At 70.8% G+C, this 56,359-nt stretch carries 49 protein-coding genes and 1 pseudogene; 24 read left to right on the top strand and 26 right to left on the bottom strand.

All coding sequences use genetic code 11. The annotated features are described in order from the left end of the window. Window positions 1-168: 168 nt before the first annotated feature. The 5 genes and pseudogenes from ABT288_RS24135 to ABT288_RS24155 all read right to left on the bottom strand — a co-directional run bounded on the left by ABT288_RS24135 (window position 169) and on the right by ABT288_RS24155 (window position 3,331). Window positions 169-1,071: a ribokinase gene (locus ABT288_RS24135; RefSeq protein WP_351611317.1), complete on the bottom strand. Its 903-nt coding sequence runs from the start codon at window positions 1,069-1,071 to the stop codon at window positions 169-171. Between the two features lie 64 nt (window positions 1,072-1,135). Then, window positions 1,136-1,696 (bottom strand): annotated as a pseudogene (locus ABT288_RS24140) (substrate-binding domain-containing protein); the annotation flags it as partial. 2 nt (window positions 1,697-1,698) lie between these two features. Next, window positions 1,699-2,397, bottom strand: coding sequence for an SDR family oxidoreductase (locus tag ABT288_RS24145; RefSeq protein ID WP_351611319.1), 699 nt, complete (start codon window positions 2,395-2,397; stop codon window positions 1,699-1,701). Continuing rightward, window positions 2,394-2,837 (bottom strand): GNAT family N-acetyltransferase, encoded by a 444-nt coding sequence (locus tag ABT288_RS24150; RefSeq protein ID WP_351611322.1) that lies wholly within the window; start codon window positions 2,835-2,837, stop codon window positions 2,394-2,396. The genes ABT288_RS24145 and ABT288_RS24150 overlap by 4 nt, the downstream gene beginning before the upstream one ends. Further along, the gene (locus ABT288_RS24155; protein WP_351611325.1) at window positions 2,834-3,331 is read right to left on the bottom strand and encodes an aminoacyl-tRNA deacylase; all 498 of its coding nucleotides are present in this window, start codon (window positions 3,329-3,331) and stop codon (window positions 2,834-2,836) included. Before ABT288_RS24155 ends, ABT288_RS24150 begins: the two co-directional genes overlap by 4 nt. 243 nt (window positions 3,332-3,574) lie before the next feature. Here ABT288_RS24155 and ABT288_RS24160 point away from each other — a divergent pair, with 243 nt between their 5' ends. The 4 genes from ABT288_RS24160 to ABT288_RS24175 all read left to right on the top strand — a co-directional run bounded on the left by ABT288_RS24160 (window position 3,575) and on the right by ABT288_RS24175 (window position 8,915). Then, window positions 3,575-4,303 carry a dienelactone hydrolase family protein gene (locus ABT288_RS24160; RefSeq protein WP_351611328.1) on the top strand — a complete coding sequence of 243 codons (729 nt, stop codon included), beginning with the start codon at window positions 3,575-3,577 and terminating at the stop codon, window positions 4,301-4,303. Window positions 4,304-4,506: 203 nt separating this feature from the next. Continuing rightward, a complete protein-coding gene (locus tag ABT288_RS24165) occupies window positions 4,507-5,079 on the top strand; it encodes a dihydrofolate reductase family protein (RefSeq protein WP_351611331.1) in 573 nt (190 codons plus the stop codon). A 78-nt stretch (window positions 5,080-5,157) separates the two neighbouring features. Continuing rightward, complete coding sequence (gene recD2 / locus ABT288_RS24170; RefSeq protein WP_351611333.1) at window positions 5,158-7,428, top strand: SF1B family DNA helicase RecD2; 2,271 nt, start codon at window positions 5,158-5,160, stop codon at window positions 7,426-7,428. A 197-nt stretch (window positions 7,429-7,625) separates the two neighbouring features. Beyond that, window positions 7,626-8,915 carry a citrate synthase gene (locus ABT288_RS24175; protein WP_351611335.1) on the top strand — a complete coding sequence of 430 codons (1,290 nt, stop codon included), beginning with the start codon at window positions 7,626-7,628 and terminating at the stop codon, window positions 8,913-8,915. 684 nt (window positions 8,916-9,599) lie between these two features. On the opposite strand, the gene ABT288_RS24180 is transcribed toward ABT288_RS24175, so the two are convergent. From ABT288_RS24180 to ABT288_RS24195, 4 genes are all read right to left on the bottom strand, one after another. Then, on the bottom strand, window positions 9,600-11,870 hold the full coding sequence (locus ABT288_RS24180; protein ID WP_351611338.1) for a heavy metal translocating P-type ATPase: 2,271 nt from the start codon (window positions 11,868-11,870) through the stop codon (window positions 9,600-9,602). Window positions 11,871-11,961: 91 nt separating this feature from the next. Next, entirely contained in the window at window positions 11,962-12,201 is a 240-nt protein-coding gene (locus tag ABT288_RS24185; RefSeq protein WP_351611341.1) for a heavy-metal-associated domain-containing protein, read from the bottom strand. An 86-nt stretch (window positions 12,202-12,287) separates the two neighbouring features. Continuing rightward, window positions 12,288-13,241 (bottom strand): PrsW family glutamic-type intramembrane protease, encoded by a 954-nt coding sequence (locus tag ABT288_RS24190; RefSeq protein ID WP_351611343.1) that lies wholly within the window; start codon window positions 13,239-13,241, stop codon window positions 12,288-12,290. Window positions 13,242-14,115: 874 nt separating this feature from the next. After that, window positions 14,116-14,754 (bottom strand): TetR/AcrR family transcriptional regulator, encoded by a 639-nt coding sequence (locus ABT288_RS24195; RefSeq protein ID WP_351611346.1) that lies wholly within the window; start codon window positions 14,752-14,754, stop codon window positions 14,116-14,118. A gap of 161 nt (window positions 14,755-14,915) precedes the next feature. Here ABT288_RS24195 and ABT288_RS24200 point away from each other — a divergent pair, with 161 nt between their 5' ends. After that, on the top strand, window positions 14,916-17,207 hold the full coding sequence (locus ABT288_RS24200) for an MMPL family transporter (protein ID WP_351611349.1): 2,292 nt from the start codon (window positions 14,916-14,918) through the stop codon (window positions 17,205-17,207). A gap of 54 nt (window positions 17,208-17,261) precedes the next feature. Continuing rightward, window positions 17,262-18,305, top strand: coding sequence for a zinc-dependent alcohol dehydrogenase family protein (locus ABT288_RS24205; RefSeq protein ID WP_351611352.1), 1,044 nt, complete (start codon window positions 17,262-17,264; stop codon window positions 18,303-18,305). A 56-nt stretch (window positions 18,306-18,361) separates the two neighbouring features. Here the strand turns inward: ABT288_RS24205 and ABT288_RS24210 are convergent, their stop codons facing one another. From ABT288_RS24210 to ABT288_RS24220, 3 genes are all read right to left on the bottom strand, one after another. Then, entirely contained in the window at window positions 18,362-18,556 is a 195-nt protein-coding gene (locus ABT288_RS24210; protein ID WP_351611355.1) for a helix-turn-helix transcriptional regulator, read from the bottom strand. A 389-nt stretch (window positions 18,557-18,945) separates the two neighbouring features. Further along, window positions 18,946-19,899 carry a helix-turn-helix domain-containing protein gene (locus ABT288_RS24215; RefSeq protein ID WP_502972803.1) on the bottom strand — a complete coding sequence of 318 codons (954 nt, stop codon included), beginning with the start codon at window positions 19,897-19,899 and terminating at the stop codon, window positions 18,946-18,948. Between the two features lie 41 nt (window positions 19,900-19,940). Continuing rightward, a complete protein-coding gene (locus ABT288_RS24220) occupies window positions 19,941-20,858 on the bottom strand; it encodes a sugar phosphate isomerase/epimerase family protein (protein ID WP_351611360.1) in 918 nt (305 codons plus the stop codon). 125 nt (window positions 20,859-20,983) lie between these two features. On the opposite strand from ABT288_RS24220, the gene iolC reads away from it, so the two are divergent. From iolC to ABT288_RS24250, 6 genes are all read left to right on the top strand, one after another. Beyond that, window positions 20,984-21,934: a 5-dehydro-2-deoxygluconokinase gene (gene iolC / locus ABT288_RS24225; RefSeq protein ID WP_351611362.1), complete on the top strand. Its 951-nt coding sequence runs from the start codon at window positions 20,984-20,986 to the stop codon at window positions 21,932-21,934. Window positions 21,935-22,158: 224 nt separating this feature from the next. Further along, window positions 22,159-23,037: a Cgl0159 family (beta/alpha)8-fold protein gene (locus ABT288_RS24230; RefSeq protein WP_351611463.1), complete on the top strand. Its 879-nt coding sequence runs from the start codon at window positions 22,159-22,161 to the stop codon at window positions 23,035-23,037. A 7-nt stretch (window positions 23,038-23,044) separates the two neighbouring features. Further along, the gene (iolB, locus tag ABT288_RS24235) at window positions 23,045-23,884 is read left to right on the top strand and encodes a 5-deoxy-glucuronate isomerase (RefSeq protein WP_351611363.1); all 840 of its coding nucleotides are present in this window, start codon (window positions 23,045-23,047) and stop codon (window positions 23,882-23,884) included. Then, window positions 23,881-25,761 (top strand): 3D-(3,5/4)-trihydroxycyclohexane-1,2-dione acylhydrolase (decyclizing), encoded by a 1,881-nt coding sequence (gene iolD, locus ABT288_RS24240; RefSeq protein ID WP_351611366.1) that lies wholly within the window; start codon window positions 23,881-23,883, stop codon window positions 25,759-25,761. Before iolB ends, iolD begins: the two co-directional genes overlap by 4 nt. A gap of 16 nt (window positions 25,762-25,777) precedes the next feature. Beyond that, window positions 25,778-27,280 (top strand): CoA-acylating methylmalonate-semialdehyde dehydrogenase, encoded by a 1,503-nt coding sequence (gene mmsA, locus ABT288_RS24245; RefSeq protein WP_351611369.1) that lies wholly within the window; start codon window positions 25,778-25,780, stop codon window positions 27,278-27,280. Window positions 27,281-27,588: 308 nt separating this feature from the next. Then, window positions 27,589-29,025, top strand: coding sequence for an APC family permease (locus ABT288_RS24250; protein ID WP_351611372.1), 1,437 nt, complete (start codon window positions 27,589-27,591; stop codon window positions 29,023-29,025). On the opposite strand, the gene ABT288_RS24255 is transcribed toward ABT288_RS24250, so the two are convergent. After that, window positions 29,026-29,433, bottom strand: a complete 408-nt coding sequence (locus ABT288_RS24255; RefSeq protein WP_351611375.1) for a GNAT family N-acetyltransferase — start codon at window positions 29,431-29,433, stop codon at window positions 29,026-29,028. 115 nt (window positions 29,434-29,548) lie between these two features. On the opposite strand from ABT288_RS24255, the gene ABT288_RS24260 reads away from it, so the two are divergent. From ABT288_RS24260 to ABT288_RS24285, 6 genes are all read left to right on the top strand, one after another. Next, entirely contained in the window at window positions 29,549-32,200 is a 2,652-nt protein-coding gene (locus tag ABT288_RS24260) for a CocE/NonD family hydrolase (protein WP_351611377.1), read from the top strand. After that, the gene (locus ABT288_RS24265) at window positions 32,197-33,051 is read left to right on the top strand and encodes an ABC transporter permease (RefSeq protein ID WP_351611380.1); all 855 of its coding nucleotides are present in this window, start codon (window positions 32,197-32,199) and stop codon (window positions 33,049-33,051) included. The genes ABT288_RS24260 and ABT288_RS24265 overlap by 4 nt, the downstream gene beginning before the upstream one ends. Window positions 33,052-33,232: 181 nt before the next feature. Continuing rightward, window positions 33,233-33,652 (top strand): hypothetical protein, encoded by a 420-nt coding sequence (locus ABT288_RS24270; protein ID WP_351611382.1) that lies wholly within the window; start codon window positions 33,233-33,235, stop codon window positions 33,650-33,652. A gap of 647 nt (window positions 33,653-34,299) precedes the next feature. Continuing rightward, window positions 34,300-34,503 carry a hypothetical protein gene (locus tag ABT288_RS24275; RefSeq protein ID WP_351611384.1) on the top strand — a complete coding sequence of 68 codons (204 nt, stop codon included), beginning with the start codon at window positions 34,300-34,302 and terminating at the stop codon, window positions 34,501-34,503. A 59-nt stretch (window positions 34,504-34,562) separates the two neighbouring features. After that, on the top strand, window positions 34,563-34,892 hold the full coding sequence (locus ABT288_RS24280; RefSeq protein WP_351611386.1) for a hypothetical protein: 330 nt from the start codon (window positions 34,563-34,565) through the stop codon (window positions 34,890-34,892). 92 nt (window positions 34,893-34,984) lie between these two features. Then, window positions 34,985-35,317, top strand: a complete 333-nt coding sequence (locus ABT288_RS24285) for a hypothetical protein (RefSeq protein ID WP_351611388.1) — start codon at window positions 34,985-34,987, stop codon at window positions 35,315-35,317. A 138-nt stretch (window positions 35,318-35,455) separates the two neighbouring features. Here ABT288_RS24285 and ABT288_RS24290 read toward each other — a convergent pair whose 3' ends face one another. Beyond that, a complete protein-coding gene (locus tag ABT288_RS24290) occupies window positions 35,456-35,749 on the bottom strand; it encodes a hypothetical protein (protein WP_351611391.1) in 294 nt (97 codons plus the stop codon). Between the two features lie 287 nt (window positions 35,750-36,036). On the opposite strand from ABT288_RS24290, the gene ABT288_RS24295 reads away from it, so the two are divergent. Continuing rightward, window positions 36,037-37,221, top strand: a complete 1,185-nt coding sequence (locus ABT288_RS24295; protein WP_351611394.1) for a glycosyltransferase — start codon at window positions 36,037-36,039, stop codon at window positions 37,219-37,221. Between the two features lie 8 nt (window positions 37,222-37,229). Here the strand turns inward: ABT288_RS24295 and ABT288_RS24300 are convergent, their stop codons facing one another. After that, on the bottom strand, window positions 37,230-38,630 hold the full coding sequence (locus ABT288_RS24300) for a fibronectin type III domain-containing protein (protein WP_351611396.1): 1,401 nt from the start codon (window positions 38,628-38,630) through the stop codon (window positions 37,230-37,232). 597 nt (window positions 38,631-39,227) lie between these two features. Between ABT288_RS24300 and ABT288_RS24305 the strand changes: the two genes are divergently transcribed. Continuing rightward, a complete protein-coding gene (locus ABT288_RS24305) occupies window positions 39,228-39,521 on the top strand; it encodes a hypothetical protein (RefSeq protein ID WP_351611399.1) in 294 nt (97 codons plus the stop codon). A gap of 41 nt (window positions 39,522-39,562) precedes the next feature. On the opposite strand, the gene ABT288_RS24310 is transcribed toward ABT288_RS24305, so the two are convergent. Continuing rightward, window positions 39,563-40,909, bottom strand: coding sequence for a glycosyl hydrolase family 28-related protein (locus ABT288_RS24310; RefSeq protein WP_351611402.1), 1,347 nt, complete (start codon window positions 40,907-40,909; stop codon window positions 39,563-39,565). A gap of 42 nt (window positions 40,910-40,951) precedes the next feature. On the opposite strand from ABT288_RS24310, the gene ABT288_RS24315 reads away from it, so the two are divergent. Continuing rightward, on the top strand, window positions 40,952-41,677 hold the full coding sequence (locus tag ABT288_RS24315) for a CDP-alcohol phosphatidyltransferase family protein (RefSeq protein WP_351611404.1): 726 nt from the start codon (window positions 40,952-40,954) through the stop codon (window positions 41,675-41,677). Here ABT288_RS24315 and ABT288_RS24320 read toward each other — a convergent pair. The 5 genes from ABT288_RS24320 to ABT288_RS24340 are packed head-to-tail and all read right to left on the bottom strand — an operon-like array spanning window position 41,573 to window position 48,266. Continuing rightward, window positions 41,573-42,067: an FAD synthase family protein gene (locus ABT288_RS24320; protein WP_351611407.1), complete on the bottom strand. Its 495-nt coding sequence runs from the start codon at window positions 42,065-42,067 to the stop codon at window positions 41,573-41,575. The genes ABT288_RS24315 and ABT288_RS24320 overlap by 105 nt on opposite strands. A 3-nt stretch (window positions 42,068-42,070) precedes the next feature. Further along, window positions 42,071-43,627 carry a fibronectin type III domain-containing protein gene (locus ABT288_RS24325; RefSeq protein WP_351611410.1) on the bottom strand — a complete coding sequence of 519 codons (1,557 nt, stop codon included), beginning with the start codon at window positions 43,625-43,627 and terminating at the stop codon, window positions 42,071-42,073. Window positions 43,628-43,669: 42 nt separating this feature from the next. Beyond that, a complete protein-coding gene (locus ABT288_RS24330) occupies window positions 43,670-45,211 on the bottom strand; it encodes an oligosaccharide flippase family protein (protein ID WP_351611413.1) in 1,542 nt (513 codons plus the stop codon). Then, on the bottom strand, window positions 45,208-46,773 hold the full coding sequence (locus ABT288_RS24335; protein WP_351611416.1) for a YveK family protein: 1,566 nt from the start codon (window positions 46,771-46,773) through the stop codon (window positions 45,208-45,210). The genes ABT288_RS24330 and ABT288_RS24335 overlap by 4 nt, the downstream gene beginning before the upstream one ends. Further along, on the bottom strand, window positions 46,770-48,266 hold the full coding sequence (locus tag ABT288_RS24340; protein WP_351611419.1) for a hypothetical protein: 1,497 nt from the start codon (window positions 48,264-48,266) through the stop codon (window positions 46,770-46,772). Before ABT288_RS24340 ends, ABT288_RS24335 begins: the two co-directional genes overlap by 4 nt. Before the next feature lie 161 nt (window positions 48,267-48,427). Here ABT288_RS24340 and ABT288_RS24345 point away from each other — a divergent pair, with 161 nt between their 5' ends. Together ABT288_RS24345 and ABT288_RS24350 are read left to right on the top strand one after the other, a co-directional pair. Further along, window positions 48,428-49,408 (top strand): NAD-dependent epimerase/dehydratase family protein, encoded by a 981-nt coding sequence (locus ABT288_RS24345; RefSeq protein ID WP_351611422.1) that lies wholly within the window; start codon window positions 48,428-48,430, stop codon window positions 49,406-49,408. Between the two features lie 27 nt (window positions 49,409-49,435). Beyond that, on the top strand, window positions 49,436-50,635 hold the full coding sequence (locus ABT288_RS24350; protein ID WP_351611425.1) for a glycosyltransferase family 4 protein: 1,200 nt from the start codon (window positions 49,436-49,438) through the stop codon (window positions 50,633-50,635). Window positions 50,636-50,690: 55 nt separating this feature from the next. Here ABT288_RS24350 and ABT288_RS24355 read toward each other — a convergent pair whose 3' ends face one another. The 3 genes from ABT288_RS24355 to ABT288_RS24365 are packed head-to-tail and all read right to left on the bottom strand — an operon-like array spanning window position 50,691 to window position 53,810. Beyond that, complete coding sequence (locus ABT288_RS24355) at window positions 50,691-51,818, bottom strand: glycosyltransferase (protein WP_351611428.1); 1,128 nt, start codon at window positions 51,816-51,818, stop codon at window positions 50,691-50,693. Continuing rightward, entirely contained in the window at window positions 51,815-52,396 is a 582-nt protein-coding gene (locus ABT288_RS24360; RefSeq protein ID WP_351611431.1) for an LbetaH domain-containing protein, read from the bottom strand. Before ABT288_RS24360 ends, ABT288_RS24355 begins: the two co-directional genes overlap by 4 nt. Before the next feature lie 49 nt (window positions 52,397-52,445). Next, complete coding sequence (locus ABT288_RS24365; RefSeq protein ID WP_351611466.1) at window positions 52,446-53,810, bottom strand: exopolysaccharide biosynthesis polyprenyl glycosylphosphotransferase; 1,365 nt, start codon at window positions 53,808-53,810, stop codon at window positions 52,446-52,448. A 333-nt stretch (window positions 53,811-54,143) separates the two neighbouring features. On the opposite strand from ABT288_RS24365, the gene ABT288_RS24370 reads away from it, so the two are divergent. Continuing rightward, the gene (locus ABT288_RS24370; protein WP_351611434.1) at window positions 54,144-55,016 is read left to right on the top strand and encodes a beta-1,6-N-acetylglucosaminyltransferase; all 873 of its coding nucleotides are present in this window, start codon (window positions 54,144-54,146) and stop codon (window positions 55,014-55,016) included. 79 nt (window positions 55,017-55,095) lie between these two features. Here ABT288_RS24370 and ABT288_RS24375 read toward each other — a convergent pair whose 3' ends face one another. Both ABT288_RS24375 and ABT288_RS24380 read right to left on the bottom strand, forming a co-directional pair. After that, window positions 55,096-55,833 (bottom strand): LPXTG cell wall anchor domain-containing protein, encoded by a 738-nt coding sequence (locus ABT288_RS24375; protein WP_351611437.1) that lies wholly within the window; start codon window positions 55,831-55,833, stop codon window positions 55,096-55,098. Window positions 55,834-56,008: 175 nt separating this feature from the next. Beyond that, window positions 56,009-56,341 carry a hypothetical protein gene (locus tag ABT288_RS24380; protein WP_351611468.1) on the bottom strand — a complete coding sequence of 111 codons (333 nt, stop codon included), beginning with the start codon at window positions 56,339-56,341 and terminating at the stop codon, window positions 56,009-56,011. Window positions 56,342-56,359: the final 18 nt, after the last annotated feature.

Raw genomic sequence — 56,359 nt, forward strand, 5'->3', positions numbered from 1 at the left:
GGCGCCGGTCGACGGACCGGCGCCGCCCCCTCGAAGTCGTAACCCGTGCGGACGACCGGCCGTGCGCCTGCCGACCGCTCCTTCAGGCGCTCGTGCGGAACCAGGGACAGCCCGGGGAAAATGGGGCCGGCGCACCGGAGAGGTGGCGGTCGAGGATCCGCGCCTTCTTCACAGCCTCTCGACCTCCTCCGCCGTCGGATACGACTCCTGCGCGCCCCGCTTGGTCACGGCCGCCGCGCCGACCCGGGCCGCGTAGGCCGCCGCCTGTGGCAGATCCGCACCCGTCCCCAGCTGCCAGGCCAGCGCCGCCGTGAACGCGTCCCCGGCACCTGTCGTGTCCACCGCGTCGACCTTCACCGGCGCCACCCGGGTCACCTCCAAGGATTCGCACACCAGCGCCCCTCCCGCCCCCAGCGTCACCACCACCGAGCGCGGACCCTTGGCCAGCAGCAGCCGCGCCCAGTCCGCCGGGTCCTCGCTCACACAGGCCTCGCCGAGGATCACCCGGGCCTCGTGTTCGTTGACGATCAGCGGGTCGCAGGCCGCGAGCACCTCCGTGGGCAGCGGCCTGGGCGGGGACGGGTTCAGCACGAATCGGCTGTCCGGGGACAGGTTCCGTACGACCTCCACGACCGTCTCCAGCGGGATCTCCAGCTGCGCCGACACCACCCGCGAGGCCAGGAACAGGCTGACCGCAGCCCGGATGTCCGCCGGGGTGAGGCGGGCGTTGGCGCCGGGCGACACCACGATGCTGTTGTCCCCGGAGGGGTCCACGGTGATCAGCGCCACACCCGTCGGCACCCCGCCCACCAGCACGCCGACCGTGTCGACACCGGCCGCGTGCAGGGAGTTCAGCAGCAGCCGGCCGTGGCCGTCGTCGCCGACCCGGGCCAGCAGGGCCGTGCTCGCGCCGAGCCGGGCTGCGGCGACCGCCTGGTTGGCGCCCTTGCCGCCCGGGTGGACGGCCAGGTCGCCGCCGAGCACCGTCTCGCCGGCGGCCGGCCGCCGCGCGACATCGATCACCAGGTCGGCGTTGGCCGAACCCACGACCAACAGGTCGTAGTCGTACATCAGTTGACTCCCCTGATTCCCCTGAGAGATGCCCCCGGGCGGGCGGCCGTCACCCATGGTGAACCACCTTCCTGCCCTGGGCCGCCTTCAGCGCGTTGTCCACGGCGATCCTCCCCGACTGTGACGGCTGCTGTACGACCGACGCGTACAGCCTGCCGTTCCGCACCGCCGTCAGCCCGTCCGGGGTACCGTGGCGCCGAATGCCATCCCGTCGTCGGCGGCGAGGACGCCCTGGACGTCGGGGTGGGCCTGGGGCAGGTTCGGCAGAGGCCTTCGGGCCGTTCGCGAAGCCCTGCGCGCGCTACAGGCCTTCGCCGCCGGGCTTCTCGGCGATCGTCTTCGCGGCCGGCTCACCGCCCGCCACGTTGTCGGAGGCCACCAGGGCGTTCACGGCGGCCTTGCTGACGCCCCGGACGACGGCGATCACCGGGATCCTCGCCTTGCCGGCGGCCTTCACCGAGTTGCCCGCCGCGTCGGAGTCCACCGGGCCGACGGCGATCGCGCCCAGGCCGGAACCGGTGAAGTTCTGCGGCTGGCCGGCCTGCTGGGAGGCGTCGTTCCGGGCGTCGGTCACGGGCAGGTCCATGCCCGGCTCCTTCGCCTCGGCCCGGGCACCTGACCGGAGGGTCAGGCCGGGCCCGGACGCCCCAGATCCGCCTTGGCCCGCCGGGTGCGCTCGTCGGCGAGCACTTCCGTGCGGCCGGCCTCGACGGCGTCGAGAGCCTGCGCGGCGATCGACGCCGGCGTGTTCTTGGGCCCGCTGACATGGGCGGCCATGTCCGTGTCGATGTATCCGCAGTGCACCCCGACGACGAGAACACCGCTGTCCCGGAGCTCCTCCCGGATCCCGTTGGTCATGGCCCAGGCGGCGGCCTTGGAGGCGCTGTACGACCCCATCGCCGGGTTGGTGAACCAGCTGGCGATGGACAGCACGTTGACGACGGCGCCGGGCGCGTTGCCGGCGAGCAGGGGCGCGAAGGCACGGCACATGGCGAGCGTGCCGAAGTAGTTGACCTCCATCTCCGTGCGGGCGGCAGCCAGGTCGGGCGCGGCCAGCAGGGGGCTGTCGGTGAGGACCCCGGCGTTGTTGACGAGCAGGGTCAGACCGGAACACGCATCGGCCGCCGCGGCCACCTGGGCGGGATCGGTGACGTCGAGCCGAACCGGAACGACACCGGGCTCCACGACCGACCGCGGGTCGCGGGCCCCGCCGTAGACGCGCCGCGCCCCGCGCTCGAGGAGCATCCGGGCCATCACCCGCCCCAGCCCGCGGTTGGCGCCGGTCACCAGCGCGGTGACGCCCTCGATCCGCACGGACCCGGTCACGAGGTCACCCACTTCAGGTAGGAGGCGGTCTCCCGGAACCCCAGACCGCGATAGAAGCCGGCGGCCCGGCGGGTCGGGACGGTCACTTCGACGTCGTGCGCGTCCTCGGCCCTCGCCTGTACGGCCCGGATGAGCGCGGAACCCGTACCGCGCCCCCGCACGGGCGCGTCGACGGTGAGCTCCAGCACCTCCAGGACGGTCCCGCCGGCGAAGAGGGTGGGCATGCGCAGACCGAGCACGTAACCGGCCACGTACCCGCCCCCGGGCGAGTCGTCCTCGGCGACCAGAAGTTCGGCTCTGCCCGCCGCGGCGGCTTCGAGGACGCGAGGAAAGGTGACGCGGTCGAAGACGTCGCGCTCGGGCCGGTGACTGGTCACGAACCCGCTGAGGAGCCGGTGGATGTCATCGGCGTCGGTGGGTACGGCGGCGCGGATCCTCATACGAGCTCGCCGCCGGGCACGTCTCCGATCGGCGCCGTGACGGCATCCGGTACGGCCGCGACGAGCGCCCCCGCGTCGATCTCGATACTGCTGTCGGCCCGCCCGCTGCCGCAGTACACACGCCCCAGACCGCTCACCGCCTCGTCGAACACCACCAGCGCGGCCCCGTCCGACGACACGGGACACACCCCGCGGGGCCGCATCCCCGCCCGCGCCAGCCGGCCGGCGCCCGCGTGGGACAGGTCGCCACGGCGTATCCCGGCGGCCCGCGCCAGGGGGCCGAACCGCAGCCGTGCGTGACCGGGCAGCGCGGCGAGCAACAGCCGGTCCTCCGGGGTGACGAAGGCCAGGGTCTTCACGGTCCGTGCCGGCGGAACGCCCAGCGCGGCGCACACCTCGACGGGGTCCACCACACCGGCATGCCGATACAGCCGGAAGGCCGCGCCGAGCGCGGTGAGCACGTCCGGCGGCTCCATGGGTGCGGGATCGCTCATGCGGCCAAGATTAGTGGGCGGGACAAGGGAGTTGACCCTGTCGGCACGGGGGCCGCACCACCAGGATTCCCGGCACGGATCTGCCGGTCGCCCTGTCCGCCGCTGTGATAACTTCGGGGCCGCCGTGCATGACTGCGCATTCGAGGAGGTGAGTCCGATCAACACTGTGACGCGTCGGGGCTCCCTTCTCCGCATGGCCTAGGGAGCGCCCGCACAAGGCATCCCGAAAGGCTTGAAACGCTGATGCGCTTCACCTCCCAGACGTCGTCGGACGGCGTCACCGAGCAGTTCTTCACCCTCGACGAGGTCCCCGGCGTGCTCTGGACGCCGGAGGGCGCCCGCGGCCCCCGCCCCCTGATCCTGCTGGGCCACGGCGGCGGGCAGCACAAGACGGCTCCCCATACCGTCTCCCGCGCGCGCCGTTACGCCGCCGGGGGTTTCGCGGTCGTCGCCATCGACGCGCCCCACCACGGCGACCGGCCCAAGGGCGAGGAGTTCGGCCGCATCGCCGCCGACATGCGGGCGGGCATGGCCGCCGGCAAGGCCCCGGGCGCGCTGGTCGCCGGCATGCACAGCTACCTGGCCCCTCAGGCCGTAGCGGACTGGCGGGCGGTTCTGACGGCGGTCCAGCGCCTCGACCAGGTCGGCGCCGGACCGGTGGGCTACTGCGGCATGTCGATGGGCTGCGGCCTGGGCATCCCGCTCATCGCAGCAGAACCCCGGATCCGGGCCGCCGTGCTGGGCCTGCTCGGCGCGCACGGGCTGGCCGAGGACGCCGCCCGGATCACCGTGCCGGTGCAGTTCCTGGTCCAGTGGGACGACCAGATGGTCCCGCGCGACCAGAGCCTGGCGCTGTTCGACGCCCTGGCCTCGACGGAGAAGACACTGCACGCCAACCCCGGCAGGCACGGGGATGTGCCGGCGTTCGAAGTCGACGGCGCCCTGAGCTTCTTCGCCCGACACCTGAACTGACCGACACCGCAGCATCCGACGCGCCGGCCGGGCCCGCTTCCCGGCCGGCGCGTTCGCGACAACTCCGCCCTGGCCTCGCCCCGGCCCCGTACTGCCCCGCACCGAAAACTTTCCTCGCCTTGACAAATAAATTTGTCGGTAGACACTGGAACGGTGCCGGACCCGGCGGCGCACCCGCCCACCGAGAACCCGAGGAGCTCGCCATGCGCACCCTGATCACCAGCGCCTTCATCTCGCTCGACGGCGTCGTGGAGGCCCCCGGCGGCGAACCCGGCTACCGCAACTCCGGATGGACCTTCAAGGACGTGGAGTTCGTCCCCGAGGCGTTCGAGATCAAGGAACGGGAGCAGCGGGAGTCCACCGCGATCCTGCTGGGCCGGGTCAGCTACGAGGCGTTCAGCCCGGTGTGGCCGGACATGCCGGAGTTCGCGCACTACCGGACGATGCCGAAGTACGTCGTCTCCACCACCCTCACCGAGGACAAGCTGGTCTCCAACTGGGGCGAGACCACGATCCTGCGCTCGCTCGACGAGGTCGCCGCCCTGAAGGAGACCGAAGGCGGCCCGATCATCGTGCACGGCAGCGCCGCCCTGAACCAGAGCCTCTCCGACGCCGGTCTGATCGACCGCTACCACCTGCTCGTGTTCCCGCTGCTGCTCGGTGCCGGCAAGCGCTTGTTCAGCACCACGGACAAGGACACCCAGAAGCTGAGGCCGGTCGAGCACGAGGTCTACGGCAACGGCCTGCAGAAGCAGGTCTTCGACGTCGTCCGCTGATCACGGCCCGGGCAACTGCCGGGCCTCGTACGAGCGGTTGCCGGACCCGCTGTCAGAGCCCACCGGTACCGTCGGATCATGGCTCAACAGGCGGGGACCCAGACCGGCGAGCGGCGGCTTGCCGTGCTCGAAGGCGTGCTGGAGAGGATCACGTACGCCAATGAGGAGAACGGCTACACGGTCGCCCGGGTCGACACGGGCAGAGGCGCCGGCGACCTCCTCACGGTGGTCGGCGCGCTGCTCGGCGCCCAGGTCGGGGAGTCCCTGCGAATGGAGGGGCGCTGGGGGTCCCATCCCCAGTACGGCAAGCAGTTCCACGTCGAGAACTACACGACCGTGCTGCCCGCCACCGTCCAGGGCATCCGGCGTTACCTCGGGTCGGGGCTGGTCAAGGGGATCGGGCCGGTCTTCGCCGACCGGATCACCCAGCACTTCGGGCTCGAGACCCTCCGGATCATCGAGGAGGAGCCCAAGCGGCTCATCGAGGTCCCCGGCCTCGGCCCCAAGCGGACCAAGAAGATCGCCGACGCCTGGGAGGAGCAGAAGGCGATCAAGGAGGTCATGCTCTTCCTGCAGACCGTCGAGGTGTCGACGTCCATCGCCGTGCGGATCTACAAGAAGTACGGGGACGCGTCGATCTCCGTCGTGAAGAACCACCCCTACCGCCTCGCCGCCGACGTCTGGGGCATCGGCTTTCTGACCGCCGACAAGATCGCCCAGTCCGTCGGCATCCCGCACGACAGCCCGGAGAGGGTGAAGGCCGGTCTGCAGTACGCCCTGTCCCAGTCCGCCGACCAAGGGCACTGTTTCCTGCCGGAGGAGCGGCTGATCTCCGACGCGGTGAAGCTGCTCGCCGTCGACACCGGGCTGGTCATCGAGTGCCTCGCCGAGCTGGCCGAACCCCCGGAGGACGGCGGCGACCCCGGTGTCGTGCGGGAGAAGGTGCCCGGACCGGACGGTGACGACGCCGAACCCGTCACCGCCGTCTACCTCGTCCCCTTCCACCGTGCCGAGATCTCGCTCTCCTCGCAGTTGCTGCGTCTCCTGCGTACGGACCAGGACCGGATGCCGGCGTTCCACGGCGTCGACTGGGACAAGGCACTCGGCTGGCTGAAGGGCCGTACCGGCGCCGAACTCGCCCCCGAGCAGGAAGCCGCCGTCAAGCTCGCGCTCACCGAGAAGGTCGCCGTCCTCACCGGCGGGCCCGGCTGCGGCAAGTCCTTCACCGTCCGCTCGATCGTGGAGCTGGCCCGGGCCAAGCGGGCCAAGGTGCTGCTCGCCGCCCCCACCGGGCGCGCCGCCAAGCGCCTGGCCGAGCTGACCGGTGCCGAGGCCTCCACCGTGCACCGGCTGCTGGAGCTGAAGCCCGGCGGGGATGCCGCCTATGACCGGGACCGGCCGCTCGACGCCGATCTCGTGGTCGTGGACGAGGCCTCCATGCTCGACCTCCTGCTCGCCAACAAGCTGGTCAAGGCCGTGCCCCCGGGCGCCCATCTCCTCTTCGTCGGGGACGTCGACCAGCTGCCCAGCGTCGGCGCCGGCGAGGTGCTGCGCGACCTGCTGGCCGACGGCAGCCCCATCCCGGCCGTCCGGCTCACCCGGGTCTTCCGGCAGGCCCAGCAGTCCGGCGTGGTGACCAACGCGCACCGGATCAACGCGGGTCAGCATCCCCTCACCGACGGGATGAAGGACTTCTTCCTGTTCGTCGAGGACGACACCGAGGAGGCCGGGCGGCTCACCGTCGACGTCGCCGCCCGGCGGATTCCGGCCCGGTTCGGGCTCGATCCGCGCCGGGATGTGCAGGTCCTCGCGCCGATGCACCGGGGGCCTGCGGGGGCGGGGGCGCTCAATGGGCTGCTCCAGCAGGCCGTCACCCCGGGCCGGCCCGATCTGCCCGAGAAGCGGTTCGGCGGTCGGGTCTTCCGCGTCGGCGACAAGGTGACCCAGATTCGCAACAATTACGAGAAAGGGAAGAACGGTGTCTTCAACGGCACCGTGGGTGTCGTCACCTCGCTCGATCCGGTCGACCAGCGGCTCACGGTGCTGACGGACGAGGACGAGGAGGTTCCGTACGAATTCGACGAACTGGACGAACTGGCCCATGCGTATGCGGTGACCATCCACCGTTCACAGGGAAGTGAATATCCCGCTGTGGTGATCCCCGTCACGACCGGGGCATGGATGATGCTCCAGCGGAACCTGCTGTACACGGCGGTGACCCGCGCCAAACAGCTGGTCGTCCTCGTCGGTTCACGCAAGGCGATCGGACAGGCGGTGCGCACGGTGTCGGCCGGACGGCGGTGCACTGCACTCGACTTCAGGCTTGATCAGCACCATCACGAAAAATGATCGATCAAATGAGTCGTGAAGGTCACAGAGACCTTCCAGATGGGGAGACAAGGGGGCAGGATGAGCAGGTTGGCGGCACTGAGTGCCGCCAATAGGCCCAATGGTCGACCCCGAGTGCACTCTCCTGAGCCAAATGGGGGATGGTAGAGACAGTCAGGGCACCTCGAAGATGAGGCACTACGTCGGTGAGGGAAGACGTGAGCGACAACTCTGTAGTACTGCGGTACGGCGACGGCGAGTACACCTACCCGGTGGTCGACAGCACCGTCGGCGACAAGGGCTTCGACATCGGGAAGCTCCGCGCTCAGACCGGTCTCGTGACTCTGGACAGCGGGTACGGCAACACGGCCGCCTACAAATCCGCGATCACCTACCTCGACGGCGAGGCGGGCATCCTCCGCTACCGCGGCTACCCCATCGAGCAGCTGGCCGAGCGCTCCACCTTCCTCGAGGTGGCGTACCTGCTGATCAACGGCGAGCTGCCCACCGTCGACGAGCTCTCGACGTTCAAGAACGACATCACGCGGCACACCCTGCTGCACGAGGACGTCAAGAACTTCTACAAGGGCTTCCCGCGCGACGCCCACCCGATGGCCATGCTGTCCTCGGTCGTCTCGGCGCTGTCCACCTTCTACCAGGACAGCCACAACCCGTTCGACGAGAAGCAGCGTGACCTCTCCACGATCCGGCTGCTCGCGAAGCTTCCGACGATCGCGGCGTACGCGTACAAGAAGTCGATCGGCCACCCGTTCGTCTACCCGCGCAACGACCTCGGCTACGTCGAGAACTTCCTGCGCATGACCTTCTCGGTCCCGGCGCAGGAGTTCGAGCTGGACCCGGTCGTGGTCTCCGCGCTGGACAAGCTGCTGATCCTGCACGCCGACCACGAGCAGAACTGCTCGACCTCCACGGTCCGCCTGGTCGGTTCCTCGCAGGCCAACATGTTCGCCTCGATCTCGGCCGGCATCAGCGCGCTGTGGGGTCCGCTGCACGGCGGCGCCAACCAGTCCGTGCTGGAGATGCTGGAGGGCATCCAGGCGAACGGCGGCGACGTCGACTCCTTCATCACCAAGGTGAAGAACAAGGAGGACGGCGTCCGTCTGATGGGCTTCGGCCACCGGGTCTACAAGAGCTTCGACCCGCGCGCCAAGATCATCAAGGCCGCCGCGCACGACGTCCTCTCCGCGCTCGGCAAGTCCGACGAGCTGCTGGACATCGCGCTGAAGCTGGAGGAGCACGCGCTCTCCGACGACTACTTCGTCTCGCGCAACCTCTACCCCAACGTCGACTTCTACACCGGCCTGATCTACCGGGCCATGGGCTTCCCGACCGAGATGTTCACGGTCCTGTTCGCCCTGGGCCGCCTGCCGGGCTGGATCGCCCAGTGGACCGAGATGATCAAGGAGCCGGGCTCCCGCATCGGCCGCCCGCGCCAGATCTACACGGGTGTGGAGCTGCGCGACTTCGTGCCGGTCGAGGAGCGCTGACACCTGCCGGTGGGGGCGCCATCCCGGTGGTGCCCTTTGTTCCGGCGGCGTGAGTTCGTTTCTTCCGGGCGCCTGGGGGCGGTGTGCTTCCCCGGCGCCTGACGGACTCGTCGTAGCGGAAGTCGTAGAGCGCAGAGAGAAGCGGAAAGCGGAAGGCGCCCTGAGACGCCGGTCCCCCCACGGGCCGACGACCAGGGCGCCTTCCCATGTCCCGGTGCGGATTCCCCCCACGGGATCCGGCCGGGCGCTCGGAGAGGACAGCGCCTGAATCGCTGTCTTCGAGCAGAATGAGCAAAACTCGTCCTGCTCCAGTGATGCGCTGCGATCTGCCGGGACAACGCACGCTGGGTGGGCCGCTCAAAGCTTCCCGGCGCGCGTGCCCCGGCAACGCACCTCTGAGGAAGTCCCCCAAGACATCCCCAGATGCCAGTCAGCGCCCCCCAAGACGCTGGCCTGACATCGCCAACTTAGACCTTCGAACCCCTTCGATGGTTACGTTCGCATCACTGTGATCTGCGTCTCTTGCATATGTCCCTTAGGTGCGCAAGAGCCCCGGTACGGTGATCGGGGTCCAAGCGTAAGGATGATGCGCGAGCCTTGTGAAGAGCTTATGTGAGGCTCGCGCAGGACTCTAGGGGGTCTCTTACTTCGACTGCGGTGAACCGCCGGTAACCCCACGGGACTTCAGCGGAAGCGGCGCAACCGCAGGCTGTTGGTCACCACGAACACCGAGGAGAAGGCCATCGCGGCGCCGGCGATCATCGGGTTGAGCAGCCCGGCGGCGGCCAGCGGCAGCGCGGCCACGTTGTAGCCGAAGGCCCACACCAGGTTGCCCTTGATGGTGGCCAGCGTCCGCCGGGACAGCCGGATGGCGTCGGCCGCGACCCGCAGATCGCCGCGGACGAGGGTCAGGTCTCCGGCCTCGATCGCCGCGTCCGTGCCGGTGCCCATGGCGAGGCCCAGGTCGGCGGTGGCCAGCGCGGCCGCGTCGTTCACGCCGTCGCCGACCATCGCCACGGCCCGCCCCTCGCGCTGCAGCCGTCGTACGACGTCCACCTTGTCCTCGGGCAGCACCTCGGCGAACACGTCCCCGGAGCCGATGCCGACCGTGCGTGCCACCGCCTCGGCGACCGTGCGGTTGTCCCCCGTGAGCAGCACCGGCCTCAGGCCCAGCGCACGCAGTTCGCGCACCGCCTCGGCGCTGGTCTCCTTGATCGCGTCGGCGACGGCGAGGACCCCGCGGGCCCGCCCGTCCCAGCCCGCCACGACGGCCGTACGGCCCTCCTGCTCCGCCTCGCGCGCCGCGCGGGCCAGCTCCTGCGGCAGCTCGTCGTACAGGCGCCCCACGGCCACCTCACGGCCGTCCACGCGCCCGCGTACGCCCCGTCCGGGGACGTTCTCGAAGTGCTCCACCGGCGGGAGCGCGCCGGTCCGTTCCTCGGCTCCGGCGGCGATCGCGCGGGCGACGGGGTGCTCGGAGGCGTGCTCCAGGGCGCCGGCGAGCCGCAGCAGCTCCTTCTCGTCCTCGCCGTCGGCGGCGTACACCGTCTGGAGGGTCATCCGGCCGGTGGTGACGGTGCCGGTCTTGTCCAGGACGACCGTGTCGACGCGGCGGGTGGACTCCAGTACCTCGGGGCCCTTGATCAGGATGCCGAGCTGTGCGCCGCGGCCGGTGCCGACCATCAGCGCGGTCGGCGTGGCCAGGCCCAGCGCGCAGGGGCAGGCGATGATCAGGACGGCGACGGCGGCGGTGAAGGCGGCGACCGTGTCCCCGGTGACGGCCAGCCAGACCGCGAAGGTGCCGACCGCGACGAGGATGACGACCGGGACGAAGACCGCCGAGATCCGGTCGGCGAGCCGCTGCACCTCGGCCTTGCCGTTCTGCGCGTCCTCCACCAGCTTCGCCATCCGGGCGAGCTGGGTGTCGGCGCCGACCCGGGCCGCCTCGACGACCAGCCGGCCGCCCGCGTTGACGGTGGCGCCGGTGACCCGGTCGCCCGGGCCGACGTCCACCGGCACCGACTCGCCGGTCAGCATCGAGGCGTCCACCGCGGAGACGCCCTCGACCACCGTGCCGTCGGCGGCGATCTTCTCGCCGGGCCGCACGACGAACCGGTCGCCCACGGCCAGGTCCGCCACCGGAACCCGCACCTCACGGCCCTCCCGCAGCACCGCCACGTCCTTGGCGCCCAGCTCCATCAGGGCCCGCAGGGCCGCGCCCGCGCGCCGCTTGGAGCGGGCCTCCAGATAGCGCCCGAGCAGGATCAGGGCGACGACTCCGGCGGCGACCTCCAGGTAGATGGTGGAGGCGCCGTCCATGCGCGAGACGGTCAGGCGGAACTCGTCGTGCATGCCGGGCATGCCCGCGTCACCGAAGAACAGCGCCCACAGCGACCAGCCGAACGCGGCGAGCGTGCCGACCGACACCAGGGTGTCCATGGTGGCCGCGCCGTGCCGGAGGTTGGTCCAGGCGGCCCGGTGGAAGGGGGCGCCGCCCCAGACGACGACCGGCGCGGCGAGGGTCAGGGAGAGCCACTGCCAGTTGTCGAACTGCAGCGAAGGGACCATCGCGAGCAGCACCACGGGCGCGGCGAGCAGCGCGGAGACGAGCAGGCGGTGCCGCAGGGCGCCGAGTTCGGGGTCCTGCCCGGGGGCCTGGGCGGACGCCTCGGGCTCGGGCTCCGGTGGTGCCGGCTCCTCGGCGGTGTACCCCGTCTTCTCCACGGTGGCGATCAGGTCGGTGACCTGGACACCGGTGCCGTACGTGACCTTCGCCTTCTCGGTCGCGAAGTTGACGGTGGCGCTGACGCCCTCCATCCGGTTGAGCTTCCTCTCCACCCGGGCGGCGCAGGAGGCGCAGGTCATCCCGCCGATGAGCAGCTCCACCTCGGAGGTCTCCCCCGTGGCTGTGGCCGTCTCCGCGGTTATGGCTGTCTCTTCGGTGGTGCTGGTCATGTCCGGACTCCAGGCATCGGACCGGACCGTACGGAGCCAGTATCAGCTGGTCGGCACGACCCGATCGGGAAATGGGGGAGTGGAGGGGCGATCAGGCCTTGCCGGCCAGCTCGAAGCCGGCCTCGTCAACGGCGGCGCGCACGGCCTCGTCGTCCAGCGGGGCCTGGGAGACCACGGTCACCTCGCCGGTGGACGCGACGGCCTTCACCGAGCTGACGCCGGGGACCCGGGAGATCTCGCCGGAGACGGAGCCCTCGCAGTGGCCACAGCTCATGCCGGTCACCTTGTAGACGGTGGTGACGGAGCCGGGGGTGTCGGTGTGGGCGCTCATGTCGTTACTCCTCGTCGAGGCGTGTGGGGCCAGTGGGGCCCGCGAGGGAACCCCACGCTCTCCACACTATACCCCTAGGGGGTACCTCACCAAGAGGGGTCCCGGCGTGCCAGCGCCCGCATCCAGCCGACCCCCGCCAGGGTCACCAGCGCCAGCCCGCCGACCGAGAACAGGGTGAACAGGTGCTCCTGCGCGGCGCTCGGCCGGACGAGGTAGCCCGGTGCGAACAGCTGCCCCTCCGCTGCGGTGCCGGTCAGCCGGGCGACGACCCAGAGGGCGACGCCGTGCGTGGCGTCCCCGAGCGCGTGCAGCAGGGACACGCCGAGGCAGGTGCCGACGACCGGCGCGGAGAGGCGGAAGTACCCGTTCAGACGGCGGCGGGACAGCAGTACGCCGCCGGCGATCGCGGTCCACAGTCCGTGCCCGGAGGGGGTGAGCAGCCCGCGCAGCAGTTCCGTCTCCAGCAGGGTGCGCAGATCGACGCCCTCGGCGGAGGCGGACACGCTGGAGAGGGCCGCGCCGAAGGCGTACCCGGCGCTCTCCAGGGCGGCGAAGCCGAAGCCGACGGCCGCGCCGAGCGCCAGTCCGGCGCGCATCCCGCGAACGGCCGGCTGCCGGCGCAGCACGAACACCAGCGCCCCGAGCTTGGCGGCCTCCTCGAGCAGGCCGACGACGACGGACGTCCCCGGCGAGGGGCGCACCAGGTTCGACTCCGTGAGCGAGGCGCCGAGCACGCCGAGGGTCCCACCGGCCAGAAAGCAGCCGAGGATCGCGCTGACGCCCAGGTCACGGCCGTGCCGCTCGTACGCCCACAGCACGAAGACGACCGGTACGAGAAGGCTGCCGAGCAGAATCAGCGTCGGCAGCAGCGCGCTGTTCCGCGTCTCGTACGTGACCCATGCGATCAGCACCCACATGGCGAGCCCCCCACCCAGACAGCGCCGCCACAGGCCCGCGGCGATGCGCGGGTACGGCGGTGGCGGCTGCTGTGGGCCGGGGATACGGGCCTTGGGCGTGCCGGGAGGCGGGAAGTGACTCACGGGGGTCCCCTCGGACAGCGGCTGGACGAGGCGATCTATCCGCACTCTAGGCAGATGTGCCGGGGGGCGCAGTCCGGGTGGGCTCGTGGGGGCATGGGGTTCGGGGCGGGGGGAGCTGGGCGGCTTGGCCGACTGGGCCGGCTTGGCTGGGCCAGCTGGTGTGGGTGGGGCAGCTGTGCTTGGTGGGGTTCGGGCGTCCTCGTCTCCGTCCCGTCTCCGTGTGGGCTTCCTCGGAGCCGTCTGCCTGCGGGGGCCTGGGGTGGTGTGGGTCCCGCTTCCTCGGGGGTGCCGGGGGTGCCGAGGGTGCCCGGGTCCGGGGTCCCGGGGGCGTCTGTGTCATGGGGGCTCTCGGGGCGCCCACGCCCGTGGGTGCTCGAGGCTGTCTGCGTCCGGGGGCTGCGGGGCCGTCCAGCGTCCGGGGCTCCCGGGCGGCAGACGTCCGTTGGCTTTCCGGGGCGCGGGCGCCCGGCCGCTCCGCTTCCCGGGCTTGCCGCCTCCAGGGCTCCTGGGGTCGTCGGTGTCTTGGCGGTCCTGGGGCCGCCGGCACCCTGGGTGGCTGTGGGGCCGCCGGCACCCTGGGTGGCTGTGGGGCTGTCGGCGCATGATCGGCTCCGGGGGGCGTCCCGCGCGGCCGTTCGACGTCCTCGGATCGCCCCCTCGGTCGGGTCGGTTTCCGTGGATCGCCTCGACCGGGGTGGCTTCCCGGGGTTGCGCCGGTGGCTGGTTTCCCCGGGCTCCGGCTGGTTGGCTGCCTGGGGGGTATCCCCGGTCGGTTGGCTTCCCTGGGACTTCCCCGGGGTTGGCTCATCTTGGGCACCCCCCGGTCGGTTGGCTCACCTTGGGCACCCCCGGTCGGTCGGCCCACGGATCACCCTCAGCCGAGCCGGTCGCCCACCAGTGGCTGCAGGTAGCGGACCAGGACGTCCTTGATCTCCTGGACATAGGCCGCGCGTTCGGTGCCCTCGTGGGCGAGGACCAGTTCGAGGCCGGACTTGTAGATACCGAGGCAGATGTGCGCCGTGCGGGTGACGTCGGCCGGGGTGGCCCTGGGCATGAGGCTGGTGAGCAGGTCCTCGATCCGGCCGATCAGCGTGGCGTGCAGCTGGTCGTGCGTCTCGGCCATCCGGCCCGGGATGTCGGGACCGTGCATCAGCGCGAAGAACACCGGGTGCTCGGTGTTGAAGGCCATGAACCGGTCGATGGTGGAACCGATGGCCTTCTCCAGCGGGGTGGCGGGGTCGACGGGGGCCAGTGCCTCGCCGTAGGTCTCCTGCATCTCGTGGACGAGCCGGTCGCCCAGCTCGATCGCGATCGCCTCCTTGTTCGGGAAGAACTGGTAGAGCGTGCCCGGCGAGACGCCGGCCTCGCGGGCGATGGCGTTGGTGCTGGCGGCGGTGTAGCCGGTGGTGCAGAAGACGCGTGCGGCCGCTTCGAGCAGTTGGGCGATACGGCGCTCCCCGCGGGCCTGCCGGCGGCGCGGCTGCTCCTTCTGTGTCTGCGGGTTGTCGGGCACGCGTTATCCCCAGCTCTCCGAACGTGATTGACAAACGCGAGTGGTCGCTCGCATTCTGGAGAAACGCGAGCGATCTCTCGTGTTTGCCAGTCTATTGGCAATGAGCGACTCATGCTGCCTGCCTGCACAGACGTGGGTCACGGTGAAGGGGACACCGCACGATGACCGAAGTCAACACGCCGCCGCGGACGGCGGGGGAAGCGCCGGAAGGGGCGCAGGAGGGACCGCAGGAGGGAGCGCCGCCCCGGCCCGGTCGCTACACCCGCTTCGTCACCGCCCGCCCACGCCTGTCACTCCTCGTGGCCCTCGTGCTCACCGCGCTCGCCGTGCTGGCCGGCAGCGGGGTCGCGGACCGGCTCGGCAGCGGCGGCTGGGAGGACCCGGCCGCCGAGTCGACGTACGCCACCAAGGCCCTGGAGCGCGAGTTCCCCGGCTCCCAGCCGAACCTGCTGCTCCTGGTCGACTCGGGCCGAGCCTCGGTCGACGATCCGGCGGTCGCCGCCGAGGCCCGTGACCTGGTCGGCCGGCTGGCGGGGGAGAAGGGCGTGACCGGCGTCGGCTCGTACTGGCAGAGCAGGTCACCGGCCCTGCGCGCCAAGGACGGCCACGAGGCGCTGATCGCCGCCCGCATCACCGGCGACGACAACGCGACGGGCCGGACGCTCGACCGCATCGCCCCGCACTACCGGGGCACGCGCGGCCCGGTCCGGGTGAGGGTCGGCGGTATCGTCGCGGTCCGGCACGAGATGCAGACGATCATCAAGGAGGACCTGGCCCGCGCCGAGATGATCGCCCTGCCGATCACGCTGGTGCTGCTGGTGATGGTCTTCGGCAGCGCGGTCGCCGCCCTGCTGCCGCTCGGCATCGGCATCGTCGCCATCCTCGGCACCAACGCCGTCCTGCGCGGCCTGACGGCCTTCACCGACGTCTCCGTCTTCGCGCTCAACCTCACCACGGCCCTGGGCCTCGGCCTGGCCATCGACTACGCCCTGTTCATCGTCCGCCGCTTCCGCGAGGAACTGTCCACGGGCGCCACCCCGTTGACGGCGGTCGGCACAACCCTGCGCACCGCCGGCCGCACGGTCCTGTTCTCCGCCCTCACGGTGGCGGTGTCGCTGGCCGCCATGATGGTCTTCCCGCAGTACTTCCTGCGGTCCTTCGCCTACGCCGGCATCGCCGTGGTCCTGCTCGCCGCGGCCGCGGCCCTGATCCTGCTCCCGGCCGCTCTGGTCCTGCTCGGCCACCGGGTCAACTCCCTCGACCTGCGGCGGCTGTTCCGCCGGCGCCGCGCCCCGAAGCCCGCCGAGGGGACCGCCGGGACCCCCGGGACCACCTGGGCCCGCGCCGCAGGCCTGGTGATGCGCAGGGCGCCGCTCTTCGCGCTCGGTACCACCGTCCTGCTCGTGACCCTCGGACTGCCCTTCCTGGGCGTGAAGTTCGGCACCGCCGACGACCGCCAGCTGCCCTCGACAGCCGAGTCCCACGTGGTGCAGGAGCACATCCGCGAGGGCTTCCCGGGCAGCCCCGGCGGCGGTCTCGAGGTCCTCGCCGAGGGCAGGGCCACCGCCGCCCAGTACGCCGACTACAAGCAGCAGGTGGCCGCCCTTCCCGAGGTGGCCCGCGTCGACGGCCCGCTGGTCAAGGGCGATGCCGCCTACTTCACGGTGCAGCCCAGGGGGGAGGCCGTGGACGACCCGGCCCAGCGCCTGGTCGGCGATCTGCGCTCGCTGCACACCCCCTTCGAGGCCAAGGTGACCGGCACGGCCGCCGTTCTCGTCGACACCAAACACGCGATAGCCCAGCGCCTGCCCTGGGCCGCCGCGTTCATCGCCGTCGTCACGCTCCTGCTGGTCTTCCTGCTCACCGGAAGCGTGCTGATACCCGTGCAGGCCGTGGTGCTCAACGCGCTCAGCCTGACCGCGATGTTCGGTGCCGTGGTCTGGGTCTTCCAGGACGGCCACCTCTCCGGCGCGCTCGGCTTCACCAGCTCCGGCTCCATCGAGACCACCCTGCCCGTGCTGATGTTCTGCGTGGCCTTCGGGCTCTCCATGGACTACGGCGTGTTCCTGCTCTCCCGCATCAAGGAGGAGTACGACCGCACGGGCGACCACGACGCGGCGGTGCGGCACGGACTCCAGCGCACCGGCGGACTGATCACCGCGGCGGCGGTCATCCTCGCGGTGGTGATGGTCGCCATCGGCACCTCACGGGTGACCAACACCAAGATGCTCGGGCTGGGCATCGCGCTGGCGGTCCTGATGGACGCGATGGTGGTCCGGAGCCTGCTGGTACCGGCGATCATGCGGTTGACGGGCAGGGCCACGTGGTGGGCGCCGGCACCCTTGCGCCGCCTCCATGAACGGTTCGGTCTGAGCGAGGGCGGCGAAGACGGGCCCCAGAGGGGCGCGGGGAACGGCGCGACCGGCCACAGCGAACCGGAACCGGCCGGCTGACCCGGCGGCTCCCGAGCCACCTACTCTGTGCGGAGGTTCCCGAAAGGAGCGAGCATGCGAGCCGTCGTCTTCGAGCGATACGGCGCACCCGCGGATGTACGGAACGTACCCGACCCGGAACCCGCGGAGCACGGTGTCGTCGTACGGGTCGAAGCGACCGGCCTCTGCCGAAGCGACTGGCACGGCTGGATGGGCCACGACTCCGACATCACGCTGCCGCACGTGCCCGGGCACGAACTCGCCGGTGTCGTCGAGTCGGTGGGCTCCCGGGTGACCGGGTGGCGGCCCGGCGACCGGGTCACCGTGCCGTTCGTCTGCGCCTGCGGCACCTGCCCGGCCTGTGCGGCGGGCGACCAGCAGGTGTGCGAACGCCAGACCCAGCCGGGCTTCCATCACTGGGGCTCCTTCGCCGAGTACGTCGCCCTCGACCACGCCGACGTCAACCTGGTCGCGATCCCGGACGACATGGCGTACACCACCGCCGCCGCCCTCGGCTGCCGTTTCGCCACCGCCTTCCGCGCGGTGGTGCAGCAGGGCCGGGTGGCGGCGGGGGAGTGGGTCGCGGTGCACGGCTGCGGCGGGGTCGGGCTGTCGGCGGTGATGATCGCGGCGGCGGCCGGGGCACGCGTGGTCGCCGTGGACGTGACACCCCAGGCCCTCGACCTGGCGCGGAAGTTCGGTGCCGCGCAGTGCCTGGACGCGACCGGCACGCCGGACACGGCCGCCGCCGTCCGCGAGCTGACCGACGGCGGCGCCCATCTCTCCCTGGACGCCCTCGGCTCGCCCGCCACCTGCGCGGCCTCCGTGAACGGCCTGCGCCGTCGCGGGCGCCATGTCCAGGTGGGTCTGCTGCCCTCGGCCGACGGCACCACCCCCGTGCCGCTGGCCCGTGCCATCGCCCTGGAGCTCGAACTCCTCGGCAGCCATGGCATGGCCGCCCACACCTACCCCGGCATGCTCGGTCTGGTCCGCTCCGGCGCCCTGCGCCCCGACCTCCTGGTGACGTCCACCCTCACGCTCGACGCCGCTCCGGCGGCCCTGGCGGCGATGGGCACGGCACCGGGGGCCGGCGTCACGGTCATCGAGCCGTGGAGCTGAGAGCGGGTGACTGTGCCCCACGGCTCCCGTGAGGCACAGCCGATTTCAGGCGCAGGTCAGGTGCGGCCGCGGTTGCCCGGCCGGGAGGCGACCCAGGCGCGGACGGTGTCGGCGTACCAGTACGGCTTGCCGCCCTCCACATGGTCCGGCGGGGGCAGCAGCCCGTGCTTGCGATAGGACCGCACGGTGTCCGGCTGCACTTTGATGTGCGCCGCGATCTCCTTGTAGGACCAGAGCCTTTGGTCGGTCATGAGTTGCACCTCCCTGTGCGCGCCACAGCGGCGACCGGGGGCGGTCGTCGGGGGAGCCGGGCGCTGCGCCGGCGATCACAAGCCTGCGCTCGGTGAACGACGCAGAGTGACCAGTGGTCAGTGCCTGTCGACACCATGTGACGCACAACCCGCGTACACGGGACATGTGTGACACAGAAGGGGTGTTTGTGACACAGCTGCCGCAAAGGCGTACGCGGGGGCGTCGGCGGGGCGCGTTGCTTTCGCGCCGGTCCGGGGGGAGCGGGCCAGGTGATCCGCGGCCGGTGGAAGCGGGTCGGAAGGGCGGACCGGGTCTGCTGCGTCAGACCCGGCCCGCCGGCTTCCCCGCACGCTCCGGCGGCCGCTTCACCCAGGGTTGCCCTCCTGGATCAGTCCCCCTGGCCGCCGGAGGCCCCCGCCTTCCCGGGGCGCATGATGGCCGGGCGATCAGCGTGCCGGGCCCTGCCCGCCCGGGTCTTGGAAAAAAGCGCACCGCGGCCGGAGGCGAGGAGCAGGCTGGTGGCCTCGCCCGTCAGCCGGTCGGTCAGCGCGCCCGCCGCCGGCAGCCGCCGGGCCGCCAGGAACTCCCCGGGGGTGCAGCCCGTCATGGCCTTGAACTCGCCGCTGAAGTGCGCCTGGTCGTAGTAGCCGCACACCGCCGCGGTCTCCGCCTGCCCGTGCCCGGCGGCCAGCAGCCGCCGCGCCCGCTGCAGCCGCAGCACCCGGGCCGCGGCCTTCGGGGACAGACCGATCTGTTCCCGGAAGCGGTTCTCCAGGTGCCGTACGCTCCAGCCCACTTCCTCGGCCAGCCGGGGCACCGGAAGCGTGCCGGCGTGGCGCCGCAGCAGCGACCAGGCGTGCACCACCCGCTCGGACGCGGGCACACCGGCACGGAACCGCTCCAGCAACACCCGGTCGAGCAACGCGAACCGCTCGGGCCAGCCCGGCAACGCGGCCAGCGCCCCGGCCAGTTCACCGAGACGGAACTCCTCCGCGTCCACCGACCGGTTGGCCAGTTCGTACTGAGGCGTACCGAACAACGTGAACGCGGCCCATGGAGCGAGCAGCACCTCGATGCCGGACAGACGGCCGCCGTGATCACCGAGGGCGGGGGCGGTGGTCAGCCCGTTGACCACGGAGACCAGCGACACCGCGGGCCGGCCGGCACGCGAGATGCGCACCGGCTGCTCGAAACCCAGCAGCAGCGTGGCCGCCCCGATCGGCGCCTCCAGTCGGCGGCGCGGCCGGTCGAGGTGCACCCGAACACCGCGATAGCTGATCACACCGGGCCGCAACGCCGGATGGGGCCAGGCAGGCACGGTCTCCCAGGACACGCCACCCATGCTACGAGCGGCGACGGCAACCCCGTGGCCGGTGGGCGCCCCTACATCCCACAAGAGCGAAGAAACGCCCGAGTCCGCCGGGCAATGGGCAACGGCGCGTCCGGCGCGCACGGATACATGTCCTGCTCGACGATCGCGAACAGATCCACGCCCAGCCGCTGTGCGGCCTCCAGTACGGGCCCCAACTCCGGTACCCCGCACGGCGGTTCGCACATCACGCCTTGGGCCACCGCCGGCCCGAACGGCGTGCCCTTGGCCCGTACGTCCGCCAGGATCTCCGGATCCACCTGCTTGAGGTGCAGATACCCGATCCGTTCCCCGTACGTCTCGATCAACCGCACGCTGTCCCCGCCGCAGTACGCGTAATGCCCGGTGTCCAGGCACAGCGACACCAGGTCGGAGTCCGTGCCGTCGAGGAAACGGCTGACGTTCTCCTCGCTGTCGATGTGGGTGTCGGCATGCGGATGGACGACGATCGTCAGCCCGTACCGCTCCCGCACCTCCCGCCCGAGCCGCTCGGTCAGCGAGGTCAGGTTCCGCCACTGCTCGGCGGTCAGTGTGTCCGGCTCGAGCACCTCGCCCGTCTTGTCGTCCCGCCAGAAGGACGGGATGACGACGAGATGCCGGGCGCCCATCGCCTGGGTCAGCGCCGCGATGTCCGACACGTGCGCCCACGTCTTGTCCCACACGGACTCACCGTGGTGCAGGCCCGTGAAGACGGTGCCGGCCGACACCTTCAGGCCGCGCCGCGCGGTCTCCTCCGCGAGCACGGCGGGGTCGCTGGGGAGATAGCCGTAGGGGCCGAGTTCGATCCACTCGTAGCCGGAGTCGGCCACCTCGTCGAGGAAGCGCTGCCAGGGCACCTGGCGGGGGTCGTCGGGGAACCACACGCCCCAGGAGTCGGGCGCCGATCCGATCCGGATACGGGACAGTGAGGAGGAGGGTGACAGCGACGTCATGGGCGCCAGCGTGCGGGCGTCCGGAAAGCGGTGTCAAGAGCTGGTCCGAATGTCTGGACAAAACATTGACAGGGTTCGCCGTACGGGACTAGAAAGCCGGGGAGAGTCATGACGAAGGGAAGCCGATGGCCTACGACCTGATCACCATGGGGCGGATCGGAGTGGACCTCTACCCACTGCAGACCGGCGTCCCGCTCGCCCAGGTGTCGTCCTTCGGCAAGTTCCTCGGCGGGTCGGCGACGAACGTCGCGGTGGCCGCGGCCCGGCTCGGCCGGCACACCGCCGTGATCACCCGCACGGGCGACGACGCGTTCGGCACCTATCTGCACGAGGCGCTGCGCGGCTTCGGCGTCGACGACCGCTGGGTCACGCCGGTCCAGGGGCTCCCGACCCCGGTCACCTTCTGCGAGGTCTTCCCACCGGACGACTTCCCGCTCTACTTCTACCGCCGGCCCAAGGCGCCCGACCTGGAGATCGACGCCCACGACCTGGACCTCGGCGCCATCCGCGAGGCCCGTGTCTTCTGGGTCACCGGCACCGGCCTGAGCGAGGAGCCCAGCCGTACGGCCACCCTCGCGGCCCTCGCGCACCGGGCGAAGGCGGGCACCACGGTGTTCGATCTCGACTGGCGGCCCATGTTCTGGTCCGACCCCGACATGGCCCGCCCCTTCTACGCGGAGGCCCTGCGCCACACCACGGTCGCCGTCGGCAACCTGGACGAGGTGGAGGTGGCGACCGGGGTGCGCGAGCCGCACGCCGCCGCCCGCGCGCTGCTCGACGCCGGCGTGGAGATCGCCGTGGTCAAGCAGGGCCCCAAGGGGGTTCTGGCGGTCAGCGCGTCAGGAGAGTCCGCCGAGGTGCCACCGCTGCCCGTCAACGTCCTCAACGGCCTCGGCGCCGGTGACGCCTTCGGCGGCTCGCTGTGCCACGGCCTGCTGGCCGGCTGGGACCTGGAGACGATCATGCGGCACGCCAACGCGGCCGGCGCCATCGTCGCCTCCCGCCTGGAATGCTCCTCCGCGATGCCCACCTTGGACGAGGTGGCCGCCGCGCTCGACGCCGGAGCGGTGCTGTGAGGGCGGGCCGGGTCACGGGCACCCAACACGAGGGCGGCGCCGGCACCGAACCGGAACCCACCGAGCCCCCTCCCCACGAGGGCACCACGGCCGCTCCCCGCGAGGGCACCACGGCCGCCCGCCGCGAAGACACCGCAACCGCCCCCCGCGAAGGCGCCGCAAGCCTCCGCCCCCGTACCGCCACCGGCGAAGGCGCCGCAGGCCCCGCGCGCCCCCGTGTCGACGTGGCCGAGCTCGTCCGTGTCCGTACCCACCACCCGGAGGCGATCGCCGAGGCCGCCACCCGTCGTGCTCGCAGGCCGCTGCTCAACGAGAGCGGAAAGCTGATGATCGTCGCCGCCGACCACCCCGCCAGGGGTGCCCTCGGTGTCGGCGACCGCAGGCTCGCCATGGCCAACCGCGCCGACCTGCTTCAGCGGCTGTGCCTGGCACTGTCCCGGCCCGGCGTGGACGGCGTCCTCGCCACCGCCGACATCCTGGACGACCTGCTCCTGCTCGGCGCCCTCGACCACAAGGTGGTCATGGGCTCCATGAACCGCGGCGGACTGCAGGGGGCGAGCTTCGAGCTGGACGACCGGTTCACCGGGCACCGCCCCGAGGACATCCAGCGGCTCGGTTTCGACGCGGGCAAGCTGCTGCTGCGCATCGACTACGACGACCCCGGCTCCCTGACCACCCTGGAGTCCACCGCCCGCGCCATCGACGACATGGCCGCGCGCCGGCTGCCGGTCTTCGTGGAGCCGTTCATCAGCCGCCGCACCCCCGAGGGGAAGGTCAGGAACGACCTGTCGGCCGAGGCGGTCACCCGGTCCATCGCCATCGCCTCCGGCCTCGGCGGCTCCTCGGCCTACACCTGGCTGAAGGTGCCGGTCACCGAGAACCCCGACGACATGGCCCGGGTCATGGAGACCTCCACCCTGCCGGCCGTGCTGCTCGGCGGGGACATCGGCGACTCGCCCGAGGACCAGGTCGCCGCCTACGAGAAGTGGCGCGGCGCGCTCCAACTGCCCACCGTTCGCGGCCTGGTGGTCGGCCGCTCGCTGCTGTACCCGGCGGACGGCGATGTGGCCGCCGCCGTGGACACCGCCGTAGGACTGCTGTGAGGGCCGCATGACCAGCACCGACCTGCATCTGCCCCGGGGCGCCACCGCGAACGCCCGGTACGCCGTCGACATCGACCCCAAGTTGGCCGGCTGGACACACAGCAGCCTGCGCGTGGTCGAGCTGGCGCCCGGCGGCGGCCATACGTTCACCTCCGACGACAGCGAGTGGATCGTGCTTCCGCTGGAAGGCGGATGTACGGTGCGAATCGAGACCACGCCAACCGAGAAGGACGAGTTCCAACTCCTGGGCAGGGAAAGCGTGTTCGCGGACGTCTCCGACTTCGCGTACGCGCCCCGTGACGCCCGGGTCCAGATCGCCTCCGGCGCGGGAGGCCGCTTCGCCCTGGCAGGAGCGAAGTGCGAGCGACGACTCCCCGCCCGCTACGGCCCCGCGCCGGAGGTCCCCGTCGAGGAGCGCGGCAGCGGCACCTGTGCCCGCCGCGTGCGCAACTTCGCCTCGGCCGACTCCTTCGACTGCGACAAGCTGATCGCCGTCGAGGTGATCACCCCGGGCGGCAACTGGTCGTCGTACCCGCCGCACAAGCACGACGAGCACCGGCCGGGCGAGGAGTCCGAGCTGGAGGAGATCTACTACTTCGAGATCGACGGCCCGAACGGACTCGGCTACCAGCGCGTGTTCCCCTCGCGGGAGGGCGGCAGCGATGTCCTCGCCGAGGTCCGTTCGGGTGACGCCGTCCTGGTCCCCGACGGCTGGCACGGCCCGTCCATCGCCCAGCCCGGGCATGACATGTACTACCTGAACGTCATGGCGGGTCCGGGCGGGACCCGGGAGTGGCGGATCTGCTTCCACCCGGATCACGTAGCAAGCACAGGGGGGTACCGATGACGACGACCCGACTGACCGTCGCACAGGCGCTGGTCCGTTTCCTCGCCGCCCAGTACACCGAACGCGACGGCACACGGCAGCGGCTGATCGGCGCCACCTGGGGCATCTTCGGCCACGGCAATGTCGCCGGGCTCGGCCAGGCGCTGATCGAGTACGCCGACGTCATGCCGTACCACCAGGGCCGCAACGAGCAGTCCATGGTGCACGCGGCCGTCGGCTACGCCCGCCAGTCGAACCGGCTGTCCACGCACGCGGTGACGACCTCGATCGGCCCCGGCGCCACCAACCTGGTCACCGGCGCCGCCCTCGCGACCATCAACCACCTCCCGGTCCTGCTCCTGCCCGGTGACGTCTTCGCCACCCGCCCCGCCGACCCGGTCCTGCAGCAGCTGGAGGTGCCGTACGCCGGCGATGTGTCGGTCAACGACACCCTGCGCCCCGTGTCGAAGTACTTCGACCGCATCACCCGCCCGGAGGCCCTGATCCCGAGCGCCCTGCAGGCCATGCGGGTGCTCACCGACCCGGTGGAGACCGGCGCGGTGACCCTCGCCCTGCCGCAGGACGTGCAGGCGGAGGCCTTCGACTGGCCGGAGGAGTTCTTCTCGACGCGCGTGTGGACGGTACGCCGGCCGGGCGCGGACCCGACCGAGCTGGCCGAGGCGGTCCGGGCGGTCCGGGAGGCACGCCGGCCGCTGGTGATCGCGGGCGGCGGAGTCCACCACAGCCGCGCCGAGCTGGCCCTCGCCGAGTTCGCGGCGGCCACCCGCATCCCGGTCGCCTCCACCCAGGCCGGCAAGGGCTCCCTGCGCCACGACCATCCGCAGGACGTGGGCGGGGTCGGCCACACCGGCACCGCGACCGCCGACGAACTGGCCCGCACCGCGGACCTGGTGATCGGCGTCGGCACCCGCTACACCGACTTCACCACCGCCTCCGGCACCCTCTTCGAGAACCCGGACGTCCGCTTCCTCAACCTCAACATCGCGCCGTACGACGGCCACAAGCTGTCCGGACTCCCGCTGGTCGCCGACGCCCGCAGCGGCCTGGGCGAGCTGACCGAGGCGCTGGTGATGCACGGGCACAAGGTGGCGGAGGCGTACGTCACCGAGTACAGCGAGGACAAGGAGCGCTGGGAGCAGCGCGTCGACGCCTGCTTCGAGGCCGAGGAGCCGGACATGCGGCCCACCCAGCCGCAGGTCATCGGCGCCCTGGACGCCCTGGTGGACGAGTCGGACATCATCATCAACGCGGCCGGCTCGCTCCCGGGCGATCTGCACAAGCTGTGGCGGGCCCGGTCGGTGGACCAGTACCACCTGGAGTACGGCTACTCCTGCATGGGCTACGAGATCCCGGCCGCGCTCGGCGTGAAGCTGGCCGCGCCGGAGCGGAACGTGTGGGCGCTGGTCGGCGACGGCACGTATCTGATGATGCCGACCGAGATCGTGACGGCCGTGCAGGAGGGCGTCGCGATCAAGATCCTGCTGGTGCAGAACCACGGGTACGCGTCCATCGGCGGGCTCTCGGAATCGGTGGGCGGCGAGCGGTTCGGCACCGCCTACCGGTTCCAGGCCGGGGACGGGACGTTCACGGGCGCCCCGCTGCCGGTGGACCTCGCCGCCAACGCGGCCAGCCTGGGCATGCGGGTGCTGCGCGCGAAGACCGTACGGGAGCTGCGCGAGGCGCTCGCCGAGGCGCGCGCCGCCGACACTCCCACATGTGTCTACGTGGAGACCGAAACGTCCGACACTGTGTCGGGCGCGCCTCCGGCGCAGGCCTGGTGGGATGTTCCTGTGGCCGAGACCGCGACCCGACCGTCCGCGGTCAAGGCACGAGAGCTGTACGAACGGCACGTCTCGACCCGACGCCGCCATCTGTAATAAGGAGTCTCTGGGCATGACGAAGATCGTCAACCACTGGATCGGCGGGAAGACCGTCGAAGGCGCGTCGGGCACGTACGGGCCGGTCACCGACCCGGCGACCGGCGCGGTCACCACGAAGGTCGCGTTCGCGTCGGTGGAGGAGGTGGACGCGGCAGTAGCAGCTGCGAAGGATGCCTTTTCGACCTGGGGCCGGTCGTCCCTGGCCCAGCGGACCACCATCCTCTTCCGGTTCCGTGCGCTGCTCGACGCCCACCGCGACGAGATCGCCGAGCTGATCACCGCCGAGCACGGCAAGGTGCACTCCGACGCGCTCGGCGAGGTCGCGCGCGGTCTGGAGATCGTCGACCTGGCCTGTGGCATCAACGTGCAGCTGAAGGGCGAGCTGTCCACGGAGGTCGCCAGCCGGGTCGACGTCTCCTCGATCCGGCAGCCGCTCGGTGTCGTCGCCGGCATCACGCCGTTCAACTTCCCGGCGATGGTCCCGATGTGGATGTTCCCCATCGCCATCGCGTGCGGCAACACGTTCGTGCTGAAGCCGAGCGAGAAGGACCCGTCGGCGTCGGTCCGGATCGCCGAGCTGCTGTCCGAGGCCGGTCTGCCGGACGGCGTCTTCAACGTCGTCCACGGCGACAAGGTGGCCGTGGACCGCCTGCTGGAGCACCCGGACGTCAAGGCGGTGTCGTTCGTCGGCTCCACGCCGATCGCCCGCTACATCCACACGACGGCCTCCGCCAACGGCAAGCGGGTGCAGGCCCTCGGCGGGGCCAAGAACCACATGCTGGTCCTGCCGGACGCCGACCTGGACGCGGCGGCCGACGCGGCGGTCTCGGCGGCCTACGGCTCGGCGGGCGAGCGCTGCATGGCCATCTCGGCGGTCGTGGCCGTGGGCTCGATCGGTGACACGCTGGTGGAGAAGATCCGCGAGCGCGCCGAGAAGATCAAGATCGGTCCCGGCAACGACCCGGCGTCCGAGATGGGCCCGCTGATCACCGCGGCCCACCGTGACAAGGTGGCGTCGTACGTCGCGGGTGCCGCCGGCGAGGGCGCCGAGGTGGTCCTGGACGGCACCGGATACAGCGTCGAGGGCTTCGAGGACGGCCACTGGATCGGCATCTCGCTGCTGGACAAGGTGCCGACCACCGCGAAGGCGTACCAGGACGAGATCTTCGGCCCGGTGCTGTGCGTGCTGCGCGTCGACACCTACGACGAGGGCGTGGCGCTCATCAACGCCTCGCCGTTCGGCAACGGCACCGCGATCTTCACCCGGGACGGCGGCGCGGCCCGCCGCTTCCAGCTGGAGATCGAGGCGGGCATGGTCGGCGTGAACGTGCCGATCCCGGTGCCGGTGGGCTACCACTCCTTCGGCGGCTGGAAGGACTCGCTCTTCGGCGACCACCACATCTACGGCAACGACGGCACGCACTTCTACACCCGCGGCAAGGTCGTCACCACGCGCTGGCCCGACCCGGCCGACGCCCCGGCGGGCGTGGACCTGGGCTTCCCGCGCAACCACTGAGCGGCCGACGGGGACCGATAGGACCCCACAGGGCCGTCCGCTATGCGGACGGCCCTGTTTTTTTATGCGGGGGCGCTGCGATTCTCGTACGGCCGCAAGGGCCCGCCCATAGGGACCGTTGATACGAGAATCGGCGATCGGCCGCTTCTTTGCTGCGGATTTCGTAGGTGAACACCCATTGACGCGGCGGTTTTCGTCGGGGTTCCATTCAGCCGCCGGGAGCGGACCAGAGCATGTACGACCAGCCGCCGGAGGCGATAGCGCTCCCGACCCCCACCTCACTCGCACGAGTCGATCGGAACCGCCGCATGACCGACACGCTCCGCCCTGTCGACCCAGCCGTCATAGCCGCTTCTGACACCCCTCAGAAACTCAAGCGGTCCATCGGCGTCGTCGGCGGCACCCTGCTCACCCTCTCGTGCGTCACGCCCGCCTCCACGCTCTTCGTGATCGTGCCCGACCTGTTCTCCAGCCTGGGCACCGCCACGGCCCTGTGCCTCGCCATCGGCGCGCTCCTCTGCATCCCCGTGGCCTTCTGCTACTCGGAGCTGGGCACCCTCATCCCCAGCGCGGGCGGCGAGTACGCCATCGTCTCCACCCTCGCCGGACGGCTCGCCGGCTGGCTGGCCTTCGTGATGTCGCTGCTCGTCGTGATGATCGTCCCTCCGGTCATCGCCATGGGCACCGCCGACTACCTCGCCCCGGTCGTCCACCTCGACCCGGCCATGACGGGCGCCGGCGTGATGATCGCGGCCACCCTCGCCGGTCTGCTGGACCTGCGCGCCAACGCCTGGATCACCGGCATCTTCCTGGTCCTGGAGGTCGTTGCCGCCGGAGTCGTCGCCGTGCTCGGCTTCACCCACTCCCACCGCGGTGCGGGCAGCCTCGTGAGCTCGCTGCAGGTGGCCGGCGAGCACACGCACGTCACCCCGGTCACGGCCATGATGGTCCTCTCCGGGCTCGCCATCGCCCTCTTCGCCACCCAGGGCTTCTCCACCGCCATCTACCTCTCCGAGGAGCTGGAGAACCCGCGCCGCAGCGTCGCCCGCACCGTCCTCGCCACCCTCGCCATCTCCAGCGTCGTCATCCTGGTGCCGGTCGTGGCGATCACCCTCGGCGCCGGTGACCTGAAGACCCTGACCGGCGGCGACATCTCCAGCATGGTCATCGCCTGGAGCAACTCGTCCGTCGGCACCTTCGTCAGCCTCTGCGTCGCCCTCGCGATCATCAACGCGGGCATCGTCATGGTCATCCAGAACTCCCGCGTCCTGTTCGCCTCCGCCCGCGACAAGGCCTGGCCCGCACCGGTCAACAACGCCCTCTCCAAGCTCGGCCGGTTCGGCTCCCCGTGGGTCGCCACCCTCGTCGTCGGCGTCCCCGGTGCCTTGCTCTGCTTCGTCAACCTGGACACCCTCTACGGCGTCACCGGCGTCGCCGTCACCGGCCTGTACCTGCTGGTCGCGATCGCCGCGCTGCTCTCCCGGCGCGGCGCCCACGGCACCAAGAAGGCCTGGCGGATGCCGCTGTGGCCGGCGATGCCGGTCCTGCTGATCGCCGTGCTCGTCTACGTCCTGGTCGAGCAGGACCCGTCCTACCTGTGGTGGACCGGCGGCATCACCGCCGCCGCCACCCTCTACTGGGCCTTCTACCTCCGCCCGCGCCGCGAGACCCGCTGGGTGGTGTCCCTCCCGGAGGACATGCGGCTCGCCGAGGAGGAGCAGCTCGCCGAGGGTGCGCAGGCGTAGTCAGAACTCCCAGGTCATCACCCTGCACGCGTCGTCGTCCTTGCCGCCCGCACTTCGATAGGCGGCAAGGGCGACGTCGTTTCCGGCGTCGACCCCGACCCACATGCCGTAGCAGCCGCGCTCGCGGGCCAGCGCGGCCAGCCGCTCCACCAGCGCCCGGCCGATGCCCCGGCGCCGGTACGGCTCCGCCACCGCCAGCTCGTACAGGAACATCTCGGTGCCCTTGTCGGGGTGGACCGTCTCGACCCCGCTGACGAAGCCGACCGGCCCGCCGTCGGCGTACGCCAGCAGCAGATGGTGCCCGGCGGTGGTGAGGAAACGCTCCGCCCACTCCGGACGCGCCGGATGGTCGAACAGGTGATCGGCGGCGACGACCTCGGCGACGGTGGTGGCCCGGCGAATGTCCATGCGCCTTCGTACCACGGCTGGTGTACGCCGGGCGGGCCCCGTACTCCCCCGGTAGGGGCGGGGTTTCAGCCCACCGGCTCCCTCGCTTGTCAGTGGCGGCCCGTACCGTTGAGGCATGGATCTTCGCCGGCTCTCGCTGCGGGGGCTGCTCAAGAGGCCGCGTCGGCTCGTCGCCGGCGCGGCCGCCGTCGTGGCGCTGGCCGGTGCCGGGACGTGGACGGCCGTCGCCTCCGGTGACACGCCCCCGGTGCACAGGACCGACCAGGTCATGGCGGTGGACGGCGTGCGTCTGGACACGTCGTTCTTCACCCCGGCCAGCGCCGGACGGCACCCCGCCGTCCTGCTGGCGCACGGCTTCGGCGGCAGCAAGGACGACATGCGGCAGCAGGCCGAGGACCTCGCGAAGGACGGGTACGCGGTCCTGACGTGGTCCGCGCGCGGCTTCGGGAAGTCCACCGGGAAGATCGGGCTCAACGACCCGAAGGGCGAGGTCACCGACGTCTCCCGGCTCATCGACTGGCTGGCGAGGCGCCCCGAGGTCCAGCTCGACAAACCCGGCGACCCGCGCGTGGGCATGGCCGGCGGCTCCTACGGCGGCGCGGTCTCCCTGCTCGCCGCCGGATACGACCACCGGGTGGACGCCATCGCCCCGGCCATCACCTACTGGAACCTCGCGGACGCCCTGTTCCCGAACGGCGTGTTCAAGAAGCTGTGGGCCGGCGTCTTCTTCAACACCGGCGGCGGCTGCGCCCGTTTCGAGCCCGCGCTGTGCCGGATGTACGACAGGGTCGCCGAGTCCGGCACCCCGGACGCGGCCGCCCGCAAACTGCTGGAGGAGCGCTCGCCGTCGGCCGTCGGCGCCCGCATCCGGGTGCCCGCCCTGCTGGTGCAGGGCCAGACGGACTCCCTGTTCACCCTCGGCCAGTCCGACGCCGCCGAGAAGGCGATCCGGGCGAACGGCGCCCCTGTCGACGTCGACTGGATCGCGGGCGGCCACGACGGCGGGGACATGGAGAGCGGGCGGGTCCAGGAACGCGTGCGTGCGTGGTTCGACCGGTATCTGAAGGGCGACGCCTCGGCCGGCACCGGCCCGGCCTTCCGGATCACCCGCACCGGCGGCGTGAACTCCACCGACGGCACCGCCCAGCTGCGCGGCGCGACCGCGGGCGCCTACCCCGGCCTGCGCGACCACCCGCGCCGCATCGCCCTGACCGGCGGCACCGGCCAGCAGGTCACCAACCCGGCCGGCGCCAGCCCGCCCGGCGTCTCCGCCCTGCCCGGCCTCGGCGGCTTCGGTGGCCTCACCCAGCTGTCCGCGCTCGGCCTCGGCGTCTCCCTCGACTTCCCCGGCCAGTACGCGACGTTCGACTCCGCGCCGCTCACCGGCGACCTGCAGATCACCGGCACCCCGACCGCGACCGTCCACATCACCTCGACCAGCGACGACGCCGTCCTCTTCGGCAAGGTCTACGACGTCGGCCCCGACGGCGTCCAGCAGGTGCTGCCCTCCGAGCTCGTCACCCCCTTCCGCGTCACGGGCGCCAGGACCGGCAAGGACGTCACGGTCACCCTCCCGGCCATCGACCACGAGGTGCAGAAGGGCCACCGGCTCCGCCTGGTCCTCGCCTCCACCGACCTCGGCTACGCCTCACCGGCCGCGCCGGCCACCTACACCGTCTCCCTCAAGGGAGAGCTGAGCGTGCCGACGGCCCCCGCCGTGACCACCGCCGCGGCGCCCCTGCCCGCCTGGGTCTGGTGGCTGCCGGCGGCCGGCGCGGCGATCGCGCTCGCCCTGCTGCTCACCGCCCGCCGCCGTACGGCCGGCCCCGCGCCCGACCCCGAGCTGGCCGAAGTCCCGCTCGTCATCAAGGACTTGAGCAAGCGGTACGCGAAGTCCGCCGACCGGTACGCGGTGCGCGAGCTGTCCTTCCGGGTGGACAAGGGCCAGGTGCTCGGTCTCCTCGGACCCAACGGTGCGGGCAAGACCACCACCCTGCGCATGCTGATGGGCCTGATCACCCCGGACGACGGCGAGATCCGCGTCTTCGGCCACGCGATCCGGCCCGGCGCACCCGTGCTGTCGAGGGTCGGCGCCTTCGTGGAGGGCGCGGGCTTCCTGCCGCACCTGTCCGGCCGGGAGAACCTGGAACTGTACTGGCGGGCCACCGGCCGCCCCCCTCAGGACGCCCACCTGGACGAGGCGTTGGAGATCGCCGGGCTCGGCGACGCGCTCGCCCGCGCGGTGCGCACCTACTCGCAGGGCATGCGCCAGCGCCTCGCCATCGCCCAGGCCATGCTCGGCCTGCCCGACCTGCTCATCCTCGACGAGCCCACCAACGGCCTCGACCCGCCCCAGATACGCGAGATGCGCGAGGTGATGATCCGCTACGCGGCCGGCGGCCGTACGGTGATCGTCTCCAGCCATCTCCTCGCCGAGGTCGAGCAGTCCTGCACCCACCTGGTGGTGATGGACCGCGGCCGGCTCGTCCAGGCCGGTCCGGTCGGCGAGATCGTCGGCTCCGGCGACACGCTGCTGGTCGGCACCGCCACGCCCGTGGAGGAGCCGGTCATGGAGAAGGTGGCCGCGCTGTCCGGCGTCGCCTCCGCCGTGCGCACCGACGACGGGCTGCTGGTCCGGCTGAACCCCGGCGGCACGGCCGAGCGGCTGGTCGCGGAGCTGGTGCGGCTGGAGGTGCCGGTCGCCTCGGTCGGCCCGCACCGCCGTCTGGAAGACGCCTTCCTCACCCTGATCGGAGGTTCAGCATGAGCGCGCTCACCGAGGTCGCCTCCGGCTTCTCGGCGCGGCACACCCTGCCGCTGCGGGTGGAGCTGGTCCGCCAGCTCAAGCGGCGCCGCACCCTGGTCATGGGCGCCGTTCTCGCCCTGCTGCCGTTCGTACTGCTGATCGCCTTCGCGATCGGCGGCGACCCCGCGAGCCGTGACGGCCGGATCACCCTGATGGACACGGCCACCGCGTCCGGCGCCAACTTCGCCGCGGTGAACCTGTTCGTCTCGGCCGGCTTCCTGCTGGTGATCCCGGTCGCGCTGTTCTGCGGGGACACGGTGGCCTCCGAGGCGAGCTGGTCCTCCCTGCGCTATCTGCTCGCCGCGCCCGTGCCGCGCGCCCGGCTGCTGTGGTCCAAGCTGGCCGTGGCGCTCGGGCTGAGCCTCGCCGCGATGATCCTGCTCCCGGTGGTCGCCCTCGCGGTCGGTACGGCGGCCTACGGCTGGGGTCCGCTGCAGATACCGACGGGCGGCGCGCTCGACACCGGCACGGCGACGCAGCGCCTCGCGCTGACCGTGGCGTACGTCTTCGTGTCCCAACTGGTCACCGCCGGGCTGGCGTTCTGGCTGTCGACGAGGACGGACGCCCCGCTCGGCGCGGTCGGCGGCGCGGTCGGCCTGACCATCGTCGGCAACGTCCTGGACGCCGTCACCGCGCTCGGCCACTGGCGCGACTTCCTGCCCGCGCACTGGCAGTTCGCCTGGGCCGACGCCGTCCAGCCGCACCCGGAGTGGTCCGGCATGATCCAGGGCGCCGCTATCTCCGTGACATACGCGCTGGTACTGTTCGCGCTCGCCTTCAGGCAATTCGCACACAAAGACGTGGTGTCATAGTTTTCTTTTACGATCAATGGATTCACCGACCACATGTGAATAACTCCAGGGAATCCGGAGTAATGCGCTTCTTCACTCCCTTTGTATTCATGCGTATGGAGTAGTGCCTCGCTTTGAGCTGGCTGCGGACTGCTATGTTCTGCATCTGTCGGATCAGAGGTAACTTCAAGTGAGGTGAATCATGAAGAAGGCAGTTTTCACCACTGCGGCGTTGGCCATTGGTGCGGGTCTTGTGGGTGGTTCCGCCGTGGCGGCTTCGGCCGTCACCAAGGCACCTGCCCACGAAAACACCGGCCCGCTCGGCCTCATGTCCCAGACCGATGTGGCTCCGGCGCTCGTGCCCGCGGCGGACACCGTGATGCGGGTGGCCAAGCAGGGCAACCTCACCAAGGGCAGCGCGTTCGACGCCCAGTCGTCGACGGTCACCGGCAAGAACAAGGCGGCCAAGGTCTCCGGTGTGTACCTGGACGGTATGGGCCGCAGCAGCAACAAGAAGCCCGCAATTCCGGTGAAGAATCCGCTCGGCTCCGGCTCCGTTCAGCTCCACCCGCTGAACGGGCCGACCAGCGCCGGTGTCGGCAGCCTGCTCAACCAGGGGTGACACGGAAACCGTCAGGAGTCGGCGCGGCGGAAGTCCTCCCGTTCGCCATGCTTTCGCTGCCATGTGCTCCCCTCTGTTCGCGAGACAGAGGTGGGACCGGAATTCCGACACTCTGATCCGGTTCCGGTCCGCCGGAGATCCCGATCCGTGGGCGACGCCGCAGTGCCGCGGGACGGATCGCCCGGTGGCCGCGTGGTACGGCCCCCGTCCGGCGCCTCGAAGCCGCAGGCCCAGAGGTCGCAGCCGGACCATTCAGCTCCACACCCGCCCCGCGCCCGATGCGTGCGGGGGAAATGCCGCAAAGCCTGTCCGGCCCACTGGACTCCTCCTTGCCAGTGGGCCGGACGCACGTCGGTGAAATCCCGGCACGTGCGTCCGGGTGAACGGTGCGCGGCGACGCTGAGCCATCCGGTGGAATCCAGCGAGAATGGGCCTTGTCCGCGTGACTTTTCGCCACATATTTCGGTTTCTTGCTATGTAAGCGCGGCTTACCGTGAATCCAGGAAGGAACCGAGTTGACCAGGAAGTTCGCGGTCGTCACTGCACTCGCCCTTAGCGCGCTCTGCGGCAGCGCTGGCGTTGCCTCCGCCCACTCGAACACGACGAACGTCACTGGTGGTGACGGCTTTTCGGAGTCCCCGGTCGTCGTGAACGCACCTCAGCAGGGGGTGGTTGTCGTCAACGGCTCGCTCATCGACGGCCGCTGCATCGCGCCGTGGTCCAACGGAGCCGTGGGCGCCGCCATCGGCGGCGCCGCGACCATCGTGCCGAACTCGCACTACGCCGCCTGCAACACCGCGGCGGTCGACCAGTCGCAGAAGGCTCCGTACGCCGGCGGCCTGCTCTTCTGACCCCTGCTTCGAGTCATTCCGAGCAGGTGAACCCCCTCGCAGTCCGGAAAGGACACTCCATGCGTAACAAGGTTACGGCCATCTCCGCCCTCGCCGCGGGCGTCGTCCTCGCGGCCGCCGGCACTGCCGCAGCCGACAACTGCACGACGGTCACCGGCGGCAACGGCTTCTCGTCGTCCCCCGTCGTCGTGAACGCCCCGCAGCAGGGCGCCGTCGTCTCCAACGGCACGCTCGTCGACCTGCGCTGCGTCGCGCCGTGGTCCAACGGAGCCGTGGGCGTCCTCGGCGGCGCCGCGACCATCGTGCCGAACTCGCACTACGCCGCCTGCAACACGGCCAAGGTCGACCAGTCGCAGAAGGCTCCGTACGCCGGCGGCCTGCTCTTCTGAGCCCCCTTTGCGCTCCGAACCATCCCGGAGCAGGGCGGGGACGTCGGCAGACGTTCCCGCCCGACCTGCCCTCCCATCCGAAAGGCGCATCCATGCGTAAGAAGGTTACGGCCCTGTCCGTCCTGGCCGCGGGTCTCGTCCTGGCGGCCGGTGGCGCCGCTGCGGCCGACGACAACAACACCAACGTCACCGGCGGCAACGGCTTCTCGGAGTCCCCGGTCGTCGTGAACTCCCCTCAGCAGGGCCTGCTGGTCTCCAACGGCTCCGTCATCGACGGCCGCTGCATCGCGCCGTGGTCCAACGGCTCCGTCGGCGTCCTCGGTGGCGCGGGTGTCGCCGCGCCGAACTCGCACTACGCTGCCTGCAACACCGCGGCGGTCGACCAGTCGCAGCTCGGCTCGTACACCGGTGGTCTGCTGTTCTGAGCAGCCCGGAGCCTGGCGGCCCGCCGACGCACGGCGGGCCGCCTTCTGTTTTTCCCGAACACTGTTTTTCCCGCACACGAAGAAGGCCGGCTCCGCGGCAGGCGGAGCCGGCCTTTGCGGCCCGGCAGGGCATGTCCTCTACTTGAGGGCCGGAAGCGCGGCGGGCGGCTTGCCGTTGAGGGGGTTCGGCAGGGCGCCGCCGAAGACCGGCGTCTTGACGACGCCGGACTTCTTCACGCCGTCCGTCGTCTGCTTGACGTTGCTGGCCAGTTCACCCGTCGGGATCTCGGCTGCGTTGGGCAGGGTACGGGCGACCGACTTCCCGTCCTCGACGAGGCCCTGCCCCGGCAGGTCCGCGGCTACAGCGGGCGCCGCAGCGCCGGCGATGGCCAGGGCGCCGGCCATGAGCGCGGCAGCCTTCAGATTCTTCATTGGGTTCCTTTCAATCTCGCTTCCGTCGGGCTAACGAGTGAAAGACGCCGCGGGAAACTCCGCCGACAACAAGTTCCCGGAATTCATACATCCTGAATGACCGTGCGGAACTTTTATCTTATTATTCGTCTGAAGGGGGCCGTGTTTCCGACACAGTTCACGGCCTCCCGGAAAAAGACGGATAAGAGGCTAGTGTTGCTTCACGGATCCGACGAATTTATGCCGAACCTGTGTTCACGCAGTCAGTGACGGGTTCGGAATGTTTCTTCAGAAGGGAAGCCCTGGTCATGCGCATTCCCCTCGGTTCCGTTCCGCGCCGTGCGACGCGGTCCGCCGCACGCGAGCCGCACGTCCTGCACGTCACACAGCCCGTGGAGGGCGGTGTCGCCCGGTTCGTGACGGACCTGGCGGCGGCCCAGGTCGCCGCGGGGCTGCGTGTCACCGTGGCCTGCCCGAGAGGCGGCACGCTGACGGACGCCCTGCGCGCGGCCGGCTGCAGGGTGCTGCCCTGGGACGCGACCCGCACACCGGGTCCCCAACTCCCCGGTGAGGTGGGGAGGCTGGCCCGGCTGCTGCGCGAGGTGCGGCCCGACGTGGTGCATGCGCACAGCGCGAAGGCGGGACTCGTGGCACGGCTCGCGGTGCGCGGCCGTCGCCCGACCGTTTTCCAGCCGCACGCGTGGTCGTTCGAGGCCGTGGACGGCGTCATGGCCCAAGCAGCCCTGCGCTGGGAGCAGTTCGGGGCACGGTGGGCGACCCGCGTGCTGTGCGTGAGCGAGGCGGAGCGGCGTACGGGGGAGCAGAGCGGCATCACCGCCCATTGGCACGTGATTCCCAACGGCGTCGACACGAGCAGGTTCCGGCCGGAGGGGAGCATCGCCCGCTCCGCAGCGGGCCCCCTCGTCGTATGCGTGGGACGGCTGTGCCGGCAGAAGGGCCAGGACGTGCTGCTGAAGGCCTGGCCCGCGGTCGTGCGGCAGGAGCCCGCCGCCCGGCTGGTGCTGGTCGGCGACGGCCCCGACGCGGGCCTGCTGCGCGCGCTCGCGCCCGCGTCGGTGGAGTTCGCCGGCCCGGCACTCGACGCCGCCCCCTGGTACCGGTCCGCCGACGTCGTGGTCCTGCCGTCCCGCTGGGAGGGCATGGCACTCGTCCCCCTGGAGGCCATGGCGTGTGCGCGCCCCGTCCTGGTCACGGACGTGGACGGGGCGCGCGAGAGCCTGCCGCCCGGGCATCTGCCGCACTGCCTGGTGCCGCCGGAGGACCCCGAGATGCTGGCACGGGCGCTGACGGCGCTGCTGCGCCGCGGACCGCTGCGCGCGGCACTGGGCGCGCAGGGCCGCGCGCACGTCCTCGCCGCCCACGACGTACAGCTGACCACGGACGCGGTGATCGACGTGTACCGCGAACTGCTCGGCACCGTCGCCAAGCCGGTCCTGGTACCCACCCAGAGCAGGGAGTCCATCACCACATGACCGGCCCCTCAGGCGGTCACGTGGAGCGGCTCCGAACGGGGCGTCGTGTGCTTCCCGTCGGTGACGGCGATCGTGTAGCGGTGCCGTGATCCGGCAGAAACGGAATCCGTGTACGTCATGTCCGGCCGGTCCCATTCGGTCGACTGCCGCTTCGGTGAGGCCACGAGAACACCGTCCCGGTAGATCAGGTACGTCAGCTCCGCGTCGTCCCTGTCCCATGCGGCCCGCCAGGTGAGCGTGACCTTGCCGGAGCGGGCGCGCTTGCCCGTGAGCAGGGGCGCCGCTTCGGGGGCCGTGTTGCCGGGGCCGGCCCCGAAGCGCGTCAGACCCTGCTGGGGTCTGCCGTTGACCATGGTGAACTCGCCGCCCGCCCAGAGGATTTTGCCGGCCATCACGAGCGTTCGGGGACCGACTCCCTCCCCGATACCGTCATCGGTGTCGGGGAACCAGTGCAGGATGTTCTTGTCACCGATCGACTGCGCGAGGAAGTGCCGCCGGGGGCCGTCGGGGAAGCCCCCGCGGGTCAGGCCGCAGTAGTGGGCGTGGGACGCGCTGTACAGGACGCCCTTGTACACGACGACGTCCTGGGTGGCGCCCAGGCAGGTGTCCTTCCAGACCATCGTGCCGTCGGACAGCCGGCCCGCGATGCGGCCGTCGAAGATGCCCGTGCCCTCGCCCTCGGCTCCCAGGTAGAAGCGGTCGCCGTTGCGGGTCAGTGACGTCACCGAAGAGCGTTCCGGCAGCCAGTTCGGGAAGGACTTCACCGTCGAACCGGTCGCGGGCTCCAGGGAGACCAGTGCCTGCTCCGGCTTGCCGTTGACGTTGTGGAAGCGGCCGCCGACGAGCACCTGCCTCCGGTCGGGCGCGGCCAGGATGGCGCGGACCGGCGCGTCGATGTCCGCCTTGAACGGCAACAGCGTGCCGCTGCGTCTGAACGCCGCGATGTGCTTTCTCTCCTGGCCGTCGACGATCGTGAAATCGCCGCCCAGGTACACGGTCGTGCCGGTGGTCTCGATGGCCCGCACGGGTGCCGCCACGGCGGGGCGGAAGTCCCTGCGCAGCGAGCAGTCGGCCGTGTTGAGCGCGACCGCACTGGCCACCCCGGTGTTGTCGGCCTTGCCGAACGATCCGCCGACATAGAGCACTTTGCCGTCGGGCGATGCCTTGAGCGCCCGTACCGTCCCGGCGCCCCCCGTGAAGGAGTGGGCGCACGGCAGCAGTTTGCCGGTCACCGCGTCGAACGCCGCGAAGTTCTTCCGGGCGACCTTCTTCTGGCCGGGCTTGGCGCCGGGCGGGCGGACGCTGTCGAAGGTGCCGCCGACGTACACGACCCCGCGTGCGTACTCGACGGACCAGACGATGCCGTCCGTCTGCCAGGTCGCCAACGGGGCGGCGGTCAGAGCTGTCACGTCGCGCGCCTGCGCGCCGAGAGCGGATGTGAACGAAGCGGCCGTGAGGAGGACAACCGCGGAAGCCGTGGTCGCGGTCCTGGCCGTGCTTTTCCTTGGAAGCATGGAACGTGAAATTAGACATCCGGCCCCGGATATCACGACGCCGCGACGGCGCGCTCCGCCCTTCAGGCCCTTACTGAAGCTCGAATGGCCTAGGAAAAGGAGTCGTAACCCACCGCGGCATGCTACTCGTGCGAATGTCGGGCGAGATCAGGTACCCGAGTTCTGGTACCCAGGCAACGAGGAGGAGTGCTCGTCATGCGAGTAGCTGCCCGAACAAAGACGCAGTCACGGCGGTTGAGTTGGGGAGCGGGGCTCGTCGGCGCCGGCCTGACCACGACCGTGGCATTCGGCATCGCTGTCGGCGCCGTGTCGGCCCACGCCGTCCCCCGAGCGACGCAGGCGTGCACGTCGTGCAAGACGACGACCACCCCCACGACCGGGTGCTCGGCGTGCCAGACGAAGCCGCCCACGTCCGGGTGCGCGTGCCAGACGCCGCCGCCCCCTCCGCCGACCTGCCCCGCAGGCACGACCGCGGTCAGCGTCATCAATCCCATGACCAGATCCGTCGCGATCCCGGGCGACGGAAGCTTCCAGCTCACCGTCACCAGCAGCGCTCAGGGACAGGTGTTCAGCTTCAGCATTCCCACAGCCGACCACCGCTCCGTGGTCAAGGTCACCGCCACGGGCGGCACCGCCGGCTCCAGCGTGTACACCTACGACAGCTCCAACGGTCACCCCGACGGCATCGCGGCGGACGGGCCGTTGCACGGCCCGGCCAACTCGACCGGTCAGTTCGCGAACCTGACCCGTCTCGACTTCTGCCTCAAGACCACCAAGTACACCTGACGGGCACACGGCTGAGGGGGCCCGGGGTGTCCCGGGCCCCCTCAGCGCCTGGGAGGGGTCGGGCCGGAGGACACCGCGGGGGCGCCGGGCGTTGCCGGGGGGGTTGTGCCGCCGGTGGGCTCGGTGCCGATGCAGTCGGTGAACTCCACGAAGCGGGCGGGGCCGGTGCCGTCGGTCACGGCGAAGTCGGCCTGAGGGTGGTTCCGGAGCAGGCACATGTCGTAGCGGACGACGGTCGGCGGGGTCTCGTGCTTGTCGGCCGTCCGGTACTCGTGGCGGCCCACGAGCTGACAGGAGTCGTAGCGGATCAGGGGGCCCCGTGGGCCCACCGTGTAGCGGTGCGGGCGGACTTCGGCGGAGAAGTCCTTGAAGGCGTTGGCGGTGTCGTCGCAGTCGGCGAAGTGGACCGTTCCGCTGTTCCACACGCAGTCGATGACCCTGACGTCCGGGTCACGTACTTCGAACCGGATGTCCTGGGCGTGGAAACGCTGTACCGAGTCGTGGTGCCATCTGACCGGGAAACGGAAGAAGGTGCTGGTGGTGCCGTACTCCGCGGTGTTCTCGGGGCGCTTGCCGGTGATGATGTAGGAGCCGCCGCGGCAGTCGATGGATCCGCCGTAGGGGAACTCCAGGAAGTTGCCCCACTCGTATTCGACCTTCATGTCGGTGAACCAGTAGTTCAGGAACTGGTCCTGGTCGTTCGGGGTGGCCTGATGGTGGCCCGTGAGCCCCGAATACAGAAATGCCTTCCGGTAGCTGCCGGCGACCGTGCAGGCTTCCCAGCGCATCTCCGAGTTGGTGTTCGTGCCGTCGAGGGCCAGCCCGTACTCCCATTCCCCGAGCCACTCGCACTCCGAGAACCGGTAGTCCTGAGCCTGGCCGGTGGAGTAGGAACTGAAGAAGGATGCGCCTGGAGTGGCCGAGCGGAACTGCATGCGTTCGAAGGACAGGTTCGACCAGCTGTCCTCATTGCGGCACAGATAGGAGTCCGGGCCGGTGTCCGGACGGAAGACCAGGGTGGTCATGTTCTTGCCGGCCCCGGCGAAGCGCAGACCGTTCGCGGGACGCGGCGGAGCCACGCCGTTCAACAGGGCATACGGACGGGTGATGAGGAAGTCCCCGGCGGGAATCTCGATCACCAGTCGGCCCACCCCGCCCTGGACGTGGGCGGCGGCGATCGCATAGGCGGATTCAAATGCCTTGGTGTCGTCGGTGCGGCCATCGCCCACAGCACCGAGATCGGTCACATTGATCGCGGACGTCGGCCCCGGGGACGCACTTTTGGCGTATGCCCTGCCGACCGGCAGGGCAGCCGCGACCAGCAGTGACGTCCCGCCGCGCAGAACATGTCGGCGGTTGCAGGAGATCTCGCCATCCAGTTCTGACATAGTTGCCTTCCTTTCTTGAACGGTTGTGCACCAAGGAGGGTGATGGCCGAGTTCACGGAGACGCTGAGGCAACTGTCGACGGCGCAGAAGCCGGCAAAGGGGGTGTCGGTCTACAGCCGGTTGGTCAATCGCCCGGCCGGCCGTGTCATGGCCGCGCTGGCCTTACGGATGGGGGCGACCCCCAATCAACTGACCCTCCTCGGTGCCTTGTTCACTTTTCCGGCCCTGGCGGCGATCGCCCTGCTGCGGCCCGCGCCGGTGATGTCGGTCTGCGTCGGCGCGGCCCTTGCCCTGGGCTTCGCCCTGGATGCGGCAGACGGTCAGCTCGCGCGGATCCAGCGCTCTGCGAGCCTGTCGGGCGAATGGCTGGACCATGTGCTGGACTGCGTCAGGATCGTCACGCTGCACTCGGTCGTCCTGGTGACGTTCTACCGTTTCTTCGTTCTGCCCAGTCCGCTCTTTCTGCTGGCCCCCCTGGTGTTCCAGTTCGCGGCGGTGGTGATCTTTTTCGCCGGCATTCTCACGCAGAAACTCAAGGGGGCCGGGGCGGCGGCGAAACCGGCCGGTGGCTCGGCCTCGGCGCTGGGGGCCGTACTGCTCCTGCCGGTCGACTACGGCACGACCTGTATCAGCTTTCTGTTCCTGGGCAGTCCGGACGTCTTCCTAGTTCTGTACTGCGGGCTGCTGCTGGCTCATGTCCTGTTCCTCGTCGCCTTCTTGGTGAAGTGGTTCCGGGAACTGCATCAGCTCCAGCGCCCCGCGCAGTAGCGTGCTGGAGGTGTGGACGGTGTAGGGGAAGTAGACGACCTCGACACCTACGTCCGCGAAGCGGCGTTCGAGGATCTCCCATGTGGGTGTGCCCTTCCAGTCGTCTCCCTTGAAGACGACGTGGAAGCCGACCCGCCGCCAGGTCTGCAGTTTGTCCTCGTGCGTCTCCACCACGACATCGTCGACGTGGCGCATGCTGCGGACGATCTCCATGCGCTCGGCCAGCGGGATCACCGGCCGCCGGCCCTTGACGCGCCAGGCCAGTTCGTCGGACACCACCCCGGCCACCAGGCGGTCACAGTGCCGGCGCGCCTCACGCAGGATGTTGAGGTGCCCGATGTGGAACAGGTCCCAGACGCCGGGCGCGTATCCGATGAGTGTCGGAGCCACGGGTCAGCCCCCGCTCGTCGGGCCGGCAGGTGCGGGCACCGTCACCGGCAGGGAGAGCGATCTGCGGGAGGTGCGGGTGCCGGTGGTCACCTCGATGACGTACCGGTGGCGCGTACCGGCGGGCACGGAGTCGGTGTAGCTCATCTCCGGGAGGTCCCAGGACGTGGAGGACTTGGTCTGCCGGGAGACGAGCTTTCCGTCCCGGTAGAGCCGGTAGGTCAGGACGGCGGTGTTGCGGTCCCACGAGGCGCGCCAGCCGATGGTGACCTTTCCCGGGGTTGCGCCCAGCAGCCTCAGCGTGGGGGCCTGCGGCACGCTGGTGGGGGTTCGGGTGCCGAAGCGGGTGAGTCCCTGCTGCGGCAGGCCGTCGACCCGGGTGAACTCGCCGCCCACCCAGAGGATGCCGTCGGCCACGGTCAGGGCGCGCGGGCCGACTCCCTCTCCGAGCCCGCCGTCGGTGTCCGGGAACCAGTGCAGGATGCGCCGGTCCGTGACCGACTGGGCCAGGAGGGTGTGCCGGATGCCTTGTTCGGGAAACCCGCCGGGTGTCCGCGAGCAGTTGTGCGCGTGGGAGGCGCTGTAGAGGACGCCCTTGTAGGGCAGGACGGCCTGGGTGGCGCCGAGGCAGGTGTCCTTCCACACCATGGTGCCGTCGCGGAGCAGGCCCGAGATACGTCCGTCGAAGACGCCCCCTCCGGTCCCTTCGGCGCCGATGTAGAAGTGGGAGCTGTCCTGTGCGATCGACTTGACCACCGAAGCGGCCGGCAGCCAGCCGGGATAGGTGCGGACCGTCGCCCCGGAGGTGATGTCCAGGGCGGCCAGGGCGTGGGCCGGCCGGCCGTTGACCGAATCGAAGTCACCTCCGGCGAGGATTTCGCCTTGCGCGGGCACGGCCGACAGGGCGCGGACCGGACGGTCGACGTCGGCCTGGAAGGGCAGCAGGGAACCGTCACGGGTGAAGGCGGCGATGCGGTGCCTGCTCTCTCCGCCGACCAGATCGAAGTCTCCGCCCAGGTACACCGCGCGGTCGGTCGTCTCGATGGCCCGCACGGTGGCGTCCACCGCGGGCCGGAAGTCCCTGCGCAGGGTGCAGCCGGCCGTGTTGACGGCCACGGCGTTGGCCACCTTCGCGGAGCCGACGCGGCTGAAGGAGCCGCCCACGTACAGCACCCGCCCGTCGGGGGAGGGCTTCATGGCGCGTACCGTGCCGGCCGTGTACGGGCCGGAACCGGAGGTGAAGGGCAGGGCGCAGGGCAGCAGTCGTCCGGTCACGGCGTCGAACGCGGCGAAGTTGTGCCGCCGGACCTGCCGGGTGCCCGCCGCGGCACCGGGCGGACGGACCGTGTCGAAGGAGCCTGCGGCGTAGACGACACCGCGGGCGTAGGCCAGGGACCAGACGATGCCGTCCGTCTGCCAGGTGGCCAGCGGATCGGCGGAGAGCGTTGCCGGATCGTGCCGCGTGACCGCGGCGGCGGGAGAGCAGAGCAGGGTGCCTGCGCAGATGAGGGCAGCGGCAGCCGGGCCCGCGACCGCCTTCTTAGGGAGCTTGCTCAGACGCAAGGGAACACCTCGAAGGAAAGGGGCAGGTTGAGGGGCAATGCCTCATACGGTGCGACGGCGCAGCACCTGGACCAGCTCGCTCACTCCCAGAGGCGTACGGTATCGCCACAGAAAAGTACCAAATGCGAACATACCGATAGTCAGGCTGAGGGCGAGTCCTGACGGGGTGTCACCCAACAGGGTGTGCACGCCTGCCGGCACCACCGAAATGGCCACCGCGATGCCGAGGGCACGGGTGTAACCGGCGGCCACGGTGGTGAAGCCGAGGCGGAGCCGGACCAGCAGGGCGGCCGAGAGGTTTTCCACGATGATGGCCGCACCCCAGGAAACGGCCGCGCCGAGGATGCCCCACCGCGGTACGGCGAGCACGCCCACGGTGAGCTGGACCGTGAACGCCAGGGCGGTGCAGGCCAGATGCCAGGAGCTCTTGCCGGCCATGAGCAGCACGGTCTGCGCGTTGCCGACCGCGACATTGACGATGGCGGCGGCACACAGCACGACCAGGGCGGGAGCCCCCTGGGTGAAATCCGGTCCGAAGACGGCGAGGACCGTGCGGGGGAAGCCGGCGATGAGCACGAACAGCGGCCAGGAGAAGAGGACGACCCAGCAGGTCGAGATGCGGTGCAAGTGGTGGGCCTCGGCAAGCTCGTTGACCGCGAGGAGACGGCTGAGCTGGGGTGAGACAGCCAGGCGGACGGCGAGCTGGATGAGTGTGCCCGCGGTGACGATGCGGCCGATGGCGGTGTAGATGCCGGCCTCGGCGTCGGTGGCCAGCGCCGACAGCAGGATGACCCCGACCCATACAGCGCTGATGTCGAAGACGGCGGAGATCGCGCGGGGTGCCGAGAAGGCCCAGAAGGCCCGCCAGGAAATGGACGCTCTGCCCGCAGGTGGCGCCGCGGCATGGTGGGCGCGGCAGCGGCGCAGGCCCAGCCATGCGGCTGCCAGGCCGGCCGGCGCGGGCAGCAGCCAGGCCACGGCCAGCGACAGCATCCCGGAGGCCAAGGACGCCATGGGCACGGCGATCAGCACCCGGAGCACGGGCTTGCCGATCTGCTCCACGCAGACCAACGGCACCACGGTGCTGTATCCCTGAGTGGCGGCGAGCAGGACCAGGCTGACGGTGGCGGCCGGCAGGCACAGGGCGAAGAGCCGGATCAGGGCGACCGCGTCGGCGGGGGGCAGGTCGGGCAGGAGGGTGGTGGCCACCGCGGGCCACAGCAGCAGGGCCGCGGCAGCGGCGGTGGCGGTCACCACCGCGGGCAGCACGGCCATGCGCAGCAGCGAGCCCACCGAGCGGCCACCGTTGAGGGCGAGATCCCCGGGGATGAAGCGGACGAGTCCGGTGTCGCCGCCGAGCTTGCAGACATTGCTGAGAATGGTGAACACGGCAACGCCGGTGAAGATCGCTCCGGCCCCGCGGGCCCCGACCGCTCGGGTGATCAGGCCGACCAGGAGGAAGGCGAACACGGCACTTGCGACGGAGCCCACCGCGCCCCACAACCCGCCCCGCGCGGCGGCGGCGACGGTGCTGCGGGCGGTGGCCCTGGCAGGGTCGGGAGCGGTCGTCCGGGGCCGCGTCATCTGCTGGAGACCGTGACCGTGTCGGGCTGCCCGGCAGGCTCCGTGACCGGCATGACGCTCTCGCCCTGGGGACGGGGCTTCACCAGGCGGAGCACATCGCCGGGCCGCGCCTGCTCGGTGTCGACCACGGCGCCCAGCAGGCGCGCGCCGGAGCAACTGACGAGCTCGTACACCTGCCTGAGGTCCTCCCGCCGGGCGTCGAGTCCGGTGACCACCAGGACGCCGACGGAGTGCTGGGCCATCGCGAGCGCAGTCGCGTGCTCCAGCAGGGGCCGGGCCGCGATGACCGCGGCGGGCGAGTCGCCGCCGGACGCCAGCCGGTCCATCGCCTGGGACACGTCGGTCTGGAGGAAGCGGCCGGTCCTGGCGCTGGAGCAGAGGGTGAACCGCCCTGCCGAGCCCGCGTCGACGACGACGCCCGCACCGGGCGGGCACGTCGCGCTCCCGGTGCGCTCCGCCTCCGCGACCAGCGGCAGGCATGCCGCAAGGCCGGGCGTGTCGGGGTCGGCGTCCACGAGGAGCACCTCGGTTCCCCCCTCCGCGAAGGCCGCGGCGAGGTTTGCGGCGACCACACCGGCGGCGTCGCAGTGCCGCGGGGCCGCCACGAGGAGGCAGCCGGTACGTCCCGGGAACGCGGTGTGCTCCAGGCGGCCGGCCAGGGCCCGATAGGCCCGAGCGCGGTCATCGTCCGTGCGGCCGACCGCCAGCAGTGAGTCGCCGGTGCGGCCGTCCGGGGGCAGGAAGCCCAGCACGGGTGCACGCAGGGCAGCCTGGACCTCGCGGGCCGACCGCACCCGGCCGTCGAGGGCCGAGCACAGCCAGGCCAGCAGGATGCCGAGGACGGCCCCGCCGGCCAGTCCGAGGACGAGCAGGGTCGGCCATCCGGGGCCCGCGGGCCGAGAGGGCGCCGTGGCCCTGCGGACGACGTCGCCGCCGTCGGTGTCGCGGGAGCTGATCTCGGACACGCGTTGCTGCAGGCTGCGAATGCCACCCTGTACGGCGGAGTCGTCGGCGCCCTTGTCCTTCGCCCGCCGGGCCAGCGCGGTGATCTGCTGTTCCATGCCGTCGACGGCTCGCTGCACCGCGGCGTCGTTACGGCTCTTGCGGTCGGCGAGATAGGCCTCGGCCAGGGCGTTGGCGCCGCGCGCCGCGAGCCGGGGAGTACCGGCGGTGAATTCGAAGCGGAGCACCTGGGACTTCGCCAGGTTGGTGACCCGGAGACGGCGCTGCAGCGCCGCGGCCCGGCTTTCGGGCTGTCCCAGGGCGTGCGCCGCACGGACGGCCACGGCCGTGCCCGCGGCGATCTGCTGCTCGGTGCTCATGCTGATCTGGTTGTCGGCGGGCACGCTGACCGTGGCGAAGGGGTCGGAGCCGGCGCGGACGAGAACGTCACTGGAGGCGCTGTAGGTGCCGGCGCCGTACAGTGCCACGGCCAGCCCGCCGAGCAGCCCCAGAAGGGTTCCCAGCACCATCACCATGGGGTGGCGAAGGAGCAGGCGCAGTTGCTCACGGAGCTGATCCCGTTCGTCGAACCGGTCGTCGAAGGGGAGGGAACTGGTCACGGGTGGCCTCCTGCGTGCGGAAGTGATGCATGGGGGATGGGGGCGGACAGCGGCACCGGTGCGGCGAGTCGGGGCATCCGACGCGTGGACGTCGTGATGAGCAGCGGGATCGTCATCATCAGCACCATCGGACCCGTGACGCCGAGCAGGCTGCCGCGCAGAAGGATCAGCTGGTAGAAGGCGAAGGCCGGTACGAGAAGAACCGCCAGGGAGTCCGGCCGGTCGAGGAGACGGTCCCGCAGCTCGTCCATACGGCGTCCTGCCGCGCCGAGCAGGCAGAACACGAGGGCCACGGCAGCCGGGCCGCCCCACAGATAACTCTCGATCCACAGGGGTGCCGACAGGTTGAGGAGCCCGGAACCCGCGTACCGGGCGAGGGCGATGCCGGTGTCCTCGGGTTTGTCCGGCCACACCGACCGCGGCACCATGAAAAGGAGTGGGCCGAGGGCATTCCGGGGGGAGACGCCGTTCTCCCGCGCGTAGTCAAGGCCGGTCTGCATCTGTTGGAAGGCGTCGTAGTCGCCCTTGGCGGTGAACTGCTCGGCCAGCGACACGACGTGGACTTCCTGCCGGTCGTCGTAGCGGAAGTAGTCGCTGTAGGGAAAGACGACGAGCACCGCCGCGAGAAGGGCGCCGACGATCGCGCGGGAGGCACGGGGCCGGCACAGCCGGGGCACGGTGAACAGCAACGTCAGCAGCACCGTGCCGGCCCAGAACCTCGGTTTGCTGATGGGGTTGTTGACGACGACGTTCAGCACGACGAGCAGGGGCAGCAGCAGTCGGCGGATGCCGCGCAGCAGGCGGTCGCCGCCCGGTAGGGGCCGCAGGCGCAGCAGGCTCAGCAGTGCCCAGAAGGCAGGTACGGACAGTGACCAGCTGCGCAGTGGCTGCAGGAAGGCGTCCGACGAACCGTCCGGGGCGGCAACGATTCCCTGAACCGCCTCACGGCTGGTGAAGTACGCGGCGACACCGCCCGGTTGGCCGGGAAGCAGCAGCACCGCGAGTGCCAGGGCGAGGCCGCACAGCAGCAGGACGCGCCAGGGCGCCAGGCGACGGGCGAGCAGCCGTTCCACCACGCCCGGCCGGAAGGCGGCCGGGCGCGCGGCACCTGCGTGTTCGCGTCGGGCGGCGAAGGCGGTTCCGGCGCTGTGGGCAAGCAGTCCGAGTTCGACGACCGCCACGGCCGCGAAGGAGGTCTGCGCGCCGGTCCGGTAGGGCGACGGATAGGTGTCCGAGGAGAGCATCGTCACGGGTGCCAGCCCGAACCAGATGTAGGAGAACATCCAGAAGCCGAGGCCGGCGAGCCGGACCCTGGGCGCGGTGAGCACGCGGGCGAGGGCACCGCCGGTGTGTGCCACCACAACACCCTGCAGGAAAAGGGCCGTCGGCACCTGCCCGCTGTGCGGCCGCAGGACCAGCCCGGGCAGCAGGACGACCAGTACCACGGCCCAGATGCAGAGCGCGGGGACACTGCGGACGCGCGCGTCCCGCATCGGGACCTCGGGAGCCGGCGGGCGATTTGGCGGAAACCTCACTGGCCGATTTATAGCGTCCCCTATCCTGCATATCGCATCAGGCGCGCCAATCCTGAGCGAAACGGACATAACTGAATACTCTGGGCACCTCATACCCCCCTTGACCAGAGGAGTTGTCCATGACCAAGCAGGTCGACGCCGTCGTCGCCGGTGGCGGGGGATTCATCGGCGGGCACCTCGTGAGCGCCCTGTTGGCACAGGGGCTGACGGTCCGCTCCATCGACATCAAGCCCCGGCGCGAGTGGTACCAGGTCCACGAGGACGCCGAGAACCTGATCGCGGACCTCTCGCTCCTGGACAGCGCACGCGACGGCGTCCGGGGCGCCCGGTACGTGTACATGCTGGCCGCGGACATGGGTGGCATGGGCTTCATCGAGAACAACAAGGCCGCGTGCATGATGTCGGTGCTCACCAGCACGCACATGCTGCAGGCCGCGCGCGAGGCCGGCGTGGAGCGGTACTTCTACTCCTCCTCCGCCTGCGTCTACGCCGCCGGAAAGCAGACCGACCCGCAGGTCACCGCCCTCAGGGAGGAGGACGCCTATCCGGCGCAGCCGGAGGACGGCTACGGCTGGGAGAAGCTCTTCTCCGAGCGCATGTGCCGTCACTACGCGGAGGACTACGGGTTCACCACCCGCGTCGCCCGCTACCACAACGTCTACGGCCCGCACGGCACCTGGTCCGGCGGCCGGGAGAAGGCCCCGGCCGCGGTGTGCCGCAAGGTGGCCGAGGCCGTGCTCTCCGGGAACCACCGGATCGAGATCTGGGGCGACGGCCTGCAGACGCGTTCCTTCATGTACATCGACGACTGCCTCAAGGGCACGCAGATGATCATGGAGGGGGACAGCGGCGTACCGGTCAACCTCGGCTCCTCCGAGCTCGTGACGATCAATCAGCTGGTCGACCTGGTCGAGCAGATCGCGGGCATCCGCTGCGAACGCAGCCACAAGTACGACGCGCCCCAGGGCGTACGCGGCCGCAACTCCGACAACACCCTGATCCGCCAGATCTACGGCTGGGAGCCCTCGATCCCACTGGCGGACGGCCTGGAGAAGACCTACGCCTGGGTCTACGACCAGGTGAAGCGTTCCCAGGGCTGAGGCCCGGTGCGAGGACACGACGAGCCGATGCGGATCTTCGTTCACGACTACAGCGGTCACCCCTTCCAGGCCCAGCTCAGCCGGGAGCTGGCCCGCCGCGGTCACGCGGTGGCCCACTCGACCTGCTCGGCCTACCGCAGCGGCAAGGGCGATCTCGAGGCAGACGTCCCCGGCCTGCGCTTCGTCACCATCGGAGACCGCACGGTGCTGAAGAAGCAGGCCTATGTGCACCGGCTCTTCCAGGAGAGCCGGCTGGGCATCGAGCTGGCCCGGCAGCTGCGGCGTGCGAAGCCCGATGTGGCGCTGCTGTCCAACCTGCCGATTCCCGTGCTCGTCGTGACCGCGGCAGTCCTGAAACGGCTCCGCATTCCCTGGGTGCTGTGGCACCAGGACGTCACCGCCGTCGCGCTCGAGAGCTTCGCCGCCGCCGAGGTCGCCGGGGCGATGGGCATCGCCGCGAAGGTCTTCGGCGCCGGTGAGAAGTGGGCGGCACATCAGGCCTCGGCCATCGTGGTGATCGCCGACTCCTTCGTCCGGGTCCACCGGCAGTGGGGCACCGCCGACAAGGTCACCGTCATCCCCAACTGGGCGCCGCTGGACGAGATCGTTCCCGTGGCCCGGGTCAACGCCTGGTCGGACGAGCAGAACCTGAGCGGCGTGAAAACCCTCCTGTACGCCGGCACGCTGGGCCTGAAGCACAATCCCGTGCTGTTGGTGCGCCTGGCGGAGCGTCTGCGGCAGCGGGGCGAGCGCGTGCGTCTCGTGGTCGTCAACGAGGGCCCGGCCGTGCCCGTACTCGAACGCGCCGCCGCCGTCCGCGGGGTCGAGGTCACGCTGCTGCCCTTCCAGCCCTACCGGCGGCTGCCCGAGGTACTGGGCACCGGTGACGTGCTGGTCGTTCTCCTCGAAGGCGGCGCCGGGATGTTCTCGGTCCCGTCGAAAACCCTGTCGTACCTGTGCGCCGGGCGCCCGGTGCTCGGTCTGATGCCTGCCGAGAACCTGGCCGCTCAGCTGCTTCATCAGGCCGGCTCGGCGGTCTTCCCGCCGCAGGAGTCGTCGCTGGAGGACGCCGCCGACTGGGTCCAGGAGGTGCTGTCCGACCCGGAACACGCCGCGTCCCTGGGCAAGCGGAGCCGCGTCCTGGCCGAGCGGGAGTTCGCCCTGGAGGGCTCCGCCTCCCGCTTCGAGGACATCCTCAAGGCGGTGACCGGCGCCTCGGTGCCCTGAGCACCTGGCCGAGCACCCCGCCGGGTGCCCCGCTGAGCGCCCAGCGGGGCACCCCTCACCTGTGTCGCGGGCGGTCCCGGTAGATGCCCTCCAGCCGGTCCACCACCGCGCGGATGGAGAAGACCTCCCTGATCGCCCGGCGCCCGGCGTCAACCAGCCGGCGGCGCAGCGCTTCGTCGCCGAGCAGCCGGCCCACCGCCTCGGCCAGGGCCTCCGGGCTGCCGTCGGTGATCAGCGCCGCCTGCCTGCTTGCCAGTTCCTCCGCGATGCCGCAGCTGTCCGTGCACACCACCGGCGTTCCTTCGGCCAGTGCTTCCAGCACGGTCATGCCGAACGGCTCGTTCACGCTGGGCAGGACGTAGACGGCGGCCCGGCGATAGGCCTCCAGCGCCGCGGAGTGCTCCAGCGCGCCGCCGTAGCGGACCACGTCGGTCAGCCCGCGGTCGGCGATGAGCCGGTTCACCTGCCGCAGCGATCCCTCGTCCGTTCCGTGGAGGGTGAAGCGCGCCTCCGGGAACTCCTTGTGGACCAGGGCGGCCATCTCCACGAAGGCCTCGGGTCGCTTGCGCGGGTGGAGCCGGGCAAGGAAGAGCACGTGGGGGCCGCCGGGCGGCCGCTCGTCCGTCTCCTGACGGGGCGGGGGCATTCCGTTGCCCAGCATCACCAGCGGCGGCGCCTTGGGGCTCAGCACCGCGGTCAGGGCCCGCCGCTCCTCCTCGGTGAGCACGAGGCAGCAACGCGCTCGCCGGAGCAGGGGGACGTAGACGCGGTCGAAGACGCGTGCGGCGATGCCCGTACGGGGCTCTACCATGCCGTGTGTCTGGACGACGAAGTCGGTGCGCCGCAGCCGGGCGACGGCGAGTGCGGCCAAGGACACGAGGTCCCTTCCCGCATGCAGGTGAACGGCCTCGGCACGCCCCATGGCACGCCAGAGATCCCGCAGCAGCAGGGGGTGCATGAGGCCGAGGTATCCCTGGCCCGGGACAACGGTCCGCGCCGGGCGGGAGATGAACGGGATGGCGCCGATGCGTCGAGGAGCCGGCGTCCGGCCCCGCCACAACGCCACCAGCTCCACGTCGTGCCCCCGTGCGGCCATCTCCTGCAGTTGGGTGACCGCCACGCTCGGCGGGCCTCCGAAGGCCGCGCCTTCGCTGACGAGCGTGACGACCTGGACCACTCTCATGGCCGGATTCCTCTCGTGGATGGGGACGCAGACGTCCCTGGAGCGGCGCCGGGTGTGAGGACCACGCCCGGGGCGAGGTCCTGGTGCGCCACGGCGCCGGCGCCCACCACGGCTCCCCGGCCGATGGTGACGCCCCGCAGTACGACGGCCCGGGCCGCGACCCAGCTGCCCGGCTTCAGACGGATGGGGCCGTTGTCGAACTCGAACGTGGCGGAACGGCGGAGATGGCTGCCCGTGCACAGCAGCGCGCTCTGCGAGACACAGCAGTCGCTGCCGATCGTGACACGTTCGAGGTTGAGGATCCACGCGCACTCGCCGATCCACACGTCGTCGCCGACATCCAGCTTCCACGGCCAGTGCACCCGCACTCCGTGCCGGATCAGCACCCGCTTTCCGATGCGGGCGCCGAAGGCACGCAACAGCACCGGACGCCAGCGCGCCGGGAACCACCACTTGACGAAGACGAGGTGGAGGACGGCGAACCAGGCGGCCTGGACGAGCAGGGGCCGCCCCTTGTCGTATCCGGCACCGGTGAAGCCGCGCAGTGACCACGTGGCCTGGACTGTGCGCTGTGCCATGACGCTGTGCCTTTCCCGGAGAGCCACGACGGCGGAGCGAGCGGGGTGATCAGTAGGCGCCCTGGCCGTCCAGCACCGCGCGCACGGTGCGGGCCATCACGGTGACGTCTCCGGCCAGGGACCAGTTGTCGATGTAGCGCAGATCGAGCGCGACCGTCTCGTTCCAGGAGAGGTCCGCTCGTCCGCTCACCTGCCACAGCCCCGTCAGACCCGGTTTGACGGTGAGCCGGCGTCTCTCCACCATGTTGTACTTGTCGACCTCTTCGGGCACCGGGGGACGCGGTCCGACCAGTGACATGTGGCCGAGCAGGACGTTGAACAACTGGGGCAGCTCGTCGAGCGAGTAGCGGCGCAGGAAGCGTCCGACGGGCGTGACCCGTGGGTCACGGCGCATCTTGAACATGTGCCCGTCGTTCTCGTTCGCCTCTTCCAGCTGGCTCTTGAGCCGGTCGGCACCCACCACCATCGTGCGGAACTTCCACATGGAGAAGTGCGTGTTGTGCCGGCCCACGCGGATCTGCCGGTACAGGACAGGGCCGGGCGAGCCGAGCCGCACCGACAGGCCCACGAGGAGAAGCAGGGGGGAGAGAAGGACGATCAGCAACAGCGCACCCACACGGTCCACGACGGCCTTGAACAGCGCGGGAATGTCGCGGCGCAGGGGTGGCGCCACGATGTGCAGCATCGTCAGCCCGGCGGCGGAGGTGACCCGGAGCCGACGCCGGGCGACGTCGACGATGCCGGGCAGCACGATGAGCGGGCAGCCCCGGTCGTGCAGCGCCCAGGACAGCCGGCGCAGTCGCTCGCCGGACATGGGGCGGCTCACCGCCACGAAGGTCAGCTCGGCGGCCAGTTCGTCGACGGCGCCCAGTACGGCCGCCGCGTCCGTCTCCGGTGCCGTGGGCGCTTCGCCGGCCAGCCGTACGCACACGGCGACGCCCGAGGAGACCGGCTCCTCGCCCACCGCGCAGGCGCCGACGACGACGTATCCGTGGTCGGTGCGCTGGGCGAGCTGCGCGACCACGGCGTCGACCAGGGGGCCCTCACCGACGACAAGGGCGCGGCGCAGGGCGCGGGCGTCCCGCCGCGCGGCCCGCAGTTGACGGCGGATCACCTCCTGGCAGACGGCGGTGAGGATCAGCGCCGGCACGAGTGCGGTGAACACCTCGATGGGGACGCTGTTCAGTCCGCACAGCACGCGGAGCGTGGCCAGGGCGCCGACCAGCACCAGCCAGTCCCTCAGGACGTCCCGCAGACCGACCCCGTCGGTCCAGACCCCGGTCGCGTACCGTTTGCCCGCCAGTCCGATCAAGGGCCACAACACGGCGGCGGCAGCCGCCAGGCGCAGCGGGTGCGGCTCCCGGACGTGGATCACCGCCGCCGCGACCGGCAGTGCCGCGCCGGCCAGATCCACGCAGACGGAGAGCGGCCGGTACGAGCGAACTCGCGTGCCTTCGCGGTGAACAGTTCTGTACGGCGTGGAGAAGGGCGCCTGCCCGGACACCGCGCTGGTGGAACGCCCCATGGCTCTCCTTAGCAGCCTCAGTCGCTCATCGGCCACTACTTATATCAGGCAAACTTCACAAAACCATGTCTTTCAGTACATTGATGTGCTTGACGGTTTCCGGTGATGACACCCAACAGGCATACGGTGAAAAGCCGTACTGAACAGGCCACATGCGTATAGTGCGGGCACTACGGGGAACAGAGAGCTGGCGGTCGCAGCGAAACCCGGGAGGAGAGAAGGATGCCGGTATTTGCCGTGCTCGCCCACACCGAGCCCGGGCTGTTCGCCCGGCTCGTCGAGAGACTGGCGCCGTACCCCGTGGTCGTCCATGTGGACGCGCGGTCGCAGGGTGACGACTTCGCGGGGGTGCCTCGCACCACGTACGTCCGCGAGCGGGTCGCCGTTCGATGGGGAGGCTTCTCGGTCGTCCGCGCGATGCTGGCCCTGTACCGCACGGCGCTGGAGTTCGCGCAACCGTCCGACCACATCGTCCTGCTGTCCGGGCAGTGCTATCCCGCCCGGCCGGTGGCCGAATTCGCCGATCACCTTGCCACGGCCCCGTTCCGGCAGCACTGCCGGACGGCACCGCTGCTCGACGGCGCGGCTGCCGAGAGCCGGATCCTCAAGCGGTGGTACTTCGACGCCCTTCCCATCGGCCCGGGACCGGCCTACCTTCCCCGCGCCGTGCTGCGAAGAGGGATCTCGGAACTGGCCCCCAGACGCAGGCCTTCCGTGTTCGGTGACATCGAGCCGGTGTCGGGGAGTCAGTGGACGGCGCTGACCGCCGACTGCGTCGCGGACCTGCTGGGCAAGGCCGAGGATCCCCGCTGGGAGGACCTGTTCCGTACGACGCTCGCCCCGGACGAGATGTTCTTCCACACGCTGCTGTGGAACAGCGGCTGGCGGCACGAGGTGGAGGACCCGGTACTCCGGCCGAGGGCCGGCCGCATCACCGCCGACTTCACCAACTTCCACTACGTGGACCGCATGCTCAAGGGCACCAGGACCCTTGCCGATCTCCCGGCGATCGAAGCCTCCGGGATGTACTTCGTCCGCAAGGTCGCCTCACCGCAGTCGGCGGAACTGCTCGACGTGCTGGACAGGCGAACGTGACCTGATTCCCGCCGGAGGAAAGACATCGGGTGCCGGACGCGAGGCGTCCGGCACCCGATGTGCGATGTGCTACGTCGTACTACTTCTGGGACGCGGCCCGGCCTCGCCGGTACAGGACCGTGCCGGCGGCCAGCAGCGCCGCGCCTGCAGCCGCGGCTCCGATGGTGCCCTCGGCGCCGGTGTGGGCCAGGTGGTGGTGGTGATGCCGGTGGTGGTGATGCTTGTGGTGCGGCGGCGGGACATGCTCGTGCGGCGGCTTGTGATGCTTGTGCGGCGGCTTGTGGTGGCGGTGCGGAGGCGGCTTCTCTTCCTCGCACCCGCAGTGCTCGTCCTCGCCGTAGCTGGAGCTGCTGCCATAGCTCGACTTGTCGTCGTCGCCGTAGCTGTTGGAGCTGCCGTAGCTCGACTCGTCGTCGTCGCCGTGGGTCCGGGAGGGCTTGTGGCTCGGCTCGTCGTCGCCGTAGTTCCGGGAGGGCTTGCGGCTCGGCTCGTCGTCGCCGTAGCCCTCGTCACCACCCGAGGAGCGCTGGGGACTCGGCTCGGACTCGGGGGCGGCCTCCTCCATCATCCTCGCCTCCCTGTGGGCCATCCGCACGGCGTCCTGCGCCTGCTCGATCGCACGCATGGCACTGGCCATGCCCGGGAAATCGTCGGCCTCGTCGTTGTTGTCGGGCACGCTGGCCGACAGCGCAGCGGCGCGGGAGTCCGTCACCGTCGAAAACGGATCGGAGTCCGCGAATGCCCACGGGCTGTACAGAGTCAGGGCACTTGTCGCGGCGGCAGCCACGACCAGCCCCTTGCTCAGGGTCTGTCGCACTCTCGTTGTCTTCCTCTCAGAGGGAATCGGAAGCCGGCCACGGGGCCCGATGGAGGGGGCTTCACGCGTGCCACGACCTGCAGACTGTGAACGAGATATGGACGCCCGAAGAAACCGGAAGACGTGGAATGCAGGGTAATTCACCCGAATGCCGCTCTTGTGGTGCCCGAAGGGCTCATCCGCCGTACAGTGCCTCGGCCTGCTGCGCGTACGCGCTCGCCACGGCCTGCCGAGGGTGGCGGCGGCGGTGGTCTCGGTCAGGCCGTAGCCCCGGGCCCTTGCCCGTACGAGCGTCAACCGGACGAACTGCGGCCGCTGCTGACAGACCGTCGCCACCGTGTCGGGCGTCAGCGCGGTACGGCGCCTGGTGACCCGGCGACGGGGCCTCCGGGTTCGTCGTACGGACCTCGCGCACCGAGCCGCTCTCGTCCCGGACCAGCTCGACGCGCGCACGCGCCGCCAGGTCGGTGCGCTGCTGAGCCTGTTTCAGATCCCTGCGTACGCCCATGACGGCTCCCCGCTCGCG

It is taken from the genome of Streptomyces sp. NPDC001093 (assembly GCF_040298985.1).
GTDB lineage: Bacteria > Actinomycetota > Actinomycetes > Streptomycetales > Streptomycetaceae > Streptomyces.

What these genes read in the sequence shown, in the direction of transcription:
- ABT288_RS24135 (WP_351611317.1), bottom strand. Translation starts at nt 1,071, where the DNA reads ATGTACGACTACGACCTGTTGGTCGTGGGTTCGGCCAACGCCGACCTG.
- ABT288_RS24150 (WP_351611322.1), bottom strand. Translation starts at nt 2,837, where the DNA reads ATGAGGATCCGCGCCGCCGTACCCACCGACGCCGATGACATCCACCGG.
- ABT288_RS24155 (WP_351611325.1), bottom strand. Translation starts at nt 3,331, where the DNA reads ATGAGCGATCCCGCACCCATGGAGCCGCCGGACGTGCTCACCGCGCTC.
- ABT288_RS24160 (WP_351611328.1), top strand. Translation starts at nt 3,575, where the DNA reads ATGCGCTTCACCTCCCAGACGTCGTCGGACGGCGTCACCGAGCAGTTC.
- ABT288_RS24165 (WP_351611331.1), top strand. Translation starts at nt 4,507, where the DNA reads ATGCGCACCCTGATCACCAGCGCCTTCATCTCGCTCGACGGCGTCGTG.
- recD2 (WP_351611333.1), top strand. Translation starts at nt 5,158, where the DNA reads ATGGCTCAACAGGCGGGGACCCAGACCGGCGAGCGGCGGCTTGCCGTG.
- ABT288_RS24180 (WP_351611338.1), bottom strand. Translation starts at nt 11,870, where the DNA reads ATGACCAGCACCACCGAAGAGACAGCCATAACCGCGGAGACGGCCACA.
- ABT288_RS24185 (WP_351611341.1), bottom strand. Translation starts at nt 12,201, where the DNA reads ATGAGCGCCCACACCGACACCCCCGGCTCCGTCACCACCGTCTACAAG.
- ABT288_RS24200 (WP_351611349.1), top strand. Translation starts at nt 14,916, where the DNA reads ATGACCGAAGTCAACACGCCGCCGCGGACGGCGGGGGAAGCGCCGGAA.
- ABT288_RS24205 (WP_351611352.1), top strand. Translation starts at nt 17,262, where the DNA reads ATGCGAGCCGTCGTCTTCGAGCGATACGGCGCACCCGCGGATGTACGG.
- ABT288_RS24210 (WP_351611355.1), bottom strand. Translation starts at nt 18,556, where the DNA reads ATGACCGACCAAAGGCTCTGGTCCTACAAGGAGATCGCGGCGCACATC.
- ABT288_RS24215 (WP_502972803.1), bottom strand. Translation starts at nt 19,899, where the DNA reads ATGGGTGGCGTGTCCTGGGAGACCGTGCCTGCCTGGCCCCATCCGGCG.
- ABT288_RS24220 (WP_351611360.1), bottom strand. Translation starts at nt 20,858, where the DNA reads ATGACGTCGCTGTCACCCTCCTCCTCACTGTCCCGTATCCGGATCGGA.
- iolC (WP_351611362.1), top strand. Translation starts at nt 20,984, where the DNA reads ATGGCCTACGACCTGATCACCATGGGGCGGATCGGAGTGGACCTCTAC.
- iolB (WP_351611363.1), top strand. Translation starts at nt 23,045, where the DNA reads ATGACCAGCACCGACCTGCATCTGCCCCGGGGCGCCACCGCGAACGCC.
- iolD (WP_351611366.1), top strand. Translation starts at nt 23,881, where the DNA reads ATGACGACGACCCGACTGACCGTCGCACAGGCGCTGGTCCGTTTCCTC.
- mmsA (WP_351611369.1), top strand. Translation starts at nt 25,778, where the DNA reads ATGACGAAGATCGTCAACCACTGGATCGGCGGGAAGACCGTCGAAGGC.
- ABT288_RS24250 (WP_351611372.1), top strand. Translation starts at nt 27,589, where the DNA reads ATGACCGACACGCTCCGCCCTGTCGACCCAGCCGTCATAGCCGCTTCT.
- ABT288_RS24255 (WP_351611375.1), bottom strand. Translation starts at nt 29,433, where the DNA reads ATGGACATTCGCCGGGCCACCACCGTCGCCGAGGTCGTCGCCGCCGAT.
- ABT288_RS24260 (WP_351611377.1), top strand. Translation starts at nt 29,549, where the DNA reads ATGGATCTTCGCCGGCTCTCGCTGCGGGGGCTGCTCAAGAGGCCGCGT.
- ABT288_RS24265 (WP_351611380.1), top strand. Translation starts at nt 32,197, where the DNA reads ATGAGCGCGCTCACCGAGGTCGCCTCCGGCTTCTCGGCGCGGCACACC.
- ABT288_RS24270 (WP_351611382.1), top strand. Translation starts at nt 33,233, where the DNA reads ATGAAGAAGGCAGTTTTCACCACTGCGGCGTTGGCCATTGGTGCGGGT.
- ABT288_RS24280 (WP_351611386.1), top strand. Translation starts at nt 34,563, where the DNA reads ATGCGTAACAAGGTTACGGCCATCTCCGCCCTCGCCGCGGGCGTCGTC.
- ABT288_RS24285 (WP_351611388.1), top strand. Translation starts at nt 34,985, where the DNA reads ATGCGTAAGAAGGTTACGGCCCTGTCCGTCCTGGCCGCGGGTCTCGTC.
- ABT288_RS24290 (WP_351611391.1), bottom strand. Translation starts at nt 35,749, where the DNA reads ATGAAGAATCTGAAGGCTGCCGCGCTCATGGCCGGCGCCCTGGCCATC.
- ABT288_RS24295 (WP_351611394.1), top strand. Translation starts at nt 36,037, where the DNA reads ATGCGCATTCCCCTCGGTTCCGTTCCGCGCCGTGCGACGCGGTCCGCC.
- ABT288_RS24305 (WP_351611399.1), top strand. Translation starts at nt 39,228, where the DNA reads ATGACCAGATCCGTCGCGATCCCGGGCGACGGAAGCTTCCAGCTCACC.
- ABT288_RS24310 (WP_351611402.1), bottom strand. Translation starts at nt 40,909, where the DNA reads ATGTCAGAACTGGATGGCGAGATCTCCTGCAACCGCCGACATGTTCTG.
- ABT288_RS24315 (WP_351611404.1), top strand. Translation starts at nt 40,952, where the DNA reads ATGGCCGAGTTCACGGAGACGCTGAGGCAACTGTCGACGGCGCAGAAG.
- ABT288_RS24330 (WP_351611413.1), bottom strand. Translation starts at nt 45,211, where the DNA reads ATGACGCGGCCCCGGACGACCGCTCCCGACCCTGCCAGGGCCACCGCC.
- ABT288_RS24340 (WP_351611419.1), bottom strand. Translation starts at nt 48,266, where the DNA reads ATGCGGGACGCGCGCGTCCGCAGTGTCCCCGCGCTCTGCATCTGGGCC.
- ABT288_RS24345 (WP_351611422.1), top strand. Translation starts at nt 48,428, where the DNA reads ATGACCAAGCAGGTCGACGCCGTCGTCGCCGGTGGCGGGGGATTCATC.
- ABT288_RS24350 (WP_351611425.1), top strand. Translation starts at nt 49,436, where the DNA reads ATGCGGATCTTCGTTCACGACTACAGCGGTCACCCCTTCCAGGCCCAG.
- ABT288_RS24355 (WP_351611428.1), bottom strand. Translation starts at nt 51,818, where the DNA reads ATGAGAGTGGTCCAGGTCGTCACGCTCGTCAGCGAAGGCGCGGCCTTC.
- ABT288_RS24360 (WP_351611431.1), bottom strand. Translation starts at nt 52,396, where the DNA reads ATGGCACAGCGCACAGTCCAGGCCACGTGGTCACTGCGCGGCTTCACC.
- ABT288_RS24370 (WP_351611434.1), top strand. Translation starts at nt 54,144, where the DNA reads ATGCCGGTATTTGCCGTGCTCGCCCACACCGAGCCCGGGCTGTTCGCC.
- ABT288_RS24380 (WP_351611468.1), bottom strand. Translation starts at nt 56,341, where the DNA reads ATGGGCGTACGCAGGGATCTGAAACAGGCTCAGCAGCGCACCGACCTG.